49 protein-coding genes (2 of these 49 only partly in view) are annotated in these 57,671 nt (G+C 49.9%); 14 read left to right on the top strand and 35 right to left on the bottom strand.

The genetic code is table 11. The features are described from left to right. Window positions 1-1,171: the 3' portion of a stage V sporulation protein B gene (gene spoVB, locus L1F29_RS14970; RefSeq protein WP_258389099.1), read on the top strand. 395 nt of this gene lie to the left of the window's left edge; the window shows 1,171 of its 1,566 coding nt (coding positions 396-1,566); its start codon lies off the left edge, out of view; the stop codon is at window positions 1,169-1,171. Window positions 1,172-1,306: 135 nt separating this feature from the next. On the opposite strand, the gene L1F29_RS14965 is transcribed toward spoVB, so the two are convergent. The 3 genes from L1F29_RS14965 to L1F29_RS14955 are packed head-to-tail and all read right to left on the bottom strand — an operon-like array spanning window position 1,307 to window position 4,677. Then, entirely contained in the window at window positions 1,307-2,827 is a 1,521-nt protein-coding gene (locus L1F29_RS14965) for a hypothetical protein (protein ID WP_258389098.1), read from the bottom strand. Window positions 2,828-2,846: 19 nt separating this feature from the next. Further along, complete coding sequence (locus tag L1F29_RS14960) at window positions 2,847-3,758, bottom strand: GNAT family N-acetyltransferase (protein ID WP_258389097.1); 912 nt, start codon at window positions 3,756-3,758, stop codon at window positions 2,847-2,849. A 58-nt stretch (window positions 3,759-3,816) separates the two neighbouring features. Then, on the bottom strand, window positions 3,817-4,677 hold the full coding sequence (locus L1F29_RS14955; RefSeq protein WP_258389096.1) for a phytanoyl-CoA dioxygenase family protein: 861 nt from the start codon (window positions 4,675-4,677) through the stop codon (window positions 3,817-3,819). Between the two features lie 170 nt (window positions 4,678-4,847). On the opposite strand from L1F29_RS14955, the gene L1F29_RS14950 reads away from it, so the two are divergent. Next, window positions 4,848-5,738, top strand: coding sequence for an AraC family transcriptional regulator (locus L1F29_RS14950; protein ID WP_258389095.1), 891 nt, complete (start codon window positions 4,848-4,850; stop codon window positions 5,736-5,738). A gap of 124 nt (window positions 5,739-5,862) precedes the next feature. Here the strand turns inward: L1F29_RS14950 and L1F29_RS14945 are convergent, their stop codons facing one another. The 9 genes from L1F29_RS14945 to L1F29_RS14905 form a co-directional block, all read right to left on the bottom strand. Beyond that, window positions 5,863-6,648, bottom strand: a complete 786-nt coding sequence (locus L1F29_RS14945) for an endonuclease/exonuclease/phosphatase family protein (protein WP_258389094.1) — start codon at window positions 6,646-6,648, stop codon at window positions 5,863-5,865. A 230-nt stretch (window positions 6,649-6,878) separates the two neighbouring features. Continuing rightward, on the bottom strand, window positions 6,879-7,463 hold the full coding sequence (locus tag L1F29_RS14940; RefSeq protein ID WP_258389093.1) for an effector binding domain-containing protein: 585 nt from the start codon (window positions 7,461-7,463) through the stop codon (window positions 6,879-6,881). A gap of 13 nt (window positions 7,464-7,476) precedes the next feature. After that, window positions 7,477-8,430 carry a VOC family protein gene (locus L1F29_RS14935; protein WP_258389092.1) on the bottom strand — a complete coding sequence of 318 codons (954 nt, stop codon included), beginning with the start codon at window positions 8,428-8,430 and terminating at the stop codon, window positions 7,477-7,479. Window positions 8,431-8,442: 12 nt separating this feature from the next. Continuing rightward, entirely contained in the window at window positions 8,443-9,831 is a 1,389-nt protein-coding gene (locus L1F29_RS14930) for a helix-turn-helix domain-containing protein (RefSeq protein ID WP_258389091.1), read from the bottom strand. A 771-nt stretch (window positions 9,832-10,602) separates the two neighbouring features. Next, a complete protein-coding gene (locus L1F29_RS14925) occupies window positions 10,603-11,082 on the bottom strand; it encodes a GNAT family N-acetyltransferase (protein ID WP_309252416.1) in 480 nt (159 codons plus the stop codon). An 86-nt stretch (window positions 11,083-11,168) separates the two neighbouring features. After that, window positions 11,169-12,182, bottom strand: a complete 1,014-nt coding sequence (locus tag L1F29_RS14920) for a S66 family peptidase (RefSeq protein WP_258389089.1) — start codon at window positions 12,180-12,182, stop codon at window positions 11,169-11,171. A 16-nt stretch (window positions 12,183-12,198) separates the two neighbouring features. Beyond that, a complete protein-coding gene (locus L1F29_RS14915) occupies window positions 12,199-12,675 on the bottom strand; it encodes a GNAT family N-acetyltransferase (protein ID WP_258389088.1) in 477 nt (158 codons plus the stop codon). A 137-nt stretch (window positions 12,676-12,812) separates the two neighbouring features. Next, entirely contained in the window at window positions 12,813-13,796 is a 984-nt protein-coding gene (locus L1F29_RS14910) for a phosphotransferase enzyme family protein (RefSeq protein ID WP_258389087.1), read from the bottom strand. 335 nt (window positions 13,797-14,131) lie between these two features. Beyond that, a complete protein-coding gene (locus L1F29_RS14905; protein WP_258389086.1) occupies window positions 14,132-15,595 on the bottom strand; it encodes a cellulase family glycosylhydrolase in 1,464 nt (487 codons plus the stop codon). 258 nt (window positions 15,596-15,853) lie between these two features. On the opposite strand from L1F29_RS14905, the gene L1F29_RS14900 reads away from it, so the two are divergent. Then, complete coding sequence (locus L1F29_RS14900) at window positions 15,854-16,723, top strand: AraC family transcriptional regulator (RefSeq protein ID WP_258389085.1); 870 nt, start codon at window positions 15,854-15,856, stop codon at window positions 16,721-16,723. On the opposite strand, the gene L1F29_RS14895 is transcribed toward L1F29_RS14900, so the two are convergent. The 5 genes from L1F29_RS14895 to L1F29_RS14875 all read right to left on the bottom strand — a co-directional run bounded on the left by L1F29_RS14895 (window position 16,720) and on the right by L1F29_RS14875 (window position 19,767). After that, window positions 16,720-17,259 (bottom strand): phosphotransferase-like protein, encoded by a 540-nt coding sequence (locus L1F29_RS14895; protein ID WP_258389084.1) that lies wholly within the window; start codon window positions 17,257-17,259, stop codon window positions 16,720-16,722. The genes L1F29_RS14900 and L1F29_RS14895 overlap by 4 nt on opposite strands. A 21-nt stretch (window positions 17,260-17,280) precedes the next feature. Next, window positions 17,281-17,679, bottom strand: coding sequence for a VOC family protein (locus L1F29_RS14890; protein WP_258389083.1), 399 nt, complete (start codon window positions 17,677-17,679; stop codon window positions 17,281-17,283). A 35-nt stretch (window positions 17,680-17,714) separates the two neighbouring features. Continuing rightward, complete coding sequence (locus L1F29_RS14885) at window positions 17,715-18,077, bottom strand: VOC family protein (protein ID WP_258389082.1); 363 nt, start codon at window positions 18,075-18,077, stop codon at window positions 17,715-17,717. A 26-nt stretch (window positions 18,078-18,103) separates the two neighbouring features. Then, the gene (locus L1F29_RS14880) at window positions 18,104-18,958 is read right to left on the bottom strand and encodes a VOC family protein (protein ID WP_258389081.1); all 855 of its coding nucleotides are present in this window, start codon (window positions 18,956-18,958) and stop codon (window positions 18,104-18,106) included. Between the two features lie 233 nt (window positions 18,959-19,191). After that, window positions 19,192-19,767: a histidine phosphatase family protein gene (locus tag L1F29_RS14875; protein ID WP_258389080.1), complete on the bottom strand. Its 576-nt coding sequence runs from the start codon at window positions 19,765-19,767 to the stop codon at window positions 19,192-19,194. 395 nt (window positions 19,768-20,162) lie between these two features. On the opposite strand from L1F29_RS14875, the gene L1F29_RS14870 reads away from it, so the two are divergent. Then, window positions 20,163-21,935 carry an ABC transporter ATP-binding protein gene (locus tag L1F29_RS14870; protein ID WP_258389079.1) on the top strand — a complete coding sequence of 591 codons (1,773 nt, stop codon included), beginning with the start codon at window positions 20,163-20,165 and terminating at the stop codon, window positions 21,933-21,935. Window positions 21,936-22,034: 99 nt separating this feature from the next. Here the strand turns inward: L1F29_RS14870 and L1F29_RS14865 are convergent, their stop codons facing one another. Beyond that, on the bottom strand, window positions 22,035-23,243 hold the full coding sequence (locus L1F29_RS14865; RefSeq protein ID WP_258389078.1) for a cellulase family glycosylhydrolase: 1,209 nt from the start codon (window positions 23,241-23,243) through the stop codon (window positions 22,035-22,037). 286 nt (window positions 23,244-23,529) lie between these two features. Here L1F29_RS14865 and L1F29_RS14860 point away from each other — a divergent pair, with 286 nt between their 5' ends. Next, window positions 23,530-24,567 carry a LacI family DNA-binding transcriptional regulator gene (locus L1F29_RS14860; RefSeq protein ID WP_258389077.1) on the top strand — a complete coding sequence of 346 codons (1,038 nt, stop codon included), beginning with the start codon at window positions 23,530-23,532 and terminating at the stop codon, window positions 24,565-24,567. Between the two features lie 97 nt (window positions 24,568-24,664). Here L1F29_RS14860 and L1F29_RS14855 read toward each other — a convergent pair whose 3' ends face one another. Beyond that, the gene (locus L1F29_RS14855; RefSeq protein WP_258389076.1) at window positions 24,665-25,321 is read right to left on the bottom strand and encodes an AlkZ-related protein; all 657 of its coding nucleotides are present in this window, start codon (window positions 25,319-25,321) and stop codon (window positions 24,665-24,667) included. Window positions 25,322-25,500: 179 nt separating this feature from the next. Here L1F29_RS14855 and L1F29_RS14850 point away from each other — a divergent pair, with 179 nt between their 5' ends. After that, window positions 25,501-26,490, top strand: coding sequence for a cation diffusion facilitator family transporter (locus L1F29_RS14850; RefSeq protein ID WP_258389075.1), 990 nt, complete (start codon window positions 25,501-25,503; stop codon window positions 26,488-26,490). Between the two features lie 77 nt (window positions 26,491-26,567). Here the strand turns inward: L1F29_RS14850 and L1F29_RS14845 are convergent, their stop codons facing one another. Both L1F29_RS14845 and L1F29_RS14840 read right to left on the bottom strand, forming a co-directional pair. Beyond that, the gene (locus L1F29_RS14845) at window positions 26,568-27,278 is read right to left on the bottom strand and encodes a DUF421 domain-containing protein (RefSeq protein ID WP_258389074.1); all 711 of its coding nucleotides are present in this window, start codon (window positions 27,276-27,278) and stop codon (window positions 26,568-26,570) included. A gap of 270 nt (window positions 27,279-27,548) precedes the next feature. Continuing rightward, window positions 27,549-27,971: a VOC family protein gene (locus tag L1F29_RS14840; RefSeq protein ID WP_258389073.1), complete on the bottom strand. Its 423-nt coding sequence runs from the start codon at window positions 27,969-27,971 to the stop codon at window positions 27,549-27,551. Window positions 27,972-28,208: 237 nt separating this feature from the next. Here L1F29_RS14840 and L1F29_RS14835 point away from each other — a divergent pair, with 237 nt between their 5' ends. Continuing rightward, entirely contained in the window at window positions 28,209-28,625 is a 417-nt protein-coding gene (locus L1F29_RS14835) for a VOC family protein (RefSeq protein ID WP_258389072.1), read from the top strand. 175 nt (window positions 28,626-28,800) lie between these two features. Further along, window positions 28,801-29,658, top strand: coding sequence for a phytanoyl-CoA dioxygenase family protein (locus L1F29_RS14830; RefSeq protein ID WP_258389071.1), 858 nt, complete (start codon window positions 28,801-28,803; stop codon window positions 29,656-29,658). Window positions 29,659-29,767: 109 nt separating this feature from the next. Here the strand turns inward: L1F29_RS14830 and L1F29_RS14825 are convergent, their stop codons facing one another. After that, complete coding sequence (locus L1F29_RS14825) at window positions 29,768-34,387, bottom strand: glycerophosphodiester phosphodiesterase family protein (protein WP_258389070.1); 4,620 nt, start codon at window positions 34,385-34,387, stop codon at window positions 29,768-29,770. A gap of 515 nt (window positions 34,388-34,902) precedes the next feature. On the opposite strand from L1F29_RS14825, the gene L1F29_RS14820 reads away from it, so the two are divergent. The 4 genes from L1F29_RS14820 (at window position 34,903) to L1F29_RS14805 (ending at window position 39,373) form a co-directional block, all read left to right on the top strand. Then, entirely contained in the window at window positions 34,903-35,163 is a 261-nt protein-coding gene (locus L1F29_RS14820; protein WP_258389069.1) for a hypothetical protein, read from the top strand. Between the two features lie 480 nt (window positions 35,164-35,643). Beyond that, window positions 35,644-36,738: an endospore germination permease gene (locus L1F29_RS14815; RefSeq protein ID WP_258389068.1), complete on the top strand. Its 1,095-nt coding sequence runs from the start codon at window positions 35,644-35,646 to the stop codon at window positions 36,736-36,738. Next, entirely contained in the window at window positions 36,735-38,219 is a 1,485-nt protein-coding gene (locus L1F29_RS14810; protein ID WP_258389067.1) for a spore germination protein, read from the top strand. The genes L1F29_RS14815 and L1F29_RS14810 overlap by 4 nt, the downstream gene beginning before the upstream one ends. After that, entirely contained in the window at window positions 38,216-39,373 is a 1,158-nt protein-coding gene (locus L1F29_RS14805) for a Ger(x)C family spore germination protein (RefSeq protein WP_258389066.1), read from the top strand. The genes L1F29_RS14810 and L1F29_RS14805 overlap by 4 nt, the downstream gene beginning before the upstream one ends. A gap of 176 nt (window positions 39,374-39,549) precedes the next feature. Here L1F29_RS14805 and L1F29_RS14800 read toward each other — a convergent pair whose 3' ends face one another. From L1F29_RS14800 to L1F29_RS14790, 3 genes are all read right to left on the bottom strand, one after another. Next, window positions 39,550-39,870: a thioredoxin family protein gene (locus tag L1F29_RS14800; RefSeq protein ID WP_258389065.1), complete on the bottom strand. Its 321-nt coding sequence runs from the start codon at window positions 39,868-39,870 to the stop codon at window positions 39,550-39,552. Window positions 39,871-39,885: 15 nt separating this feature from the next. Continuing rightward, the gene (locus tag L1F29_RS14795; protein WP_258389064.1) at window positions 39,886-40,251 is read right to left on the bottom strand and encodes a MerR family transcriptional regulator; all 366 of its coding nucleotides are present in this window, start codon (window positions 40,249-40,251) and stop codon (window positions 39,886-39,888) included. Window positions 40,252-40,425: 174 nt separating this feature from the next. Continuing rightward, the gene (locus tag L1F29_RS14790) at window positions 40,426-41,349 is read right to left on the bottom strand and encodes a L,D-transpeptidase family protein (protein ID WP_258389063.1); all 924 of its coding nucleotides are present in this window, start codon (window positions 41,347-41,349) and stop codon (window positions 40,426-40,428) included. A gap of 311 nt (window positions 41,350-41,660) precedes the next feature. Here L1F29_RS14790 and L1F29_RS14785 point away from each other — a divergent pair, with 311 nt between their 5' ends. Both L1F29_RS14785 and L1F29_RS14780 read left to right on the top strand, forming a co-directional pair. Next, entirely contained in the window at window positions 41,661-42,575 is a 915-nt protein-coding gene (locus L1F29_RS14785; protein WP_258389062.1) for a helix-turn-helix transcriptional regulator, read from the top strand. Window positions 42,576-42,720: 145 nt separating this feature from the next. Continuing rightward, a complete protein-coding gene (locus L1F29_RS14780; protein WP_258389061.1) occupies window positions 42,721-43,530 on the top strand; it encodes a phytanoyl-CoA dioxygenase family protein in 810 nt (269 codons plus the stop codon). A 307-nt stretch (window positions 43,531-43,837) separates the two neighbouring features. Here L1F29_RS14780 and L1F29_RS14775 read toward each other — a convergent pair whose 3' ends face one another. The 10 genes from L1F29_RS14775 to L1F29_RS14730 form a co-directional block, all read right to left on the bottom strand. Continuing rightward, window positions 43,838-44,671, bottom strand: coding sequence for a carbohydrate ABC transporter permease (locus tag L1F29_RS14775; RefSeq protein ID WP_258389060.1), 834 nt, complete (start codon window positions 44,669-44,671; stop codon window positions 43,838-43,840). A 22-nt stretch (window positions 44,672-44,693) separates the two neighbouring features. Beyond that, the gene (locus L1F29_RS14770) at window positions 44,694-45,647 is read right to left on the bottom strand and encodes a carbohydrate ABC transporter permease (protein WP_258389059.1); all 954 of its coding nucleotides are present in this window, start codon (window positions 45,645-45,647) and stop codon (window positions 44,694-44,696) included. 101 nt (window positions 45,648-45,748) lie between these two features. After that, entirely contained in the window at window positions 45,749-47,089 is a 1,341-nt protein-coding gene (locus L1F29_RS14765) for an ABC transporter substrate-binding protein (protein WP_258389058.1), read from the bottom strand. 209 nt (window positions 47,090-47,298) lie between these two features. Further along, on the bottom strand, window positions 47,299-48,870 hold the full coding sequence (locus tag L1F29_RS14760; RefSeq protein ID WP_258389057.1) for a response regulator: 1,572 nt from the start codon (window positions 48,868-48,870) through the stop codon (window positions 47,299-47,301). Beyond that, complete coding sequence (locus L1F29_RS14755) at window positions 48,848-50,620, bottom strand: sensor histidine kinase (protein WP_258389056.1); 1,773 nt, start codon at window positions 50,618-50,620, stop codon at window positions 48,848-48,850. Before L1F29_RS14755 ends, L1F29_RS14760 begins: the two co-directional genes overlap by 23 nt. Window positions 50,621-50,885: 265 nt before the next feature. Then, window positions 50,886-52,265, bottom strand: coding sequence for an ABC transporter substrate-binding protein (locus tag L1F29_RS14750; RefSeq protein WP_258389055.1), 1,380 nt, complete (start codon window positions 52,263-52,265; stop codon window positions 50,886-50,888). Window positions 52,266-52,308: 43 nt separating this feature from the next. Beyond that, window positions 52,309-53,178, bottom strand: coding sequence for a carbohydrate ABC transporter permease (locus tag L1F29_RS14745; RefSeq protein ID WP_258389054.1), 870 nt, complete (start codon window positions 53,176-53,178; stop codon window positions 52,309-52,311). An 848-nt stretch (window positions 53,179-54,026) separates the two neighbouring features. Next, window positions 54,027-54,917 carry a carbohydrate ABC transporter permease gene (locus tag L1F29_RS14740; protein WP_258389053.1) on the bottom strand — a complete coding sequence of 297 codons (891 nt, stop codon included), beginning with the start codon at window positions 54,915-54,917 and terminating at the stop codon, window positions 54,027-54,029. Window positions 54,918-55,233: 316 nt separating this feature from the next. After that, window positions 55,234-56,769 carry a response regulator gene (locus L1F29_RS14735; RefSeq protein ID WP_258389052.1) on the bottom strand — a complete coding sequence of 512 codons (1,536 nt, stop codon included), beginning with the start codon at window positions 56,767-56,769 and terminating at the stop codon, window positions 55,234-55,236. 12 nt (window positions 56,770-56,781) lie between these two features. Beyond that, a protein-coding gene (locus tag L1F29_RS14730; protein ID WP_258389051.1) for a cache domain-containing sensor histidine kinase crosses the window boundary here: on the bottom strand, window positions 56,782-57,671 show its 3' portion. Its footprint extends 841 nt past the window's final position; 890 of the gene's 1,731 nt are visible here — the last part of the coding sequence; the start codon falls outside the window, past its right edge — the gene reads right to left on this strand; its stop codon occupies window positions 56,782-56,784.

Genomic DNA, 57,671 nt, shown 5'->3' with positions numbered 1-57,671 from the left:
GATCGTGGCTGTCTCTTCGGTGCTGAAAGGTTATTTTAGAGGAAGATTGAATATGAAGCCGCTAGCTTATTCGCAAGTCATTGAACAACTGCTTCGCATAGGCTTTATTATCGGACTTGTACATCTTCTACTCCCCTATGGAATAGAATACGCTGCAGCAGGGGCTATGGTCAGCAGTGTCATTGGAGAGGGATTTGCTTTGCTTTACTTGATATCCATGTTCAAGCTGTCCAGGGTAAAGAAGCCATCCGGCGACCGGCTGCTCACTCACCTCCACCAAGGGCGGAGGACATTCCTGGATTTGCTGCGAATCGGATTGCCTACCACAGGCAACGGCATCATCGATTCCATATACAGAGCATTCCAGCCCATATTGATTACGAAGAGTTTAATTATTTCCGGCTCAAGTGCTGTGATGGCGACTAAAACATATGGATTACTGGCTGGGTATACATTCCCTTTATTGTTCCTGCCCAGCTTTATTACCCAATCGATCTCGACCGCGTTGCTGCCGGCGATAAGCGAAGCCAAAGCCCAGAATAATCGTCTATTAATCCATCATCGGGTCGAACAAGCTCTCCGTATATCGCTTCTCGTCGGCGCTCCCAGTACGGTCATTCTGTTCGTATGGGCCGATCCTCTTACGACAATGCTATATCAGGCTCCCGAAGCGGGAAAGCTTCTGAGGCTGATCGCCCCTATATTTATCCTTCATTATTTTGAAGGTCCGCTGCATGCGGTTCTTCTCGGGATTGGCAAAGCCAAAACGACGATGGTTAATTTCATTCTATCGACGCTGATCAAGATCGGATGCATCGTCCTATTCGGGACGAAGCTCGGTATTGTCGGCGTTATTATGGGGATCAATATTGGCATTAGCTTATTGACGTTATTTAATTTCTATTCCGTGTCGCGCAGTATCGGGCTGTCAATCGAAATCCGCATGATCATGAAGGTCGCGCTATGTTCGTTATTAATGGCTGTCAGCGGACATTATGCATGGCTATACTTGCACGGATATGCCGCTATCCCCTACCTGTTTGCCATCGCGGGTTCGATTGCACTCTCGTTGCTCGTATATCTGGCAGGGCTGTTATGGACGGATGCGATGAACAAAGACGACTTCGGCAAGGTTCCCATTCTGCGCCGCATCTACCCGAAGCGTAGCTAGAACGTTCTGTTACTATAGATACAACACGTGAAGCAAGAATAATGGTTCCCGTACCGAATATATGGGCCGCCCTGTTCCCGGATTTAACCTCCAGCTTGAGAGGCAAGAAATCCGGAAACGACAGCGAATGTGAGTCTATTTGACCATTTGTCCTTCCCCCATCAAGGCTTGAATCGTTTCCGAGATATGATCGGCTAGTATTTGACCGCTATCGGGGCCTAAGTTATTGCTGGCCGGTACGGATCCATAGCCGCCTCCAGCCACGGATCTTGCACTCGGGAGATACGTCCCGGCTCCCGCCAGCTGGACGAGGAAGGTTTGCTTGGCGGCGCTGCGCACTTTGATCTGGCTTCCGAAATCCAGATACAGCTCATACGGAACCGTGGCGAACGCAACGTCGCCCAGCTGCAGCACATGAATTTCCGCAGGCAGCGTGCTGCATGTTTGCTGATGCTCATAGCGGCTAACAACATTCAAATACCAGTTTCGTCTGCGGTATGTATAGGTAGCCATCACGTACCAGCGGGCTACGTTGCGTAGCTCTGGCTGTTCTTCGAATTTGCGCAGCTCTTCCTCGTAGTCTCTCATCAATTTCCCGGCTTCCTGCTCGGCATGGCGGACATCCTCCTCACTCAGCTTGTTCGCCGGCAGGTCCAATTGGACGGAATGCAGCTGCATGGAAGGATTGGAATCGCGCGTAGATGCGATATAGGGAAGGATATCGCCGACGGCATCGGCGATTTGACAAGCGATCTCCTCACGCATCGTCTTTCCCTTAAGCGTAAGCATCCGCTCATATGCGGCGCGGTCGAGCAGCTGATGAGGCGACAAATCGCCCGCGGCGCTGCACTGCGGCAGTATATATAAATTCTCGCCGAAGCGGCTGCGAAGCTGCTCCCGGGTCTCGCACCACCAGTCCGCACTAACTTCATATAAGTGCTCGCTTGCTTGCGATGGGCAAGGAATATTAATAATCAGACCGGTTAGCTGTCCTTCCGAATCATACGTCGCCATCAGATTTATGCTGTGGTCCTCATAGCCTTCGATGTGGCGGAATGGACTGTTGATGGACGCATCCAGGTTATACATGATCGAATTGCCATCCGCATCAACCCAGCGGCGGTTGCGGCAGATGACGGCATTTCCCCAGCCATATGCAACCGCTCCCGGCGCCCGTGATCCCCAAGCCTGCATAACTGCATCTACAATTCGGCCAATGGCAAACTCGTTATATTCTTCGATCGGCATATGCTCGATGTCAACCCCGGAGCCTTTATTGACCATATGATCGGCGGTCTCGGAAGAGGTTCGGATTTCCGGCGCCGTATGGGTGTGAGTTGCATGGATAATGACTTTCAACGGGTTTAACCCGCATGCATGCTCCGATACCCGAGCCCGGACCGCATCGCGAAATTCATCCGGAATGGATACAAGGTCGCAGCAGACAAAGACAGCATGCTCTCCGCCAGATTCGATGGCCCATGCTGTTACGGAGAGCGGATCCAGAACGCCTTCGGACAGCCTCATATGAAACTGGCCGGCAAGCTGTACAGGCTGGTCAGGGGTAATATCCGCTTGCGCCCATCCTTGCCGAAACGCCGTCGCCTTCCCTTTATCAACGCTTACTTCAAGTTCGTGCTTCGTGTTGTTGTCCACCTATAACGCCCCCGATTTGTTATTTGGATTGAAAGTCCAGAACCATCAAATGTTCGGCGAAGACGGTCTGGAAGCCCGCCTCGCGTAATGCATCCATAGCTGCGTCATTGCTCTCTCTCAAATAATGAACCCTGCGCAGGTATGGACCTGACAGCGGCGTGAACACTTCATTGAGCAGATGACGCACGATGTCGCGGCGGTCGCTTCGCTGCGGATCCGCTTCGCATTGCGTCAGCTCTACGCATTCTATTGTTCCATCCGCGCGGATGCTTTTTCGATAGATGACATACCCCACCGTCACGCCTCTATGGTCCAGCACGACAGAAGCTTCCCGGCCTTCCGCATTGAACCATTCCGTCGTCCAAGAATGCCCCGTGTCCGGATAGAATGCCAGACTTCCGGTACTATCGGGCGTAACCGGGACGGTCCGGTAATCCGCGCTGTGAGACCGCATGAAAGGCATGCTGGTGAATGCCCCCTCCCTGCTCATGATCTGAAGTGTCTCTCGGATCCGGAAGCCTACGCCGAGATAAGAACGGATGGCGCGTTCATTATCGGTACGCGTTTCCAGCGATAACGAGTCCGCACCCGCCGCTTTCGTTCTGCGGATCGCTTCCTGCAGCAGCACTTTGCTCAGCGATAGCCCGCGGAATGCCGGATTCACGCCCGTGCCGCCGTTCCATGCCAGCCTGCGACCGCCCGCATGCGCCATACCGATCATGACGAATCCGGCGGGAACGCCTTCGATATAGGCCGCTACCGAAAGCTCCGGCTGAATATTCAATTTGCCTAGTCTATGATTCATCGTCTCGATCGAGAGGGTCATATCATTAAAATATTCCTTAAAACCGGTGTTCCACTGCTCCGTTATTTCACGGATCGTACAGTCACCGAGCGAGTGAATTTCCAGCTGCTTCAGTCGTTCATCCATCTATAGATTCACCTCAATCATACGTGATAAATGTAAGCGCATACTTCCTTCCGATCATTCAATCCCCGCTGCTGATCCATCCCCGGTTGATGCCCCAGTATTGTTCAACCAACGGCTCGACTTCGTCAGCGCTCGATTCAATAAACCGCTGTGCCGATTCCGGCAGCGGCCAGACCTGTTCCGGCTTATAGCTCGACTTGCGGAAACTCATGCCGCAGCTCAATCTGGTCATGGAACCGCGATGCGGATAGACCCCATGGTACGTTCGTTCCGCGAAGATTATCAGATCCCCAGGATCCGCGACCACCGGCATTGCTCCAGGTACATCCTCCATATTGTCATGCGCTCTCGGCTGGGTGCCCAACTTATGAAACGAGCTTCTATTGACGGTAAACGTGAAGCCTTCCGGCGCCTCCCAATTCTCCGTATGGGAATCGGGTATGATGGCCAGCCCCCCGCGCATAGCATCGATCCCGTTCAGGTAGAACCACATGGAGGAAGCGCCTGAATTGTTAAGAATCGCGTCCGCTCCGAAGGGATGCTTCACCGGCGACCAATCGGTATGCCACCCCATCGGACCGGCGCCAGGCTTCTTATAGATAGCAGCGGTACGGTTTAAAGTTATCGGCTCGTGGTTATGAAGCTCACGGGCGATGCGCATAAAAGGCTCGAAAGTCATGAGCGTGGCAAACACGGGCGAGACTTCGATGAATTGGATCGATACGAACGTGGCCTCATTCGAGGATTTGGCTTGGTCATCCAGGATGCGGCGCACCTCGGCCTTTAACATCTCTACCATTCCCGGCGGCAGCAGGTTCTTGACAATGGCGAATCCATGCTGCTCGTTGCAGGCCCGAATCTCGGACAGCTCATCCTGGTGAAACTCATAACGGTAAGGTAGAATGGATGTGTTGTTCATGTTCAAAACCCCTTTCTGTGCGTTTGGATTACTCCCATATTACGGTCATTCGAGGACCGAAACAATAACAGTAATGTCCATTTTATTCCCGGAAACGGCTATATGATTAATCTAAGGAACCATGGATCCATCCGATATTCTATAATGAATTCATGTAGGAAGGTGATCCAATGAATATCATACAAACCGTTGAAGCCATCCATATCTCCCATGAGACGCATCCGGACACCGGGGTCGCCCTCATTCCGTGGACGCTTGCGACCATTCCGGAAATCCCCCATTGGCACCATGCCTTGGAGATCTGTTATTGCCTTTCCGGGCGTGGAGTCTTCTATTTTAAAGACGCGCAATACGATATCACCCCGGGCGACCTCGTAATTGTAAACAACGTAGAGCGGCACACATCCAAATCCTATTGGGGGGAGACGTGCTCCAATTTATTCCTATTCATTCACCCGTCGACGCTGGAGCAAACCGACTTCAATCTGCTTCGTCCTTTCTTCTTCGACCGCAATCAGTTCAGCCATCGAATCGCGGCGGACCTGCCGGTTGCCCGTCAAATCGGATTGCTGATCGAGGAGATGCAGGATGAGTTGGCCAGGCAGCAGCCGGCATACGGCCAAATCGTAAAAAGTATGCTGCTCCACATCTGTTCCTTGCTGCTGCGGCATTACTACGTTGAGAGCGATGCGGCATGGCGTAATATGTATAACAAATATACGATGCTTAAATCGGGCCTGTCCTATATTCAATCTCACTATCACGAGAACATTAATCTGGATGATGTCGCAAAGGCGATGTCTCTCAGCTCCTCCAGAGCGCGTCATCTATTCACGGAAGTGATGGGTGAAGGCTATAAAACCTACTTAACCCAGTTCCGGGTGCAAGCTGCCCAACGATTGCTGTCACAAACGGAGCTGTCCATTACCGAAGTATACGAGCAATGCGGGTTTCAAAGCTCCTCTTCCTTTTACCGGGATTTTCATCGCATTACAAACCTGACGCCGCTGCAGTATTCCAAGAAATATCGTCACAACAAAGGTGAAGAGCTTCCCCTATAGGCTTAACCGCAATCCATATCTTTTAATTTCAAACCTGCACTAATATAAAGAAGAACCATGACCGATCTTTCAGCGAATGAAAGATGATCATGGTTCTCTTATTGAACGAAGCTATGCCCCAGTATTACGTCAGGGTTGCGGTTGCTGCGATGGAATAGTGATCGGATGGATACTTGCCGTGACGCTGCTCGCGATCCACAACGACTTCGGACAGCTCGACATCTCCTGCGGAGAAAATAAAGTCGATCGGCTGTCCCTCCCTGCCGCCTTCGAACGCATGAAACGTGCAGCCGACAGGCTCGTTCAAGAGCGAGTATGCATCGTTAAATTGTTCTTGAAGCAGTTGAATGGCGATATTGTCCGGATGGGCGTTGAAATCTCCCATCAGCAGAGAAGGAAGCTCCTCTTGTTCGCGAATTTGGCGGATACGGTCCATAATCAGCTTGGCGCTTTCTTCACGAGCCTCTTGTCCCATATGATCAAAGTGAGTGTTGAAGGCATAGAAGCGGGTTCCGGGCTGCTGCTTCAATTCGAAGCAAACCCACGTGCAAATTCTTGGCAAGCTGCTGTCCCAGCTCTTGCTTCCGGGCAACTCAGGCGTCTCGGATAACCAATATTGTCCATGCTTAACAGGGGTAAGTTCATCATGCTTATAAAAGATTGCGCAGCACTCATCATGCGGGGCTTGGCCGCTGTCCAAGCCCAGCCGGCCTTCGCCGATTCGGCTGTATGCAGGCATGAAACCGTCCATGTCCTGCAGCATTCCATACGAGCCCTCTTGCGTTCCAAGCAATGTCGGATTCGACTCTTGAATCAGATCCGAGACAGCTTGCAGACGGTGAGGCCAGGCGTTATCGCCGTCGCTCGTAACATTGATGCGCAAATTCAGGGTCATTACTGTTATTTTCATTCCGGGTAATCTCCTTAAATATGTAGTGATGTTCATACTGGCTCGCACGCAGACTATTAGCCTGGATAGTTGAAATACGAACCGGTATGCACCTCTTTACCAATTCAATTATTATAAACGGCTTCGGTATCAGAAACAAGAAACCCTTGCGATGGTTGAGACGTCGCTCCCCCCCGGATAGACATCATGCTAATGTGCCGTAGTGCGGCTGTGGTCCCATATCCCCAATCTTACTGAGAAGAATCCGCCGATTGAATCGGAAGCGAATATCGGGCGAAGCCCTCACCCTCATAGTTATAACGCTCACAGATGATGTACTTCCGGTCATTCGCGTCAACTTGCAGGCCTTGCTCGTGAATATATTGATCGACGGCACTGCTGGCCGCATCGAAGTCGCCGTTCTTATTGGACACGACCACGCATCTCTGCGGAGGCAGCGTCGTCTTGAAGTACCATTCGGGAATCTCGTCGAAGGATCCGACCTCCACGCATAGGATATAAGCATGCAGGTCCGATTGCTGCTGCGACGGAGCCTGGGGCCATATGCCGAACTGCAAGGAAGGATTCTTCACGGACGGAAGATGCTTCGTAGAGGATAACAGCGCTTCCTTCGCATGCTGGTATTTTCCGCCCATATCATTCAAGCTGATACAAGGGATGCCGATTAATTTTAACTCTTGATGTTCAACGATAAACGGAATCATATCTTCTGACACCATGGCGCGCTCCTCGCTTTTCGATTTCTGTTGAATCCAATTCAATACTTGAGGAACTCGGTTCGGGCGGTAACCTGTTCGCTTCACTTGATGTCCCACCTGCATGCCCCCCTTAGTATCCGCTGTACCTGCGGTCTTGATTGACCCAGATGTAGTGGCCGTCAGGTGTGTAAAATTTAAGATAACCGCCGCATCCGGTAAATTCGAGTTCTTCCTTCACAAGCCCGCCGCTTGCGGTCACAATCTCCTTCAACGCCCCGATATTCTTCGAGTGCAGCTCCAGTGCATGCTTGGGAAGACCGTCCAGCATCCAGTGCATAAGCTGGGGGTGATTCGTGTCCGCGGCTTGAACCAATCGAATCATCGGCTGATTCACTTCGCCGCTCTTCACTTTCATATCGATCGCATCCGCATGAGAGAGGACTCTTTCGAACCCGAGTGCCTGTTCGAAGAATGCGGCTGTATGCTGCGGATCCATAACATGCATCTGAACATGGCGGAATCCGGTAATATTGGATTCGATCCGGGCATTCAGCTCGGAGTCCGTCCGTTCATAAGCCCCGATAAGATGGCCATCCGGATCGAAGAAGGACATGTATCCGTATGATGGAGCCGTTGCGATCTCGACCCCTTCTTGCATCAGACGTTCGTAAAGCTGAGCCAGATCTTTGACATAGAAGGCTGCATACGCTTCCATAACCTCATTTACTCTTCCATGCAGATGCCTGAATTCGGAACTCGGGGTTTCCAGTATATGGAGGCCCGGCCCGATTCGGGGTATCGTCTGGATGAAGGCATGATTCTCGACCGGCCGCTCCGGATATTCCAGCTGCAGCCCTAGAACGTCAACATAGAAGATAACGGATCGCTTGAGGTTTCGGGTTGGCAGCTGCACCAGCGTCATGAGATCGATACCGGTCTCGAGTCCGTTCGATAGGCTTGTCGTCGGCAGCTGTATAGGATTGGACGAGACTTCATTGCTGCCCGCGATTACTTTGAAAGCTTTCGTGATATGCTGAGGCTTGAAGTTATCTTCGCTTAATTGTCCGGCCGGCTTGTTTAACATGCAGCACTCTCCTTATTTGACAGGAATATAAACTTTCACGATGGTGTCCCGCTCCACATTCATGCCGTCGAAGGTGTGATATTCTGCGAACCATTGCCGCGTGCCATCCAGCTCATAGGTATCATTCGTTGCGATCCAGCGGTGCATCTGATCCAGAACGCCCGATAACAAACCATATGTCTTAGACACGCAGCAGGCATAAATTCCGGAGCCGAATCGCTTCCTATTCAACCTCTCGGCTTCCAGCAGATCGGATTCACGAGCGAGTAGGCCGTTCTCCCACCAATATTCATCGGAATCACTGCAACCGTAATGAAAGGACATGTAATACTTCCCTTGTCCTGCCAGCCTGCCTGAATCAGAGGCGTTCGTGAACCACTCTATCAATTGCCGTTCGGCAGACGCTTGAGCCATAGCGCCGTACCCACGGGAGAAGAACGCCTGCATGTCCGGCAGCTCTACGACCTCAATCGGTTCGTTGCGATACTTGCGTTGTACGGGCAAGAACAGATTCATTCTCGTAATTTTGCCATTGTATGCGATGAATTCCTCGATATAGGGATGCGTCCCGATCTCGAAGGTGCTCTTGGGAAGCCATTCGGAGAGCAGCCGATCCCATCCGTCCTGGACGACCTCCGGCGGAGATGCTGCAATCTTCCTTACTGCATACAGTCCGCCAGGGAAAGGTTCTTCCGTAAATGTCCCCTCTCTGGTCCATTCTTCTCCATCCGCCAAATGAGCGATTAACACCCGATAGCCGAACCGGGGCTCTCCATCTTCATCCGGAAGATCGACATTCGTTCCGAAGATCCGCAGCTTGGGCTTCGATCCTCTCATCTTCTCATGCAGCCCGAGCTTCTCAAATACTATCCGGTAGGCTTCGTGCTCCATCCCGGCTTCCTGCTTGGAGACGTGCAGATAGGCATGCATCTTATCGGGCAGCAGCCGGATCACCTTAACATCCGGGAACAGCTCCGTTTGTTCTCTGTCCTCCAAGTAGACGACTCGCTCGTGAAGACGGATCGGTTCGAAGCTGTAGAAGAAGTCGGCATTTCGATAAGCGGCTGGCGTCACGCCTACGATTTTCTTGAATACTTTGGCGAATGAATGATAGGACTCAAACCCGCTGCACCACGCCAGTTCCTCGACGGATTGGTTGGAGTTCCGCAGATGGTTGGCCGCGACGCTCATTCTTCTCTTGCGGATGTACTCCTTGACCGGATGTCCGGTAAGTGCATAGAACACGCGGTATAACTGAGCGACCGAAATATACGCTTCATCTGCAATGGCAGAGAGATCCATCTCTTCCTCAAGGTGGTCCTCGATATAGTCGATCGCTCTTTGCACGGATTCAATGCCGCTCATTCGTTCACCCAATTCCCATGAAGTCTTGCTTTTCATTATAGCAGCGAATCCTACGCCGGCTGTGTTCAAAATTCTCAGATATGAGCATGACTATGTGTGAATAGATTCCATAACCCTCTCGATGCTAGATATGAAAGAATACACTTCGATTGTGTCTCGTACGGCACGATCCCTTACGGACATGGAATCCGTTATTTGTGACAACACCTTATAGGGACGAACCATCCGGACATCAGATCCGCTATTCGCACCAAATGACCGCATTCCCTCCGATAATCGCATGAATAACGTCTCTGGTGTCCGCAACCTCTCTAATTCGGCTCGGTTTTCAACAATAACGTCTCTGGTGACCGTTACAAGTCCAGCCCACCTACATTACACGGTACACGGACATGGAATCCGTTATTTGTGACAAACACTCTGTACATCTTCAACACCATCAACATCCATACATCTTCAGCGCTCGCAGCAGATAGCATGCATGGTAAACCGGCAACAGCAACTCGGCGCAATAGAAAAGATAGCATGCAAGGTAATTCCGGCAACAGCAGTTGGTCGGAAAAATACGCAAGCTCCTCCTGCTAAGCTCCAGCAAATCCATGCAATCGTACGGACGTCTGTCTGTGCAGCATGCTGTGTTGGTTCAATATATATTGTTGTACATGCTTTCGCTATAGTTACATTTATATTACCATAATTGGAACTTTAAAGGATGTTCTTTTAATTACTTCACTACCGTCCCACGACAAAGGACGCAAGCTACGAGATCGTAATTTGCGTCCTTTGCAATGTTCTGAACTTAGAATATCACGGCCGGTTCAAATAATAATAGATCAGCTCTTCTCTAAGCTCGCGCTCCCGTTGAAATCCAAGCTGCTTCATGAGTCGTATGGACCGCTCATTCGCCGGTTCGACCGTAGCGTCAATCACATCCAGCTTCATGATTGTAAACCCGTATTCAATAACGGCTTGCATGGCTTCACTCATGAGCCCTTTGCCCCAATGATGTTTGGTCAAGTCGAATCCGATCTCTGCCATAAACGAATGATCCGTATCCCTCAAATAATGAAATCCGCAAGTGCCCAAGAAGGATTGATTCTGCTTGTCATAGAGCCCCCATCGACAGCCAGCATCCTCCAGATGATACCGGATAATCTCTTCAGCTTCCTTCCGACTCTTGCACGGTTCAATATCCATATATTTCGTTACCTCATGATCCGAGAAGTGTCGATATACCTCCTCAGCGTCCTCCAACGTGAGAAGCCTAAGGCTTATTCGTTCTGTCACCAATGAAGGGAATTCATATAGACTAGTGTTCAATCTAGAACCCGCCTCGCTTCATACATTAATAGGAATTGACTTCTGATTTTTTACTATAAAAATCGCTGCGTAATTGTTCCTTTACCGTCCTCCACATGAACTTCGGCATATGCGCCGTTAATCAATGTAATTTGCGGAGGAACATGACCGCAATCGATGTCATAGACGATGGGGACCTTCAGCTCATCATACAGATCCCGATAGACATCTTCTGCCGTATAGCCATCAACGGGATGGTTAGCAGAACTTCTGCCGATTAGAATGCCTGCGCAATGCTCGAACCACCCGGCCAGCTTCATCTGAACGAACGATCTGCGCAAGTCCGTGGTGGATAGCTCGCAATTCTCGAAATACCAGACGATCGGGTCCCCGTCGATGTATTGCTTCATGAAGCCGCGCACATCACCGTAAGGCGTTCCGACCAGATGCCGGATTACATCCACGCATCCGCCAAGCAGCCGGCCGCTCATGCTAACGTTCTGTTCGGAGATGGTGCGCCAGCTGGTTTCCTCCGTTAGATGGAAGATGCAGGGCGATGGATTATGAAACTGCCATTCCTTCTGGTACTTCGCTGAGGAATGCTGTTCGATCGATCCGCCGGCTTCCGTTGCCAACACCTTCTGCCACATGGCTGTCGTATCATCCTGATCTTCTCCCCGCATATCAATGAGGTTTGCTCCATGCGCCGTAGCTATCCCCGTTTGTAAGGTGATTGCGAACAGCAGCACACTGGTATCCGAGTATCCCATGATCCATTTCGCGCTCATATGTTCAAAATCCAGTTCTTCTAATATCTCGATCAATAACTCCCCGCCCCACGGTGGAATAATGAGCCCGATCTCATCGTCCCGCATCATGCGATTGAACTCGGCTGCGCGCTTCTTGGCCGGCGACGATTTGGCTTTGCTATGCGTCCAGACCGTATCGCCGCAAGTGATCCCAAATCCCTTGCTCTCCATGCGGCTGCAGGCAAGCTTTAGCAGCGGGTGCAATTCATCCGATAATCCGGATGAGGGGGCTGTTATACCTATCGTTGCTCCTTTTGTTAACAATGGGTATCGGATCATACGCACTTCTCCTCTTTTATACGGACTTAAACTCCTGCACGGTTTTCGTATCTTCTACCTTATCAATGAACTTGCCATCCGTAAACGATGAAATGACGGACCGCCAGAAAGTTTGCGCCGGAAAGTTTCTCTCCACTTGATCCACGCGCCACCTGCCAGGGAATAAATGAAATATCTTGAGCGCCGCTTGTTTACCGATACCTTGTCGGCGATATTTGCGAACGATGAAAAACTCGGCAATGGTATGAATCGGATCCTCATCCGAAGAAATGGTTCTCACCAGGACAAATCCGGCAAGCTTACCCGACACTTGGATTAGAAATGGATGCCGGCCCGGTTCTATCCAATACAAATCCAGATACGGATAGCCATATAAGCCATTCTCATCTAAGTCGATATCCAGAAATTCCGTGAAATCATGCGTATATAATTCAAGCATTCGTTGAATGAGTATTTTGTCCTTCGGCTGAGCCCGGTAAATATCCATGAACATGTGCAGCCCTCCTATCAACCTGTAAATACATAAATTACGCAGGCGCATAAGCGCATATCGAAGCTCGCTCTACGTTTAAACATTCAGGAACAAGCTGCCAACGGCAGCCTGTTTATCCTTATGAAATCAGCAAAGAATTACAGCTTTGTTCCAAATACCAAGGCGTCTTCCTTCAGTCCCGTCACCCATCTTTCGCGCAGCCGAAGCATCCATTCGGGTTCATGCTCCCATTGTTCGGCTGAGGATCGGATCAAGCGGGCATATCCATATAATGCGGCAAATCGCTTGCACGCGGGCATTATGGCTCGCATATCGTCCGCTATCTCGTATTCCGTGCGATATCCATCCATGAAGCATTGCTTCTTAAGCTCATATTGTTCCACGGGAATGCAGTCCTGCAGACTATCCAATGCCTGCACGATATCCATTCCGTACCAGTGATACATGGCATCGTCGAAGTCAATCACATTACAGCTGCGGGATTCTTCATCATAGAACACATTGTCGTATTCAAAATCATAATGGATCAGTCCATAATTAAGCGTCGTGACCGGAACGGTTGCGAAATAGTCTTGCAGCAGCCGGGCTTCCCTAATCGCCCCTTCTTGATGAGGAAACGCGATCATCGTATCTTGAATCCACTTTAATACATCGCTATAGGACCATCTCTTGTATTTGCCGGGTTCGTAACGACTGGATAGCGAATGCAGCTTCCCCAAGGCTTGCCCGTGGCTGAATACGATCGAATCGCTAAAGTCCGTATCGTTCATCTGTACACCGGTTACACGTTTAAATACGGTTGCATAGTATGCCCCCCACGGCGTCTCGGCTTCAACCAATTCAGTTCCCTTCTTGGATAATACCGGTTCCAATGCGCCATACCGGTTCGCTCGCAGATATGCAGTAAAGTCGAGTTCGGCTAAAATGTGTTCTCTCACTTTCTCCGCAGCCGGTGTAAACCGCAGCAGCTCGGTCTTTCCTTGACATTGGAACGGATACACCGCATTCGAGGATATGCGATAATATTGAAATAAGTCTAGCGATTCCGGATCGTACTCCCAATTGCCCAACAGCATCTCGGCTAAATCGGTATTATTAAAAAGATATTTCAGCTTCAACATTGACATGCAGCTCCTCTACGGGTGGTGTAGGTCTATTTTTGCGCGCAAAAAGACCGCAAGGCTATGCGCCTGCGGTCCATAATCTAACGGGAGAATAGGTTTGCATGGCAAACAAAATCCTCCTACAGGAATGATAAGCAGTGATATCCTATTGAAGTGACAGACTCGGCAAGCCTGCCAGCGGTATTCAGTTCATGATCACCTTAACAGTAACAGTCGCAGTAATAGCCCGGCGTTTCATGCCAATCACCCCTTCACAAGAAGATATATTACATGCTACATCAGATTATATCTGGAAGCAATCTCCAAAATAACTATAATGGTTTTTGACCCATCTATGCGATCAGCGTAAGGCGAACAAGCACGTCGTGCTGAAACTCAGGCAGATCAAGAACAAGGTCACCGCCCCTTACCGTCACAGCCGGGGAATACAACCCTGATACCGGTGAATAGAAGACCGCAGAATACTCGCTCTGAGGCAGCGCTAAGGCAAGTTTACCCCCTCGAACCGGTTCGCCGGTCCCCTCATTCAATTCGCGTTCGTCCGCCAAGTAGATGGCAATGTCTTTGCCTTCAACACCGAATACGATTTCCAATACATGTTCGGGAGCTCGTGTAACAAGGGAGCTTAACGGACGAGCGTTCAAGAGATCGATAGAATGAACGAAGGCCGAAAGGTTGCGCATCCACGAGCGGAGATGCTGCTGCGACTGAGGCGTTCCTGTCGGACAATAATTGATGATGGAGAAATCAATAACATCGTAATGAGCGCCGCTGAGCAGCGCAGTCCATGCGCGCTTGCGGTGAATCGTCCAGCCATCCGGATCCTTGTACTGGCTGGCAATGTTGTCCTCATCCATATTCAGAGGCTTACGTTCGCCGTAAACCGCCAAGCAGTAGTCGCGAAACGGACGCAGTTTGAGCTGCTTGGACATAAACTCACCCATATGATAGGCTTTGCCGTCATAAGTCGTATTGGGCAGCGGATGAATATTTACGGTATCAAACAATTCTCCGCGGAAGGAAAGATCCGACGATTGCTCCCAAGGGGTATATGTAAACGCCTCCTGCCCCACGATGAGATGCTTGTTCGGCAGTCTTGCCTCCGTATCGCGGATTGTTCGCGCAATCTCGGCTTGCCACTCGTTAACCTCGGACGGCGCGGGATTACGGGCATCGGCGGCGACAGCCCCGCCAGGCTCGTTGCAAATCTCATAAATCAAATTATCGTATTTGTTTGTCTCCTCAACGATCTTGCGGACATGGTCAAGCTGCCTTCTGCGTAATTGGGGATGCCGCAATGACATATAATCCGGCCATTCGATCTCCTCCGTACCGTTGGTATTGTTTTTCGCGTTTAGCGGATTTAATGCCCATACATCCGGCCCGTAAGTGTTGCTCAGCAGGACAAGCTCCACGACGATGCCATATTCGGCCGCCATCGACATAAACCCGTGCAAGCGTTCGAAGAATTCCGGGTTCCATTGATCGAGATCGTAAAGGGGCTGCCCATCCAAAGCCTTTCCTTGGCCGCTCCGAGCGAAAGGCGCGATATAATCGGGGGATTCCGGCTTGCAGGTCGAGTAAGGATTCATCGCGCTCTGCAATTCGCGGAACAGCACAAACAGCCGGGTCAACGTTTGCTGCTTGTCATAGGCATCCTTCAAGTAGCTCGCATAATCGAACGGGCGATTCATAACCGCGCCGTAATGCTCCGTTGCACAGAGCAATACGAGCGGCTTGCCGCGAAATTCAAACAATTTTGGATTGTCCGGATGAATTCGTATAGGCGTAGACATAATGGCGGTTGCTCCTCTCGTCTTCGTTTAATCGATGCGTTCGAGCACGCACGAACGCCCGTCCTGGATACGTCCCGTCCGACATGTCGCGTCCACTCAGCGCAATGCCGGCTGGCGCTGCATCATACGGACGCTCAACCGTAATTGTAGTTTAACTTCCACGTGATATACTTCTATTGTATTGCGTATTCTTGCATTGTCATGTACATCATCTTACCTTAAATCTACGAAATATGACTTTATTGGAGGCCGGTTCATATGAAGACCCGATACCACTTCGATAATATCGAGGAGCCTGTCATGATACCGTTTACACCTCTGCCCGTCTCCAGTAAACTGCCCTATCAGTTATGCACGATCGGGTATGTGCATTTTGCCCAAGATTTCTACACCCAACGGGAAGGACAACAAAACTACCAGATCATCCATACGGATGCAGGCAGCGGATTGCTGACGTATAAAGGGAAACGATACACGCTCGAGAAAAATCACGTTATTCTGATCGACTGCAACGAACAACATCACTACTGCACAGGTCCGGCTGGAGAATGGAAGTACCGTTTCCTGCATATCAATGGAGGCGGTTGCCCGGCTTTCTACGATACGATCAATCAGAGCGGCTTGACGCCCGTATTGCTGGCCCATTCATCTGAATTTAACTACTGTTTTCAAAAAATATTGGCTTATGTGGAAGAAGGCGATCTTCGAAGCGACCTGGTCATCCCCGTCCACATTATGCGCATTCTGACCGAGCTTGCCTTGAATCGGAACAACCAGCATACCCGCAAGTCGGAATATCATCGTCAGGTCATTGATGACGCCGTTCGATTCATGGAAAATCAAATAGGCCGCGCTGATTTCAGCGTCACGGAAATCGCGCGGCATGCGGGGTTCAATGAAAATTACTTCTCCCGTTTGTTTAAACGGATGACTGGAACGTCGGCGCAGGAATACTTGATCCGTCTTCGAATCGATCGTTCCAAGCACCTGCTGAAGAAGTCTGCGAAGCCGGTCTCTGAAGTCGCCTTCGAAGTCGGATTCGAGAACGTAAACGTCTATATCCGGGATTTCAAGAAGCTGACGGGCGTCACGCCACTGAAATATCGGTTATATGCGGAAGGTGTCTAAATTCTGGCTTCATCTAGTCGCTTCACAATTTCTTGAACGGTTTCGTCCGGCGTCCAAGCTGAAGAATCCAGCCACAATCCGATTGGAGGCGTCTCATTGCGAAGCACATCGTTCAAGGCCGTCACCGTCCAGGAACCATAGCCTTTCTTGGTACGGTTCGCTTCCCTCTCGGCTACGGCAGCCGTATTCGGGCATAGAACGACGACATAGAAAGGCCGGCTATGGATGAAGGACACAAAATCATTCAGCATCTTACCGATCACAACGTCCTGAACAACGACCGTAAATCCGGCCTTACAGTACGTATCTGCAGCTTGGGCGGCTAATTGGTACCGTAACCGCAATTGTTCGAGCACATGATCTTCTGCATCAGGCTCTACTTCTTTGCGATTATTGACAATCATTCTCCGGAACAGGTCTCCGCGTAAATGGACGGATTGCTCGAACCGCTCAGAAAGCAATTGTGCTACTGTCGATTTGCCGCTCGCCATGATCCCTGTAACGAGAATAATAATGCCTGTGCCATCCGTTAACATAATCAACCTCCTGTTGGTGCTTTAATAAACGTCTGCACCTTCTCTGATCGGCCCCCCGAAGCAAAGTCTGTACCCGTAAAGGTCCTCAATCAATAGATCCCGCATATTGTAATCCATATTCATCGGTCCGAATATAACGTTGGCGCCCTTCTTCCTCAGCTCCTCGTAGATTGCGTCGACATCCTCAACCCATATATAAGTGTCCAGCACCACGTCTATATGAGAATTCGGCCGAACCGCTCCTACGGACCGGTTCTCTTTGAACAGAAAATGAACGCCGTCCCGTCTTACAAAGTCGCCATCGATGGTGAATCCCAGCACGTCCCTGTAATATTGCTGAGCTTCTGACAAATCCTTCACTACCAGCACTTGCGATGCGTACTTCAAGTGATTATGAATCAGAGCAACGGGTTCTTTCACGAAAAGACACCTCCGGACGTAGTAAGAAGAGTGAATTACACTTGAATCACGCTGATCATATTGCCGTTCACATCGGTCAAATCAAACCGTTTGGGCTCGCCATGTCTTAAATCCGAGACGGTAACGCCTCGATCCAGTAATCGAGTTCGAATCTGTTCAACGTCCTGCACCACGAAATTGAACGGCGTATATTGATTGATCGGCTGGAAATCAGGGATTTGCACCAGATGGAATCCGCAATTCGGAGCAATGGCAAGCCCGCCCATTCTTTCGTTCTTCCAGCGTAATTCAAATCCGAATACCTCCTGATACCACGTCAACGATTCTTGAAGGTCTCGCACAGGCAGGAAAACAGCATCGATACGTTCAACGAATTTCTCTATGACTTGTCCACTCACACTTAACACCGCCCTCGCATGATCATTTAACAATGACTGACGTCGAACCGATTGCCATCCGGATCATAGACGTGGAAGAACACTCTTCCGCGCTCGACGTATCCGCCCATCTCCGAAACAAGGTTCCCGCTGTCTTTCAGAAATTGATAGTAATTAAAGAATGCCTCTCGATCCGCTATAAAGCTCCGTGTCCGGAACAATCCGTCGAGCGGGCCATGATCGGACCAGTCCGGATCTTCCTCCAATAACCATACGGATCGGCCGTCTGTGCTGTAGTTAATTCCTAAGGTCATCACACAGCATGCATCATTCGATCGGCCGGGCTCTTCTTGCATACCCAAATATTGTTTATACCACGCAATGGCGTGCTGCAGATTCTTGACCCTGATCCGCGTTACATCCGCGTCGGCGAAGGAATCATTCTCCAATGTCGCATCTTCAATGGCCGTTAGCCATGTACCGGAATCCATGAACCGGAAATCCGCCGCTTCTCTGCCTTCGGGATCGGTATAGACAGCGGAAGTCTCCACGCCTATCCGCTGCAGTTCGTCAAGCTTCTGCCGCAAGCTGCGGACACGCCAATACCAATGAACCGTCGTATCGACAGGCTCGCGGCCCGCCGCAGGCGCAGGCGTTCCGTCTGCGGCCCTGCCGGATTCAATCCACAGTCCCCATCCCATATGAGTCATCTTCCCCTCGACTGCATCGGGACCGGGTGTCCAATTCTCTTGCCGTACAACGGTCACCCCCATCACGTGCCGGCACCAGGCGATCGCTTCTTCATGCCGTTCGAGCGTGACATTAATCGTACCCCCATCGAAAAGTATGGCAGGGATAGGATAGGTGTCTGTTTGTTCGACTTTACTAAGGAAACCGTTCATAGCTTGCCTCCTTCTTGTTTATCGAAACTTCAGAATCCGATTGGGCCATTCATCACCAGAATACCGCACATACGTTCTCTTTTCAAGAAATATTTTCCACATACGAGTTCAGAGACTTCCCGCTTCACACGGCCTGACTATTGTATCGGATTGAGAGCAATACTTCCCACTCGTTTATCATAAAAAGGCCGCCCTCCAGCAGAGAAGTGACCTATAGCTTGTAGCTATTATTGTCAAGCGAGATGCTTGGCACAATTAAACAACTCACACTTCCATTCGATACCATTGTAATGGATGGCCGTTATGGAGGTATTATGAAAATGCACCTCGATATTCACCGAAGCGATTAAACGCTTCACGGTTAAGCCGATCAGCGCTCCATGGCTAACGACAAGAATGCTCTTTCCCCGGAAGGCTTCTGCGATCTCTGCGATGAACGATGTCCCCCTTGCTGCTGCGGACTGTTCATCCTCCATCCCGAGGGGCATCTTCTCCCAGTGCTCTCCCCACCTCGTTACGCGTTCTTCCAAAGTGGTTCCCTCTGTCTCGCCTTTATGGATTTCTCTTAGCCGCGGATCTGTATGTATCGATACTCCGAGCGCCGCAGCGACAATATCGGCCGTTTCCTTCGCCCGCGACAGGTCACTGGAAAAAATAACGTCCCACTGCTCATTCTTCAATCGTTCTGACAATGCATGTGCTTGTATACGGCCAGCGGCATTAAGCGGTATATCGCTCTGGCCTTGGGCTCTTCTCTCGGCATTCCAATCTGTCGTTCCGTGCCGCACAAATCCAATTCTCGTTGTCATTCAGCTGCTCCATTCAAGTTAAGTAATGAATTCTGATGAAATGCATAAACAGCATCTTGCGCGCAATAACCTCCCATATATTGGTTTCCCGCTCTATTTATTCTAATCCAGAAATTGCTCCCCGTACATAGAATAGACACTATTTGCCCGGCGCTGATACAAAATCGTTATAACTGAAGTTTACCAGTCCCAATAAGTCTTCTATTCGAGACAGAAACGGTAACCAAATGGTAAAATAATGACAATCGCACCTTCCATTGCAAGCTTCGGATGCGATTCATAAAACTTCAGAAATGGGTGTTGAGAATGAGAAAAACAATTGAACTCCAAACTCGAAATGAATATTGGAGGGCTACGATCGTATAACCCTCCTTACCAATGGAGGAGAGCTTATTTTGAAATCCAGAACCAAGAAGTTTTTTTCTTATTACAAGCCTTATTTAGGCTTGTTAACTGCAGACCTCGCCTGCGCGTTTATTGTATCGGCCGTTACATTGGCGCTTCCGCTATGCATCAGATACATTACGGTCAATGTATTAGAGGAAAACAGTTCCGATTCGTTAAGTCAAATCTACATGATGGGCGCCGTCATGCTTGCGCTGGTTATCATTCATACCATCTTCAATATGTTTATTTCCTATCAGGGGCATATGATGGGGGCTAAGATGGAAGGCGACATGCGAAGCGAAATGTTTGATCATTATCAGAAGCTTTCGTTTCGTTTTTACGATGGACAAAAAACAGGCCAGTTAATGACGCGGACCACGAATGATATATTCGGGCTTACCGAATTATTTCATCACGGACCCGAGGATATCGTTATATCCGTCCTGAAGTTCGCCGGCGCATTCGGGATTCTATTCTATATTGACGCGAAGCTTGCCTTAATCGTGCTTCTTTTTCTGCCTATCATGGCTGTTTACGCGTTTTATTATAATAACAAAATGAATGCTGCGCTAAGAAGAAGCAAAGACCGGATCGGCGATATTAATGCGCAGGTTGAAGACACGCTATCGGGCATCAGGGTTGTACAGTCGTTCGCAAACGAAGAGATCGAAAAGAAGAAGTTCGCCTACGAAAACAATCGTTTTGTTCAAAGCCGGAGAGAAGGCTATAAGAGCGAGACCCTCTTTCATGAAGGTTTGATCGCGTTCACGCAGCTCATCACCATAGCCGTGATCGTCTTTGGCGGCGCCGCGATCGTGAATGCTTCGATGGATCTTGCAGATCTGCTCACGTTCTTCTTATGCATCGGAATTCTGATTGAGCCGATTCAGCGGTTAGTCAATTTTGCAAGGCTATATCAGGAAGGGATCACCGGATTCGACCGGTTTATGGATATTTTGGAGGTTGAGCCGGATATCCAAGACACGCCGGGCGCAATAGAACTGAAGCACGTTCACGGTCATGTGGAATTTATCGATGCAAGCTTCAGGTACAATGTTAACGACGACGCTGTCCTCAAGAACGTATCTCTTCATATTAAAGCCGGGGAATACGTCGCATTGGTGGGGCCTTCAGGTATCGGCAAATCAACCCTATGTTCGTTGATCCCCCGATTTTATGAACTAAACGAAGGGGCCATTCTTCTTGATGGCAGGAATATTAAAGAGATTAGCTTACGTTCATTAAGGCGGAACATAGGCTTCGTTCAGCAGGATGTCTACTTGTTCGCCGGAACCGTCTCGGACAATATCCGCTACGGCAAGATGGACGCAACCATGGATGAAATCGTCGAAGCAGCCAAAAAGGCCAATGCGCATGATTTTATCATGGAACTGCCGGACGGATACGATACGGATATCGGTCAACGCGGCGTGAAATTATCCGGAGGCCAGAAACAACGGCTGAGCATTGCGCGCGTTTTCTTAAAGAACCCGCCTATCATTATTTTTGATGAAGCGACAAGCTCTTTGGATAACGAAAGTGAAAAGGCTGTCCAAGATTCATTGGAGACATTGACTCACAACCGCACGACACTCGTCATCGCGCACCGTTTATCCACCGTGCGAAATGCGCACCGAATTATTGTGCTGGCCGACAACGGAGTTGATGAGCAAGGAACGCATGATGAATTGCTTGCAATGAACGGCACCTACGCGAACTTATACAACATGCAGCTTATAAATGTTAACACGCTGGAACACCCTGCCGTAGTGAAGGATTAGTGTGCCCGGGCGGCAGCACGAAAAAATCGTCCTCAAGACGAATGTCTTGAAGACGATTTTTTTTCTTTTCATTCGTGATGTACGTATCTCGTACCCCTCTTAATCATCATCGCTCATCGATTCATTGATCTCTTGAATCCGATCCAGCTGATAGGATCTTTCGTTCGTAGTCGTAATCGTGTTGGTCGGCTGATTGGACAAATCGAACACCCACACAGCCGACAGAGGAACGCGGGCATCGTCGATGGCTGTAATCAGCCTTTCGAAGTTTTGTTTCGCCACTTCGTGTCCTTGGTCTTCGCCTGCACCGAATTCGCCTACAAACAATGGCTTCTTCGCTTTCTTCGAAATCTTCATCAACTTCTCCAGCAGCTCTTCCACGGGTACGGTTCTGGCGAAGCGCCGTTCTTCCTTATCATAAATATGGACGCTGATCGTATCCATCGGATCCGGATTGTCTTTATTCAGCATCTCGGCGAATTGCTCCTCTGTATCCTGATCCCATGTCAAATGCTGCTCTTGATTCCACTCGGAAGCCCGCGGAATGCTGTTGCCGGATATGATGATCCGGTCAGGATCATATTTGCGCACTTCCTTGGCGAATTCCGTAAACGCGATGCGTATCATGGAATGCGTCAATTCATCCTCTTGGGTTCGGAAGGTTGGAGTGCCAAGCTCCGGGATGACCGGCGGACGCCAATCGCTGGCATTCGGCAGATCGGAGGATAAATTGTATTCATTGCCGAATTCCCAGCCCCAGATAGCCGGCGAATCCTTGTAACGCGTGACGACTTCGCGCACATACGTCTTCATGAATTGATGAAGATTGCTTTCAGGCATCCCCCAACGGTTCATCGGATCACCGGCCAAATCCGCGGCGGCGAACGACCAGAAGAAGGACGGGATCAGTCCGACATTGTTGTCTTCCGCAGCTTTGACGACATCATCGAGTATTTCAAAATAACGTTGCTTATCTTCGTTATACAGCTTCCATTGAACCGGCCAATATCCGCCCACTGAGAAACGCGCGAATGGAATGCCGTATTCTCCCAGCGCCTCGAACCCCTCGCGGTAGCTGGTGTTGTTGTTATCATCCAATCCCCGTATGAAAGCATCGAAGAAATTGACGCCGATTCCTCTATACGGTTTGCCGTCTTTAATCAATTTCCCGCCTTTATTCACCTGCAAGCCCAGCTGCTGCTTCTTGCCTGGCTTGTCGGGCATGCCTGCCGCTGCATTGCTGACGCCTTGTGCGAAAATTACCATGACAAGTGCGGATGCGAGCGCGAACATCATCATTTTTCTCATTATTCTATTTCCTCCTTAACAATGCTTTGCTTGAGGTCTGACTGATTCCACGATTCCAACCCATGTACCCTTGTTCAGACTGCGTAGAATTAATGAACGCACCGCCCCCTCAGTTAATATTTAAGTTAATTAAGTTAATTTAATTAACTTCTATTCGGAAATATTTTATTTGTATAACCTGATTTTGTCAATCGAATTATAGCGTTCATACATGGCCGACGTTGATTAATTTTAATCTGAATGTTAACATGGATGAATATGATCACCAATAATGAAGGGGTTCGAGATGAAGAAAAAAGTCACGCTGCGGGATTTATCGGAGAAGCTCGGACTTTCGACAGCGGCCGTATCGAAGGCGCTGCGCGGGCATCAAGGCGTCAGCGAAGCAACGCGCAAGCTTGTGTTCGAAACCGCTCATGCAATGAAGTATCGCGGCATACCGGAAGCGGAGAGCGCCGCGCAGACTGCTCCCTGTTCGTTCATCATCGTAGACCGCCGGGAATTAACGGAGCCTCATACGATGTCCACTTATTTTTTTATAACGAATGCGATGAAAGCGCATGGCTTGGAGGTTGCTATTCATGGCGTTCCAATGGACGGGGGCGACCGTGCGATCTTCGACTCCATTGCACGGGAGAACCCGATGGCTCTCTTCTTATTCGGGAGATTCTCGCAGAAATTTGCCGAAGAGCTGAAGGATACCGGCAAGACCACCGTTGTCATCGATTACGATTACCCCGCATTGAATGTCGATGTCGTTCTTCCCAACGATTATCAAGGCGCTTTTACGGCGGTGCAACACTTGGTCCATGCCGGCCATCATCGAATCGGCTATATCGGCGACAAGCGATTGTCTCCTGGTTTTCACGACCGGCACAAGGGCTTTATCGACGCATTGGAATATTGGGGGCTGGAGGCCAATTCCAAGCATATCTACGATATGAGATTCAAGGATGCATTCGGGAATATTGACTTCAGTCCGATCGTAACCCAGATCGATTATGACGATTTGCCGACCGCCTTCTTCTGTGCGAATGATCCGATCGCCTACATCTTGAACAACAGCTTGAACGCACGCGGCTTCAAGACGCCTGACGATATATCGATGGTCGGCTTCGACAATCTCGATTCATCCCAGTGGCAGTATCCTCCGCTTACTTCGGTCAATTACCCGCGTGAGCACATTGCCAAGAAAGCGGTTGAGCTGATGCTGTGGCGTCAAGACGATCGCGAATCCCCCTGCAACAAAATATTGGTCCAGCCGGCTCTTGTGGTCAGGCAGTCGGTGACAACGCCGAGGAAGAAGAGGCAACTCTCTAAATGAAGAAGAGGACAGCTTGTGCGGCTGTCCTCTTCTTTGTTTTTTTTCATAACCGATACTCGATAGAAGCATGGAGTCTCATCCAAAGATGATTGCATCGTTACAGCTGCATTTTCTTGGCGAAATATTTATATGCAGGACCCGAACACGTCTTGGTTAATTTCTCTCGCAGCTGCTCCTTGGCCTCTTCAATAGTAAGAGAACGTCCGCTGCCTGGTATGGATTTCATCCAATCGTCCGATAATTCATAGCACATGCTGCTCCAGCCGGATTCATTGTCGCTTTCTTGCGAGCCGGTTATGACGACATCCCCTTGATTTTGGAGCTCGATCAGAGCCCTGTCATATTCTTTCTTGCTTTCTTTCGTATCTAACCCCGCTTGTTTCCGCAATTGACGCGAATCCACGTTCCCTTGCTCCCGCAATATTTTATAAATCCGATATGCGGAAGCTGATAGCAGGCCATCCTGATACCGTTCTTCAACCGTACGGTCGGAAGCCAGAATCGTCTTGACGACCGGGAAGAAATCAACATGAATAAACGATGCTTTCGTGCCAAAAAATTTGCCGTATGCCGCAGCGCCATCTTGAACGATCCGGATTCTCCATAGCCATGGATCAGTATCTGTTCCTGTGTGCCAATTATTATGCGATGCTGCGGTTGTAAGCGCCGGATATTCAGGTACAAAATCCGAGAACGGCAGAATGCCGGATTGCGTTACCAAATCAACAAATTCCCGATAATCCAACTGACTCAATATAGTTCCTCCTTCTACCGAAACGTATCGTGATCTTCTCTATCTAATCTAGCAAAATCGATTTGATCTGAATAGATGTTGAATTTCGACATGGGGTACATAATGAACATTGATTGTTCTATTTTTATCATGATAAAATGAACAGGAAAAAATTTCCGCATGGAGGTCGTTCAACGTACATGGAAGCCGCACCGAAGAAAGAATCGTTTATTAGCTTACTCAAGAAAGGAAACACCTCATCCGCCGCCGCGGCGATCGGAAACACCTTTCTCTCGATCCTGAAAGGCATCGCCTACTTCGTCACCGGCAACGGTGCCATGTTTGCCTCCATGATGCACTCCTTTGCAGATGCGGTCAACCAAGGCTTTGTATTTGCGGGAAGCGTACTGGCGGAAAAGAAGCCGACTCGCAAGTTTCCGACCGGATTCGGCCGGGTTATCAATATCTTCTGTATGATTGCCGTCCTCGTCGTTACGATCATGGCCTACGAAACGATTCTGGAGGGACTGCACCTCATCGCGCATCCTGCGGAATCGAGCGATGGCTTCTGGTTGAATCTGATCGTCCTGCTCGCCTCGGTTGCGGTAGACGGCATCATTTTGTTCAAAGCGATGAAGGAAGTCGTTCATGAATCAAGAGCGGCAGCATCGGGAATCGGAATCATTCCATCCGCTTTCCGGAATATCGGGCGCGCCGCCCCTCCAACCAGATTGGTTTTCTATGAAGATCTTGTAGCCACGACCGGCGCTTTACTGGCCTTAATTGCCGTTGTATTCACCGCTCTTACCGATTTCAAGCTGCTTGACGGCATTGTTTCATTGCTGATCGGCTCCCTTATGTTTGTTGTCGCCTTCAGAGTCGGTTACGATAACATGGTCGGGCTTATCGGCGTAGCTGCCCCGCAAGACGTTGAAGATAAAGTGGCGGCAGTAATCATGTCCGATCCTTTCGTAACCGATATCTATCAGATGCGCGTACTGCAAGAAGGGCGTTATTACCATATTGAAGGATTGGTCGAGCTGAAGAAAGGACTGTCGCTCGCGGATGCGGACGATATCAAGTTTAAGCTGCGCGATCGTCTGTTGCAGGATCCGGATATCACGGATGTCACGCTTGGGATCATTGAAGATAACGGAGTCAAGAATTGGAATCCCGCTTCAAAATCATAAAGAGGCACAACGAAGGAGCTGTCTGAGAACAGCTCCTTTTGTATGCTTTAGGCCCCGCATCCCGCCCCGACTTCTGCTCATTCTTTGTCTACAGGATGACCGATCCGGTCTTCATAATAATCGAAGAACAATTGATTGTTGGACGTCATAACCGCATAGCTGATCTCGTGTACCGATTTGCCTTTCATTTTGATCTGCGATAACAGCCATTGCTTGTCAATGCTGTTCTGCTGCAGATTATCCTCAATCCATCGACCGTCCATGATCAGTTCGATAGGGAATGCCTGCTTCACTTTCGATAAGATGTTTAGGTCTTTATGAACCACAGGCAAATAATCCGGCTTTCGAAGAACCGAAACCTTTCCGTTCAGCTCCAATATCGCATATTGAACCTCTTCAATATCAAAAATATTTTTCTCTCTCAGCTCCTGATTCAAGGTATCCAACGTAATTTTCAATTTCTTCATATTGTTCTCTAAAATCTTACCGTCCTGAATGACAATCGTCGGTTGGCCGGAGATCCACTTGCGCAGCGGACGGCTTCGGAGTGAAATCACCATCAATATAAAAGCAATGAAGCTGAAGGTTACCAGCGCGGCCAACAGTTCCCAAAGGTTCATTTTGACATTAAAAGCTAAATTTGCCGTAATCGCGCCTAAAGTAATCGCAGCAACAAAATCATGATACGTCATCTGTGCGATCGTCGACTTTCCGAGTATCCGGGCGATTACCATCATGATTACAAACGCTGCTGCGGATCTAGCGACCACTTCCCATACATGCGCCAACAGATCACCGCCATTCGAATAAATTGTGCATCACCCGTTTAGTTTTTCCACTATTTCCCGCTGTTAAACGGCATAAATCCGCACTGCGACCAGCGTCGGCGAATATCGTTATCGTTCTTGAGCGAAGAAATCTTAACGGCTTCACGCAACTCATACACTATTGCGGCTAAGAAGATTGTTATGGAGCTTGAGCAGGATTGCACAAAAAAAGTGGCAGCGCAGAGATCATCCTCTGAGCCACCACTCCCAAGCGATGTAAACCGTTCGCGGTTAACCTTGCTGCGCCTGCGCCGCACTCTCGTCCATGTACATGAATTCCCACAGATGGCCGTCAAGATCCTGGAAGCTTCTGCTGTACATGAAGCCGTGATCCAGAGGCTCTTTCGAAAACGAACCACCGGCGGCGAGCGCCTTGTCCACAAGCTCATCCACCCGTTCCCTGCTCTCAGCCGATAGAGCAACGATGACTTCCGCCGATTTCGTTGAATCCGCAATCTCCTTATCCGTAAACGTCTTGAAAAAATCCTCGACCAGCAGCATGGCAAAAATATGTTCGCTGATGATCATGCAAGTTGCGTTCTCATCGGTGTATTGCGGATTGAATTCAAACCCCATCTTCGTAAAGAAATCGATGGATTTATTCAAGTCCTTTACCGGTAAATTTACAAAAATCATATTTGCCTGCGTTGCCATTATCGATCACCTCATCCTATTATATGAACCTCAAAATCTACTTCAAGCATACCATGTTCTTCAGAAACAGATTTCTTATGGATTGCTATTGTGTCGCTCCCCATTCAACTTTTTCCATGGAGACGAAAAGAATAGTTTGAACCCATGCAAGTTAGCAATCGAGAAGAAACGCATCGATGATGGGCATGATAACATTCGGTGTAGTGAACCAATCCAATTACGAGGAGCTGACCCTGCATGCGTTTAACCCCCTACTTGACGATCGACGGCAATGCCAGAGAGGCGATCCAGTTTTATGAGGAAACGTTAGAAGCCAAAATCCTCGAAATCCTGACCTTTGCCGAAATGACCGACAATCCCGATTCAATTCCTGAAGGCGCCAAAGACCGAATTGCCCACGCCTTGCTTCAAATCGGCGAATCCGAGCTTATGCTGAGCGATTCATTCCCGGGTGCTCCCTTATCGAGGGGGAATCATATAACGGTATGCATTACGCTGAACAGCATCGGCAGGAGCAAACAAGTATTCGAAGCCTTGCAGCAAGGCGGCCAGGTCAAAATGGCGCTGCAGGAAACGAATTTCAGTCCCGCATTTGGCGAAATCACCGATAAGTTCGGCATCACCTTTCTCATCTATACCGACAGTCAGTCCTAACAATTGTTTCATACCTTCTCATCCATCGACTCTGCCGCCAGGCGGAGTCGATTTTATTTTTCTAATCAAGGCATTCTCGAAAATGTTAAATTAGTACTTTTCAATCACGACAACTATAGTATAATCAGGGTGTCTTCACATAGATTAAAGTATACCTATTGGAGGGGTATTGCGGATGGAACAATTCCGAGTGACACAGCAGCAGAAAGCATTCTTCGACACCTTCGGCTACCTGGTTTTTCGCGGACTCATGAAGGATCGGATCATGGAAATTACCGAAGAGTTTAACGCCGTCTTCAACAAGATGGGCGGCAACTACAATGGGAAGGAGCATGATTTCAAGAAGACCTCGACGATCGTTGCTTTCCTCGGCCACAGCGAGAAGCTGGCTTCTCTCCTGGACGACCCGAGAGTGATCGAGATTTGTTCAACTCTCTTAGGCGAAGATTATAATTACTTGACGAGTGCAGGAAATAAGTATGTCGGGGAAACAGGCTGGCATTCGGACACCTCCATGGACAAAACATGGCCGGGCAATATTAAGAGCATCAATCTCTCCTTCTATCTGGATCCGGTAACCAAGGAAACCGGCGCACTGCGCGTGCTGCCTGGAAGTCAGTTTATCGGCGACCAATATACGGAGATTCTGAAGGAACAGATCCATACGCCCGACATGATGGAGCAATGGGGGGTAGATCGGACGGAGCTGCCGGCGATTCCGCTGGATATTCGTCCCGGCGATCTGTTAGTATTCAATAATTACTTGAAGCATGCTTCCTTCGGAGGCGGCAACAACCGTCGGGTGCTGCTGATCAATTTCTCCAGGCATTATACGGAAGATCATATGGATGAGCTCCATCAATACGTCAGCACATTCGCTCCATACTGGGTGGAAGAGCTTCATGGTGAAGCTGTCCTTAACAATGCCGGACCCGAGCGGATGAAGCATCTCCGTCAAATTCAAGAGAATCAGGCGCATCTGCCCGAATTGGCCCGCAAAGCCAAGGAAGCCGCTCAGCAGAAGATGCCGTAGCGAGCAAAGAGGCCGGCCAGCTAAACTGGCGGCCTCTTTTTCTCATCATAGCGTGCCGTATCCGATGAGTTTCCGCGGCATGGAAACCGCGAAAGCCGGATTTGCGTTCTTACTTGCGGTCCAGATTGTTCTGTACCGCCGTCAAATCATTCTCGTCGATGTCGCCGTCCTTGTCGATGTCATAGCGGGCACTGTCGCCAGCAGGCTCCAAGCCGACCGCATTGGCTATTGCGCTGACGTCCGACTGCTCGATGCGGCCATTGCCGTTGAAGTCGCCGACGTACATCGTCAACGTACTCACCGGAACGATGGTATCGTTCTTGCCCGGCACGACAGTGATCTCGCTCTTCACGTAGAAATCGGCACTGATCTCGAGCTTGTGGCCTTGACGCTCATTAAGCTTCAGCGAATAATGGCCCTGAGAATCCGTAACCGTCTCGGCAACGACTCTCTGCCCTTTCTTCAACTGAACCTTAAACCCGCTTAAATCATTCAGCTTATGGTAGCTCGGAACGTCGATCTTTCCTTGAATCGTATACTTTGCTTCGGGTTCCTTATCCTTAATTTGGATGGCGACAGGCTTCGTATAGAGATCGTAGCTGTTGCCCAAATCAGTCGTGAACGAATAGCGCAGCAGGACATGCGCCGTGCCCGGCTTGACGGCCGTCACTTTGCCGCCGTTAACAGCTGCCAGATCCTCTCCATCCACAGCGATTAGAGTTGGCGCAACCTCGCTTTTATCCCCTTTATAAGTCTCCATAATGGCAGTCAAGTCCGCGCTTTCGCCAACCGTTAATTCGACCGTTTCCTGCTTGGGCGCAAGCTCTGCCGCCCAGTTCGTAGACCAGTTCGCGTAATCGGTGGTGAGTCCGTACGTGCCGAGCTGGAAGTACTGCACGAACGAACCTTGATCACGGTACGTCCACGGCCAGATCGTTATTCCGCGGTGCTTGGACGCCTCCATGAAGTTCTTGCCAAGCCCCGGATAGCTTGTATTGAAGGTTGCGTTGATCGGCTGAATCGCCTGAAGCGTCGACCGCAGCGATTTGCTTACATTCGTCTCGTTCGCATAGCCGCCCGTCAGATAGCCAAGCGACATGCCCGGCATCTTCTGGCCCAGCAGCTGCAGCTGCGTGCCGTTGAACGATATCACGACAACCTGATCCTCGACGCCCTTCTCGTTAATCAGCGTGACGAGCGCATCGATGATTTCCGGTTTATAGCTCTTGATTTCCACGAAATGAAGCACATCCTGCCCCTTATAGGCATCGAAGAATTCCGCCAGGGTCGGAATTTGCGCATTCGGATATTGCGCAGGGAATTGCTTGTTTGCTTTGAATGCTTTCAGCTGAGCCAGCGTATAGTCCTCCACGTTGCCCGTGCCGTTCGTCGTACGGTCAAGCGTCGGATCATGCATGATCACAATATGGCCGTCCTTCGAGAGGTAGATATCGTTCTCGACGATGTCCGCTCCGTATTGGAAGGCAAGCTCCGCGCTTTCAATCGTATTTTCCGGAGCTAGCGCCGGAATACCCCGGTGTCCGATAATGAGCGGCCTGCGAACGAGCGTCGTTTGATTGCTGTAGACACCGAGCGCCTGAATAGCTGCTGCGGGATCACTCGTTACGATGCCGTTCACGCCGGCCGTTATAAGCTCATGCATATCCAATGCGGTGTTAGCCCCATTGGAAGTCTTCGACCAGACGGTGATCAACCGCTCCTGCAAATAGGATACGTTCACACGCGAGGCCGCATCGGCAGGAAGCAGCGCGATCTTGGCCAAGCTGGCGTTCGTCGTGCGGCGGATATCCATTAGCGCTTCAGGGGTCAACGAGCTTGACGCCTGAAAATCGACAATGCCGCGAATAATCGGGTAAGCTTGTCTCGCTTTCTTCACGATCTCGCCTTGATCCGAGACAATGAAGGCATCCTCCAGCTGCTGCGATTTCATCCAGGCGACAAGCGCATCCGCTGTCGCTTCATCCTTCACGTAGAACGCTGGAATGATGCGGGAGCCGATTGCCGCTACGACATCCGCAACGGTGCCAATGACATGGCTGCCGGCCGCATCGGTCACGTTCAATGCTTCATTCACATGGAGAATGACGGTAGCGGGCGTTGCATCGCCTGTCAGTTGAGCGATATCGTCTGCTTGATTAACCGTTGCAACGACAGAAGGCGCAAGCGAAATCGAGGTCTGCGGCTCCGTCACATTGACGAACCGGTCGGCTGGCATCGGCGGCAGCGGCTTCAGCTGAAGGGTTACCTTCATATTGTCCACTCTCATCTGACTGCCGTTCGCTTGAAGTCCGATTTTGCCGGAGGTATACGCGGTGGCCGCCTCCGAATCGATCAGAACGGTACCGTCAATCGAATGCTGCACCCTGTTATCCCGTGCGATAACTTGATAGTGATACATTTTGGCAGCGCTGATCGCTTCGCCATACGATGCAGTTTCCATTACATTCCAGGCATTGGCAGGCGTCCGTTCGGCAAACTCGATCCCGTTCGCCGCCGTCGCATTCTGCCTCACGACACTTTGATAATACGGATAATCGTTCTGCTGTATCCGGTACATGAAGGAGTGCCAACGCGACGAATCGTTCGCCGCCAGATGCGTCACATCCGCTTCAATCCGGTAATCGCCGAACAAGCCCAAGTAATCGGGAAGCAGCAGCCGGGATGGATTGTCCGGGGTTGTCCGCGCATCCAGCTCCAGGACGCCGCCGACTACGGCCGCCTTGGCTCCTGTCGTTCCTTCAATCCGCTTCCAGCCTGCCGGCAGCGTACCTTCCGGCACGGCATCGAAATTCTCCTCATACAAGACATATTCCTCATCGGCCGGATTCTTCGCGACGACGATCATCTCGACGGCCGCTCCATCCTTCTCGGCCTTCACCTTGAAGATTCCTGCCCGCTCGGTGCCCGTCAGCAGTCCATCGGCAATGGTAACGCCCTCATCAACCGCGGACCATGTCAGCGCGTCGCCGTTCAGCGTATCCGTCGACAGATCATTCAGTTCCGCATTGAATGCGAGTGCGGCCAGATCGATCGTTTCGCCAGCATTCGCCAGAATATAGCCCTTCTCATGCGTCAGCTTGACGACCTTGGCGCCGCCGATCGAGGAAGGCGTCACGATGATCGTCGATTCCGCCGCCGCATTGCCGTAAACGGCCTTTACCTGCGCTTCGCCTTCTCGAACCGGAATGATCTGATTGTTCACAATACGGATCACGTTCTCGTTCGACGAATAGAGCTTCACCCGGTTAGCCGCTACCGCCTCGTTAATGCCATCCGAATAGGTGGCCGCGTAGGTTACCGGAGCAGCACCGCTCAACGCCTCAAGAGATTCCGGTGCCGTCATTTCGAAGTTAGAGACGGTAATGCGCGTTACCTTCACATTATCGAACGCCACTTTGCTTTGGTCGGCTTGGAAGCCGACTTTGCCCCGGGAGAGAAGATTGCTGTCCAGGGAATTCTCGGTCAGCAGCGTGTAGTCTGGATCGGTTGCCGCTTTAATATATTCCTTGACGTTATTGTCATAAACGCGCAGCTTCAACGAATAGGCTGAATTCAAGGCAAGCGCTGAACCCCATGAGCCCTTCACCGGTACCAGCCATCCGTTCTCCGGTGTCCGGTAAGCAACCTCGTAGCTTCCATTCTGTCTGACCGCCATTTGGTTATAGGGATGCTTGCCATTGGCGGGAACCCGGAACATCAACCCTACCCACCGGGCGGAGTCTAACACCGCTTGGAACGTGACGTCCGCTTCTACGGTATAGTTGTCCCATTGCACGGGAGCGGTAATCCTCCCCTGTTTGCCGGCCCCGCTGCCATCGAACACGAGCTGGCCGCCCTCTCCGTTCACACCTTGTACGACGGTCATCGGCTGGCTGCCTGCATTGACGTCTGAGATCCAGCCGAACGGCGTTTCACCGGCTGCGTAACTGTCGAAGTTCTCCTCCAAGAGGACGTCGCTGACCTGGCCGTCAACCGGGCTGGTCTCGTCCAGCTGAATAGTGCCGTATCCGCTCGTATCATTCCAGAAGGAATTGACCGAGTTATAATTGCTCCACATGCTGCTCACAGCCGGCACTTCCTCGGCATCGCGATCCGTAACGCCGATCTGCATGCCGATCTCCTTCTGCTTGACCGGATCGAAGCCGAGCATATCCCAAGGAATGGCGACCTCGGCCGACCAGCCAGCTGACGTAGTCCGAATAGCGCGCAGAATCTTCTTCTCGTCCTTGCCCACATGATTCGGCGCCGCTCCAAAATGAAACTCCGGCGTTGTCGAATCCGGCTGATAGACGAGTCCGATCTGCAAGTCATTCCCCATGAAGGGAGCCGACCGGTGCAGCGTCGGGTCGAAGAATAAGCCGATGTGATCCTGATCGAACCAGTATCCGCTAGCATTATGAACCAGAGCGTCATCCTCGACATTTACTGCTATGTATAGATAAGAATAGTCCCACAGCATGCCGAATGAAGATGGCTGAACCGCTCCTTCTCCGATTTGAATGGGCATGGGTTGCGTGACGTTCCACAGCGATTCATCGGGCTGCCCGTCGATAACCGGTGCAGTTAACGTCTTCTGAATGCTGAGCGAAGTGCGTTCCGGAACAACACGCTCAACGCTCTCTTCCGCGGCAGCCGTTAACCCGGTTTGGAAGAACATCGTGCACAGCAAAGAAACCATTAGTAGAGTCGATATTATTTTCCTTCTCATTCCTCAAAATTCCCTCCATGGTTTGTAGTGTCAACTGCTGGATGGATATACTCTTGTTGTTAGTCTCATTCACGGCCTTTCCTAGTTTTGTTGCGAATTCCATAGATGGAGTCGTGTTCAATCTACTCCATCTCTACAAAATGCGGCGTTCGACGCATCGTTCACCCCCTTCATCATTTGACAGCGAAATATGACCATTTCTATTATTAAAGGATCTTTCCTCCGACAAGTTCTCTAAAAAAGACAAATATCCTTCTACTACCATTGCAATTTACAAAACTTCCAAAATCATGGCTTGTTTCTACTTTTGTCGACAACAAGCCAAACAAGTAGGAGCTGGGGAATTCGAAGAAATCCAGAACAACAGCGGCCGGAAGAACATTCTGCCTGCGCAGCGGATTGTACTCCTATCATTCAATAATTGTTCTTTTCCATATGGAGGTATTTAAGGGATGAAGAAGAAATCTATTTCATAGAGGTAATAGAATTTGTTGAACTGATGGAGGTGAATAGGCTTGAATGAAGACCGTTACATCATGGCCGTCGTATCCGTCCTGCTTTCGTTTAGTTCCTTCTTCCTCTTCATGTATCCGATCGGAGGCATCATCATAGCGATGGTCTCTTGCGTTCTTGGACATAAAAGCCGATATGCCACCGTCGAATCACATATGTGGGTCGGCGGAAACCCGGGACGCGTAGGAAGAAATTTGGCTGTTTGCAGCATCGTCTTAAACCTGTTCATGTGGTTTGTATTGCACGAGATGCCTGTGCAATAATAAGCACGGCCGATTCTCACAAACAACAACCGCCTGCCAGTCGGTAAGCAAACTCACTTACCCGCCGGCAGGCGGTTTATAGTATAGACATGGTCATTTCACAAAGTTTCATTCCAATTGCGGGCGGGTTTCCTTGCTATATCCCGATAAAAACAGGCATTCCATCTCAGTTGAGTTGGAAATGAGCGCTCATAGTTATTCATTTAATAGTGCAGCTATGCGACTTTTTTAGAAGTATGTTCTTGTCACTCGACAAATGCCCTATGAATGGAGACGATTTAGATATTTTCAAAAAGGTGGTTTATACCTTCACTATTGATAGAATCCCCTATATTAGCACCGCGCGGCAGTTTCCTTCTCACCAACTTTAGTTTCATGAACACCCTAATACCATTATCTGATATTTGTGCATATATTTTGACAACAAGGGTATGTTAAGGATTAAATTTTTACAAAAGATTAACCATGTCGGAGAATATCATGAAAAATTCAACTGGAAAAGTCAGCTTCTTGCAAATTTTTATGGTTATGATGCTGTTCAATGGATTATTAAGCCATGTCATTCTAAATCCGTTGATGCTTGACGCTTCCGGAAGGGACGCATGGATATCGGTCTTGCTCACAGCAGCACTGTATATGCCTTGGTGTGCCCTTCTTGTCTTTATAATGAAAAAATCCGGAGGGGTAAAATTTCAGCCTTGGTTAGCCAAACAAACATCCCCGTTTCTTTCGTGGCTGTTACTCGTGCCAGTTGTCATACAACTATACTTCATTGGTGGTCTTACCATTATGCAGACCTCACTATGGACGGTAGCCGATTACTTGCCGGCAACACCTCCATATGTGCTTATCGTCGTATTGGTTCTTGTCTGCCATTTTGCAGCCAAGTATGGGTTAAGTGCCATTGCGATATGTTCTGGTTTGTTGCTTCCTACCGTAGTTTGCCTAGGTTATCTTGTATCGTTCGGGAATATGTCAGAAAAGAATTGGTTATTGCTTCGTCCTTTTCTGGAAGAAGGTTGGGGACCCTCATTCAAGGGGATGATTTATGCCGGGGGCGCATTTGCCGAATTATCCTTGTTTTTGCTGCTTCAACATCGGTTAAAAACGAATGTTAAAACATGGCAAATAATGCTATTGGGCCTAGTGCTCGTTTATATAACCCTTGGCCCGATCGTAGGGGCGATTACCGAATTCGGACCCAAAGAGGCAGCAAAGCAAATGGTTTCGCCTTACGAACAATGGCGTCTCTTGAAAATAGGGAATTATATTGAGCATGTAGATTTTTTATCGGTCTTTCAATGGCTTTCCGGTGCAACGGTGCGGATCAGTCTTGCCCAATTTTTAATAACCGATTTACTCCCTTTCCGAACCCCCAAAGCACGTAACTGGTTTCTTTCTTTTCTAACGTTAAGTTATATTACATTAACTATAATAACAAGTCACCATCACACGTTTTACGTGGATATGTTTGAAACATACCTGACATTATCTTTATGGGTCACCTTAACCTTAACTCTAATTTGGACCATCATTGCTTGGTTTGCCAAACCTGCCAAGGGGGAAATACCATGAATAGAAAAACTATAGAACTTGGTTCGAGTTGGTCGGAGCAAAAGTTGCGTCAATTATTCGATACCTCGACCGACGTAAAACTCCAAAAATTTCATTTTCAAGGACTGGATAAATCATCTGATTTAATGTTGATTTTCTCAGAAGGACTTTGCGATAGTTCCCTAATCGTGAAGATCGTACAGCCTGAATTGAATCGTGTTTTCCATCAAGTTGGTTTCGAATCTTTTGTATTAGGACAATCCGTCGGCCCTTTACCACTTATTCCTTTCGAAAAAGGGGGTACACAAGAGGATATCGTTGATGCCGTTTTCCAAGGTGACCTCGTTCTGGTGTTCCTAAATACTAATACCCTTTTTTCGCTAAATTTGAGTCATCGCCCGGATCGCTCGCCCGAAGAATCAAGTACCGAAATTTCAATTAAAGGACCAAAAGATGGTTTCGTGGAAAGTTATCTGACCAATATTGCCTTGATTCGGAAACGAATTCGCAGCACTTCCCTATGCTGCGAATCCTTTATACTTGGAAAACGAACAAGAACGAAAGTCGGTTTATTATACATCAGTGACATCTTGTCGCCAACCATTCTAAAAGAGGTTCGGGCACGTTTAAACAAAATTGATGTAGATGGCTTATATAGCGTTAATCAGCTCGAAGAAGCTCTTTCAGATGTTAAATACCCGTTATTTCCGTTACTTGATTTCTCGGGACGTCCGGATTATGCAGTCAGCGGCTTGTTAGCCGGAAGGTTTGTCATTATTATCGACGGTAATCCCTTGTGTTTAATTGGCCCGGCATCTTTTGGGCTCGTATTAAAGTCACCGGAAGATGTGCATTTTAGTTTTCAATACGTCTCATTCGCTCGGTTGATTCGCGTTCTTAGCTTTTGGCTTTCCTTATTGCTGCCTGGCTTCTGGGTGGCCTTATCTGCATTCCATCAGGATCAAATACCGTTCCGGTTGATGGCAACTATATCAGTGTCCCGACTCGGCCTTCCTTTTTCAGCCCAAATGGAGATGTTCATTTTGCTCATGCTTCTAGAGATTTTTAGGGAGGCAGGCGTACGTCTGCCCACTTCAATCGGCCAAACCTTAACAGTCATTGGTGCGCTAGTCATCGGCGATGCCGCTATCCGGTCTGGGCTCGTATCTCCTTCCGTCGTCGTTGTTGGCGCAATAACGGCTGTAATGGGGGTTACGTTAGTCAATCAAACGCTTAGTACCATTTTAAGCGTCCTTCGTCTTGCCATCTTTATCGTTTCTTCGGTTATTGGAATGTACGGGCTCATACTCTGCATTATATTGCTGTTGTTTTATATGTCCAGATTAAAGTCCTTTGGTGTTCCTTATTTAGCCCCGTTATCCCCCCCTTACATGAGAGATATTTTGAGGGGATATTTGCGACTTCCATGGAGTAAAATGCGATATCGTCCGAAAGCGATACATCCGATCGACCCGGATCATCAAGGAGATGATAACCAATGAGAAGAAAAGGGAAATTAGCGCTGATGTGCGCCGCCTTCTTGTTCCTGTTGACCGCGTGTTGGAATTCTAAGGATATACAGAGCATGGCCTATGTTACTGCTATCGGGTGTGATTACGAGAATGGAAAATATATTACCTATGCTCAAGTACTTAACTTTTCCAATGTAGCCAAAGGGGAATCCGTGGAAATTGGCAAAAATATACCCACTTGGATCGGACAAGGAGAAGGTTTTACCTTAACCGAATCGTTCAATTCCATTTACACTACCTCACAGTTAAGATTATTCTGGGGGCACGTAAGGGCACTTGTCGTAACTGAACGGTTTTTGAAAAAGGGAGAACACGTAATAAAAGAAGCGTATGATATGCTCAACCGTTACCGGGAAATACGGTACAACATCTTAGTTTACGGGACGAAAGAACCGATCCGGGATATACTTTCGCAAAAATCGAACCTAAATCTGTCCCCGCTTGAAACGATAATGGACAACCCCACGCAGGGTTACTCCCAGCGCTCATATATATTACCGACGTATAGTTTCAAATTTAAGTCTCTGATTGATGAACCCGCAGGTGCTGTGTTGCTTCCCTCGCTCTCCATTGATCGTAAATCGTGGACCGAGGATAAGAAAAAGAAGTCCATGTTCAGTATCAATGGCGCGTATTTGATGAGTAACAATCAAGTCAGAGGATGGCTTTCCGAACAGGACCTCTCGGGTTATCGATGGATTGAAAAAGATTTGATGCGCTCTCCGATTAACATTCCGGATAATTCACATCCTGATGCAGCGATTGTATTGATAAAGCCGAAACCCAAAATCGAATATGTTTTTCGAAATGGAAAGACGTTTTATACTATTAAGCTATCAATCCAAGCTTATGTGGATGAGCTGGTACGAGACCTCTCCAAGAAAGATATTGAAGAACAATCCGCTAAAGTAATTGAAAAACAAATTAGGGCTACCTATGAAAAGGGACTGAGCATCAAGGCGGATGTGTTAAACCTTACTGAGCATCTATATCGGTATAATCCCAAATTGTGGCGTAATACGCGCCGTGGAGAGTCGTTCTTATTGGATAAAGACTCGTTGGAACGAATTGAAGTAACTGTTCATCTATTGCATTCAGGCAAATATAAACTTCGGGCTGGTTGAAGTTGCTGACCACGTTCCTTGAATAAAAAAGCCATTCGCCTAAAAAAGGATCCGTCGCAGCGAATCCTTTTTAGCGTAAACGAATATTGATGGTTCCCTTCTGGCGAACAGTGGATTCGTGCTAAATGCCCGGCTCACCATACACCTTTTGCATACGTAAATCAGCAGTTAGAGGGCTATGTTATATGCCTCTCAAGAACAGCGATATATTGCGATTTGGGCCGCAGACCTACGAGCTTGTCGACAGGCTCCCCGTCCTTAAACACGATAACTGTCGGCGTCCCCATCACTCCCGCTTCAGCAGCGGATTCAGGCAATTCATCGCAGTCCACCTTCACCATTCTTACCTTGCCTGTCAATTCCCGGCCGATCTCCTCCAAGATGGGCACCAATACTTTACATGGCGGACACCACATCGAATCATAATCGACAAGCACGACACCTTCCCGAACCAGTTCATGCAGCATATCGCTGCTTTCCGCTCTCAATAGCGACATCTTCTCGCCATCCTCCTAATCATGGTCTGTCTTCGTGTCCCTCTGCACATAGGCTATGCGATCCAGCAGATTGGCTTTCAGCTGGTTCAGCTCGTCAATTTGCCGCTCGATCTCCGCCAGCTTCAGGCGATAGACCGGCATGATCTCGGAGCAGAAGGTCTCTTCATTCTGCAGCACGCAGTGCAGGAAACCTGCGATCTGCTCGGTCGATAGGCCGAGGTTCAGATACAATTTGATGGTATGCACCGTACTCACGGTAATCGGATTGAAATCCCGGTACCCGTTCGTAAGGCGCTCAGGCGTAATTAATCCCTGCTTCTCGTAATAACGCAGTGAACGGATGCTAACGCCCGTCTTGCGTGATAATTCGCCGATTTTCATAACAATCCCCCGGGTCGTTGAGAATGGCTTATGGTTATGATAAACCATGACATTAGTGTCAGCGTCAAGCATGATTTGAACCGACTCCAAAGATAGTTCGCTGATAATCGATTACAATATACAAGAAAAAAAAGCTTGATTGCTCAAGCTTTTTACAAACCTATTCATCTTGAATCAAGATGCATCCAATGTATCTTGAGGCGCAGCCGAGGTTAGATAAATCGAATTCGTTGCCCCGTTCCATTCTACGCCATACTGAGATAAGGCGGATATATCCCTAAGGGGCAGCATCACGGTATTGCCATCGAAACGGGATTCGGTCATGCTTATGCTCTCCCCATTGACGATTGCGACACTTGTCTTCGGCTTATGAACAATAATCCGATCTCCGGCGTAGGCCGTAACCGTCATCGTCTTGTTATCCCAAACCACGGTTGCCCCGAGCAGCTCGAACAACTCTCTCATTGGTATGAATATACGGGAGTCCACCAGGATTGGCGTGCTCTTCAATTGCTGCAGGGCGCCGTTCACGTAGACGGATCCGTTGAACGGCTTTGCGCCGACTCGGTAGCCGTTATCCTCCGCAATTTGTTCAAACGACTTCTTGGATGAGGTGACAACGGCATACGAATTTATTTTCACTTGGTCAAATAACCAATGGACGGAATCGTTGTGCATGCGAATACAGCCTGCGCTTACATATTTTCCGATCGATTTCGGATTATTGTTCCCATGAATGGCGTAGGTCGTTCCTTTCGTTCCGTTTACGTCCAATCCGATCCAGCGGTCACCCAGCGGGTTACTCGGATCTCCACCTGGAATCCCTTCCTTATAGTAAGGGCGGTTCTTGATTTTGTTAACGATCTTAAACTTCCCTTCCGGCGTAAGCTCCGGCGTCTTCCCTGTACCCACGCTGAAGGTTTTGACCAATTGACCATCCTCGAAAAAAGCAAGCTGGTTCGTTTTCTTATTGACCACGATCAGCTGACTATCCACGGTCTTCGAACTGGCAGCGTTCGCTGCGCTTGCAAATACACCGATCCCCGACAACATAAAAGCGAGTGTTGCAATGATGCAACGTTTCCATGACTTCCCCAACTTTCAGCACCCCTATCCTGTTTCTCCTCGGCGTCAATCACCGTATTATTCTATGAACGCGGCATACCCATATGACTCCACAACGGCTAAGAAAGCACCACCTTTAGTAAAATTTAAGGTTTCGAATGACGCGGGTTTTCCCTGCACCTTCCATAAACTTATAGAATCTACGAACCTGACATCCATAATGTTGCAGATTCTTGCCACTCTCGTGAAAAATGTATTGCTGCCCATGAATATTCCTGCTTAGAATGGAAGTAATCCACTTGTCATGAGAGTCTCGAATCTATTAATGGGAGCATTCTACCATAATGAACCACATTCACCCCTTATCGATGGTATCTCCATACATCCGGATCGCCCACGACTTTCATACCGCGGACAATATGCGGATTGGCCCGACCCGCATCGTTGATCATGCGCTTCACTATTTTAAAGAAGGCGAAGGCGAATATATGGTTGGAACCAGGCGAATGATCATCCGGCCGGGCTCGCTCTTCCTGATCCGCCCCGCGGTTACCTTCTCCTTCTCAGCGAACCCGGGAACACGGTTTCATATGTACAACCTTCATTTCGATCTCATCGAGCAGAACGACAGCGCCTCGGTCCCTTCTCCCTACCCGAAGCAGGGGGAGCCGCAGCGGTCGCCGCTTCCCTACAGCCTGCCGGATGATCTGCAGATGCCTGCCGCGGGTTTGCCTTCTTCTATCCCGCTAATCGAAACGGCCACCTACGAGCAGCTGTTCCTGCGCATCCTTCAGCGATTCGGACAAACGAACACAATCGCGCTGCTCCAATCGAAATCCGCCATGCTGGAATTATTAGCGCTGCTGTGGAGACAAACCGAGAATCAGAACGCCTCGGATTCTTCCGAAGGCGCATATGAAAGAGATCTCGCGCAGGCGGTCTCCTACATTCATTCCCGGCTGCACGAGTCGATCACGTTGGACGATGTCGCAAGGGCCGCGCAGATGAGCAAGTCGCATTTGCTCAAATGCTTTCGTCATGTATATCGGCTGTCTCCGATCAAATATGTAATGAAGCAGCGAATCGAACGAGCCAAGATCGAGCTCTTGTATACGAACAAACCAATCAAGACGATTGCAGACGAGACCGGCTTCGCCAGCATCCACTCCTTCTACCATTCGTTTCAACGCGAGGTTGGCACATCGCCGGGAGCTTATCGCTCACTCGTCCATTCGTCTGCCACCGCAGAAGTAGAATAGTGAAGCGAAGCCAATCTGTAGAGTTGTTCGAAACATTTCAGACAAAAGACGGATAGTTTGAAGCAAAGACTTCTGCCGCTTTCACCTATATGCTGGACGTATGACTGGTCCAACGGGCCGCACTTAAAGGAGGGGCAGCACACTCATGAATGATATTGAACAGTACGAGTTCGACCGGTCCGGCTATCTGGTGATCAAGAACTTGATTACCCCGGAGCAAGCCGCGGATATGTTGAAGGCCGTCGACAAATTGGAAGCGCATGCAGCCAAGCATGTACACCTCCCGCCGCGCAAGCTAAGCTGCTGGGGCTCCGAGCATCATTACAATGAGGAAATGAATTATCACGCCTATGGCGAACAAGCTTCAGGCAAAACATTGGTCATCGAAGACTTTTTCAACACGGATCCGGTGTTTGATTGCCTAGTCGATCATGAGAAAACGATGGCCTACATCCGAAGAATCGTACAAGGTCCAATCCGCATTAACAATTCGGAAATTCGGATCCGCTATACAGGGAATGCGTCCGGCACGCACATGGGAGGCCCTATCGATCACAAATACCGTTACAATTATAATGAAAACGGAATCGACTGCATGATGGTCCGCATGGTTTATTTTCTGCAGCCGGTTACGAATGAGCAGGGCGCCTTCTGCGTCGTTCCCGGCACACATAAGACGAATCGGCGTTCCCCGTATGACAGCAACCCCGATAACGAGCCCGGCATGATCGGCCTAGAGGTCGAAGCGGGCGATGCCATCTTATTTACGGAGCATCTTCGCCATGGCGGACTGACCAACCGCTCGGAACGAACACGCAAGACGCTTCATGTCGGTTACGGGCCTGCCTGGATGATGTCGCAAAATATCGCCACCATGGACGAGCCGCAATTCATAACCGATGCAGCGCTCTCACGGTACACCGATGCGCAGCGCAAGCTCTTCCGCATCATGTGATCGCACAAGCGACACTAAGATGCGAAATTGACTCCATGTATTGAAAAACAAAAAAAATGGTTGAACAAGTTTATACAAAACCTGTTCAGCCATTTTTAATTTCGTCCCCTGCTACGATCACCAAAAGGATGATGGGTTACACCAGAAAGGAGCAGGTCGAATGAATCTGAAGAAGCGTCAGCGTTCGCCTTTGTTCCCGGAATCCAACCTCTCTTCATATTATTCAAGGAATCCGGGAACAACAGCGATCGGAAGATCATTCGACTGCACAGTTCTGGTTTAATCGTTATCCTCGTGGTTATCGATCTCACCCTTTGATTCCCGAGAGCGTAACGCCTTCAATAATATAACGCTGCCCGATAATATAGACAATGAGCACGGGGATGAGCGCGATCGAAGCTCCCGCCATCATCAGCGTCCAATCCGTCGCATACATCCCGCGATAGAGGTTCAGCATCATCGGAACGGTAAACTTCTCAGGGGTATTGAGGAAGATAAGCGGATAGAAGAAGCTGTTCCACATGCCGAGAAAGGTGAAAATTCCGAGTGCGGACAGCGCCGGTTTGATAAGCGGCAGCATGACGCGCGTATAGATCGTAAAGCGCCCGGCGCCGTCAACGATTGCCGCCTCCTCCATCTCCTTCGGTATGCCTCTGAAAAACTGCCGGAGCAGAAACACGCCGAACGCATTCAATAGCGACGCCGGCACTATGATCGCCAGATGCGAATCGAGCCAGCCGATGTTCTTCATCATCAGGTAGAGCGGAATAATGGTCACTTGACCGGGAACCATCATCGTGGCCAGAAACATGATAAAGATCGGCTCACGGAACGGAAAGCGGATCTTGGCGAACGCATACGCCGCCATCGAGCAGGTAATGAGCTGCGAGACTACAACGATAATATTAATATAGAAGCTGTTGATATAGGCTTGGCCGAACGGAAGTGCCGTCAGCGAGTCTTTAAAGTTAGACCATACGAACGGATCGGGAATCCATTTCGGCGGCACGACGAACACTTGCGATAAATCTTTCATCGCGCTTAGAGCCATCCAGACGAACGGCACCGCCATGATGCATGCCCCGATGATCAGTACGATATGCAGCGCAATTGCGGCCGGATTTATTCTTGTTGTCCGCATCGATTCTTCCCCTTCCCATTCATCATTGATCTTCGTAATGCACCCAGCGCTTGGACATCTTCATCTGGAACAACGTAACGGACAATATCATAATAAATAAGATGACGGCGGATGCCGTGCTCTTGCCGAAGGTGAATTCGACGAATGCCGTCTCATAAATATGGTAGACGATGGTATAGCTCGCCTTGGCCGGGCCCCCCGATGTCATGACGAAGGACTGGTCGAATACTTGAAACGAGCCGATAATGGACATAATCGTGACGAAGAACGTAGTCGGCGACAGAAGCGGAATGGTGATATTCTTCATTTGCTGCCATCTGGTCGCCCCGTCGATTTGCGCCGCTTCATAATAGGAGGAGGATATGCCCTGCAGCCCGGCCAGAAACAGTACCATGTTGGTGCCTAGCCCCATCCATATGCTCAGCAGGGCGATGGAAGGCATGACGATGCGCGTATCGGTCAGCCACTTCGGGCCTTGAATCCCGAACCATTCCTTCAAATAGAGGTTAATCAGGCCGAAATCGGCGTTGAACAGCCACATGAACACGACCGACACCGCAACCGACATCGTAATGGTGGGCATGAAATAGATCAAACGATAGATGATTTTGCCTCTTACTTTATTTAAGCCAATCGCCACCAGCATAGCGAGAATAATCCCGGTCGGAACCGTGAGTACGGTATAGTACAGCGTGTTGACGATCGCAGTGCGGAAATCCTCGTCATTGAATTGCGAGACGAAATTGTCGAACCCGGCAAACGTCTTCGCGCCGAAGCCGTCCCAATTCATCATGCTGATCGCGAACGCCATGATTAACGGTATTAATGAAAAGACGATCAGCCCTACCATCTGGGGCGCGATGAAAAATGCTCCCCAGAGGGCATCTGTCTTCTTCGTGCTCAAGAAGGTTCTTTTCGGTTCTCCCTGATTTAGAGCGGGAGCGGTTCCCGCGCGATCGGATAGTTTCCCATTCATAGCGATCCGCCTTTCCTCGTTCATCCTAAGCGGGAAGGGAGTCCGGTTGCTCGAACCCCTCCCCTTCTCAGACTCGTTATCGTGCCTGCCCTGCGGATTCCTTATTTGCTCTTGTATTCATCGATCTTCTTATTCGCTATCTCTTGAATATCCTTGATCGTCTTATCCAAATCTTCGTTCTTCAGCCAGAGCTTCTCGAAATTGGAATCGATTTCTTTGCTCAATCCGGGAACGCCGGCTTCGAACGCCGTTAACGCAAACCCGACTTCGCGTGCATCGAGGAATAGCTGCGCGTGCTCCGGCAGGTTGCCTTCCTTAACGACTTCGTCCACGCCTGCGATCGACGGAACGGCGTTGCCGCCCCCTTGCAGACGGTACGTCTGTCCTTCCTTGCTTACGAATTCGGAGAGGAAGGTATAGGCTGCTTGCTTCTGTTTCGATGCTTTGTTGAGCACCATGTATGCCGTCGGGATGCCGGCCGGTTCAATCTTTTTGCCCGTATTGGTCGGCCAAGAAACGACATCGAATTCGAGCGATTCATTCTTCTTGAATAAAGGCAGGTACCAGCGTCCGGCTCCTACAAAGCCGACTTGGTTAGACATGAACATGGCATCGCCGCCTTGTCCTTTCGGGAGCGTGCCGGAGAACGTGAAGTTCTTCTTCTGGACATTGTCGTATAAGAAACGGAACGTCTCCATCGCTTTCTGATCGGTGTACGCTACATATTTGCCGTTCTCGTCATACACCTTGCCGCCGTTCGAGGATACCCAGCTGTGTGTGCTGGCCCAGCCGTTATCCAGTACATAACCGTATTTGCCGCTTGCTTTGATTTTATCCGTGATCATCTGGAACGCTTCCCACGTCCATTCGCCTTTCATTTGCAATTCCGCCGGCATCTCGGTAATGCCCGCATCCTTCAATACTTTCTTGTTATACCAGAGCACCATCGGATTGCAGTCGACCATCACGCCAAAAATTTTGCCATCGCGCTGCGCTGCCCCCCACAAGCCTTCGAAGAAATCGTCTTTCTTGATAGCGCTTCCGCCGCCATCCATCAGCGGGGTAAGCTCCTCGATGCTGCCGTTCTCGATCAGCTTGACGATGGTGGCATCGCCGGCATAGAAAACATCGGGCGCCGTTCCGCCGCTCAATTGCGTCAATATTTTTTGCTCGTACTCGCCCGGAATCGGAATAAGCTCCGCTTCGATATCAGGATGCTTGGCGTTGAAGTCCTTCGTGAATTCTTGAAACCGTGTCAATTCGCCCGGGTTGCCCCAAGTCGCCCATTTGATCTTGACTTTCTCCCCTTTTGAACCGCTTTCTCCCCCGGATGATGCTTCGTTGTTTCCTCCCCCGTTCCCGCCGCCGTTCGACCCGCAAGCTTGAAGAAATACTGCGGAAACCAATACCAGGACAAACAAGGACCATTTGAGCTTCTTCATGTTCTCTTCTCCTCCTCAGATAGTAATGTACCGCTTACGCTCCAACCGGATTGAATTCAAATCGATTCCAGTGAAGCACAAGATTAGTGGGAGTATCCTTCTTGCTGCACATCTTGTAAACGCTTTAATTATAGAATTTACGAAATGTGTCTGAGTAGGGTTTATGTTCCGAAAGGGTGTTTTGTTTTCGGCAATTTGAGCATGGATCGTTATTTTCGCCACATGCCTTGATATTCAGCCGGCGAGAGACCGGCGATTTTCTTGAATTGCTTGCTGAAATGCTTGACGTCATTGAAGCCGGACTGCTCCGCCACCTCGTATACCCTGAGCTTTGAAACTTGAAGAAGCTCCTTGGCATGTTTCACGCGCAGAGCGATGACATAGTCGATAAAGTTCTGACCCGTGACGCGTTTGAACATTTCGCTGAAATAATTCCGGCTGACATTCACTTCATCGGCCACCTGCTGCAGACTGATCGCCTCTGTATAGTGATCCCCCAAAAAGCGGATCGCTTCCTTAACGATTCGTTGATGCAGCGTCGTATCCGGCTTCAGCAGCCCGTCTCCATCCCGAAGCTCCTCGAAGCAGTCTAACACATGGCGGATGACATCCTCGGCATAACGAAACTTGTCTGTCCGGCGGATCCGTCGAACATTCACCGTACTGACGTCCTTACAGAGCAGGAATAGCGTCATTAACTCCTCCGCCTCCTGCAGAACTTCCGCTTTCGTACGGTTTCCGGGATTCCAATGGCGCACAATGATCCCAAGCTGTTCATCCGCTTTGGCATGATAGCCCATTGTCAACGATTCCTTCAGTTCATTCAATACCGAGGCATAGTTGTAATCCTGCGCGGATAATCGTTCATCTGCGGCAGTATCAATTACAGATAACTTATTGTCCGGACCGCTGAAGAATACATGGTCCAGTGCACGCTTTGCTTCCAGGCAGGATTCCTGGATATCTGTGAACCCTTCACAATAGCCGCTGATTCCGATGGAGATATGAATATGCTCCGGATTGGAACCCGTTCGGAGACCGCTGAGCCATTCGTTCAGCTCGGCTGGATTGCACTCCAGCGGTGTTAGCGCGGGGAGTACGGCCATGACCAGATCCGGACGATGCAGCACCGCAACGTACGAACGGCACCTCTCGTATAGCTGTGTCTGGATGATTTCGGTCTGCTCGATCAGCAGCTCGGCTTTGTCGGTATCGGATTCCGCGAATACATCCACGCCGATGGCGACGAATCGGTATTTTTCATCCGGATAAGCGTGCTGCAGCCGCCCGATTGCATCCCGGTCTCCACGCAGCGCTTTGCAGAACATCTTCTCCAGTTCCTTCCGTTTGCTTACATGCAGATGATCCTTGAACAGCTCGACGATTTGCCGGTTTTCCCGTTCTTCTTCCTGCTTGCGGCGCATCTGATGCAGCGCGGTCAAGAGCGAATCGGCATTAAGCGTTGGTTTCAGAATATAATCCGATGCGCCGAGGCGGATGCCCTCCCGCACATAATCGAAGTCGTTATGACAGCTGAGCAGCAGCACTTTGATGAAAGGGCACAGCTCTTTGGCTTTACGGGTAAGCTCAAGACCATCCATAACCGGCATGGCGATGTCGGTGATTAGAATATCTACCCGCTTCTCGCGGATCCAGTTCATCGCCTTCTCCCCGTTGGAAGCTTCGCCGACCAGCTCGAACCCGTTATTCTCCCAGTCCAGTACGGCACGCATCCCCATTCTCGCCATTTTCTCGTCGTCAACCAGCAGCACTTTGCACATGTTGATCACCCTTCGCCTTCGAGATGATGATGCGAATTTGCGTTCCTTTACCTGGCTCACTTTCGACGCTGACGCCGTAATTCGTTCCGTAGTATAACTGAATGGTCTGGTGAACGTGATTAAGACCGATATTGGTCATTCCCCGGTTATTGCAGTCCCGATCGTAAGCTAGCAGTCCTTCGATTCGGTCTAATTCGATTCCGACCCCATCGTCCGTAATGGTCATCTTAATATCCGATCCTTGCTGCACGACTTCAATGTCGATGACGCCATCATCGTCTTTCGGCGCAATGCCGTGAAAAATAGCATTCTCGACGATCGGCTGCAGCAGCATCCTTGGGATCGGCACGCGGAGCAGCTCATCCGGACAGTCGATGTTCAAGCGGATCTGGTTGTCGTACCGGTATTCCTGAATAATCATATATTTCCTAAGCAGCTCCAGCTCATCGCCAAGCTGGATAAAAACGCCATTGCGTTCCAGGCTTCCCTCCAACAGATGAACGAGCGTGGTGACGGCGTTGTCCACGTCATGGGTCCGGTTCAATTTAGCCATCCAACGGATCGAATTCAATGTATTGTATAGAAAATGCGGATTGATTTGATAGCGGAGAGCCCGAATCTCGGCCTTCTTCTTCTCCTTCTCCTCCTCCGCGATCCGATGAATCAACAAATCGATCTGTTCGATCATTTTATTGAAGCTTCGCCCAAGCTGGCCGATCTCGTTGCGGCCGACATTCCGGCTGCGGACATTCAAATCGCCGGCTTCGCTCCTGCGCATGAGCCGACTCAATTGAACGAGCGGATTGCCGATCTTGCGCGTCACGTAATAGCCCATCCCGATGGCCAGAATGATGCAGCATAGCGCGATCCACATCGTGAATTTACGGATGCTGGCTGAATCAGCGGTCAGCTCAGCCAGCGGCACCACGCCGACGACATGCCATCCATTGTCCAGCCGCTCGGGAATCATGAGCGTACTCTTGGATCCAATCTGGATCTCCGAAGTCTGTGCAGGCAGAGGTACCTCGGAACGTACCCCGTATTGAAGCGGGCTCGGGTGATAGAAATAACGGTTATCGTCATTGACGACATACATGTAGCCGGTATCGCCGAACTGGACGCGGTTAAGCTCCTGAATCAGCGCGTCTCCCACGATTTCGAAAAACATGACGCCGATGGTTTCGCCGGTATCGAAGCTTCGGATCGCGCGGCCCAGACCAAAAATAGGAAACCCCGTATCCGTTTTCTTCACGTAAGAGCTGCTGGACATCCCGAACCAGACCGTGTTGCCGTTAGCGTCCGTTATTTTTTTGTACCAATCGGAATCCCACTGATCGGGAACCGACATCAGCGAATCGGAGCTTAGGAGCGAATATTTACGGTTGACGTCAAGGATATAGATATCGAGAATTTCCGGCGAGTTGATCATGATGGAGGTCAGAAAATCCTGACCTTCCTGCACCTTGAGCTCCTTATTATATTCGTTCTTATCCCCTTCTTCCAATATTTCGCGAACGACCTTGCTGTTCAGCACCATCATGGAAGAATCGTCCAGCTTCTTGAAATAAAGGTTCAGCTTGTCGCTCACTTGCGTGATAGTGAGTGAAGCCACTTTACTGACCTGCTCCTCGACGATGGTTGACGACTTGTTGTAGGACAGCAAGCCCATCACGAGCACGGGCAGCGTCATCCCGATAAAACAGAGCAAGAAGAGCTGCACAACGATGGAATGAAATCGGCGAAAGCGCATAGTCTTTTCTCCTCTCGGTCGTGGGCTGAATACGTAGACGGCGGGTACAATCATTATATCTTCTTGATGACAGCGCTTACGAAAAATGCTTCGAAATCCGTATATTCACCCCCAAATCGGAAAATAACACACCGCTTGATGCGGCGAATAAAGTGTAATACGGCTAATGGAGATACCGCAATGGTAAAAAAAAGAATTGTGCGCGGAAACCGGGCACAATTCTTCTTATTGAAAAGATTAAGGAACCGCAGGTGCGAAGCTTCGATCACTTCAAGTTCGCCGTCCACTTCTCGGCCCGGTCCTGCAAGTCATTGAGGAAGGTTGGAATATCGGGAGCGCTGCCCGCCGCCGCCTTGCTGATGAATCCGTTGACGGCAGGTATGATGTCGCTCATGAAGAACGGATTCGCCTCGTCCATCAGCTCCGAATGGCCGACGGCGGCGATATCGAGCGCCATCTGCACGAACTTGTCTTTCTTATCGACGAAATCGGCATTGTTCAAGGTCGGTGTGTTGGCAAAATTCATGTACAAATACTTTTGAGTCTCGTAACCGGACAAAAATTTGAGTACTTCCCACGAAGCCTTCACGTCCTTAGCCTCTTTCGACATGATGAACGGATCCACGGCCACCCATCCTTCGCCCTCGGGCCCGACGTTCATGACCGGCTCGAACCGGCTGAGCAGGCCTTCGTCTTTCTTCGCCAAGTATTCGCTCATTGTCGAGCCGCCGCTCTGATCGATTCCGATGGCGATATTATTCTTATCGAGCCCGAAGTTCTCGGCCCCCTGCGCGGTTATAAATCCTTTCGGAGGCAGCAGCGAGGCTTGCTTCAGCCATTCCAACACCTTCGCCATCTCAGGCGTATTGAGCTTCCACTTGATATTCTTAATATCGTTCAAGCTGCCTTCCGCCCCCTTCGCTCCGAATGCCAGCGTCAGTGCGACGAAGGTCGATCCGTTCAGCGAGTTGCCGCTCCAATAGAGTCCGTAGTTCGGCTCGCCCGTGTTCGGGTTCTTGCCCGTCATCTTCTTCGCTTTCTCCAGGATTTCGTCCGGCGTAGGCTTCTTGGCAAGCGGCTCAACGCCCCAGTCTTCGAACAGTTTGGTATCATACACGACCATCCGGCGCCCAAGCGCTACCGGAATGCCGAATTGCTTCGTACCGTCCGGAGACTTCGTGCTGTAAGAGTTATTCATGATGCCGTTCAAATAAATACCGGGATCGAATGACGGGTCCGCTCCGATCAGATCGTCCAAATCGCGGAGCAGCCCTTCCTGGTACCACTGCGAGGCAAAAGCTCCTCCCGTGTACAACACATCCACATCTTTGGAGAGCAGCATCGCAGACTGCTTCGCCTTGGCGTTCTCCCATGGAATTTGATACACTTCCAGCTTGATGTTCGGGTACATCTTGTTAAACGTCGCTTTAAGATAGTCGTTTAGACCCGTAGTCTCGTTGCCTGTCAGCGGATCTATGCCGTTCTCCAGCTTCCAGCCCGCCAACGCTACCCGTACGGTCCCTTTCAAATCCGATAGTTTCTCGACATTAGCGCCTCCGGTGATTTCGTTTTCCTTATTGGAAGAGCAAGCAGCAAGCGTCATGACCAGTGCGAACGATAGAACAAGCAGCAACCATTTTCTCATTTACACTACCCCTCTCATATGGACTCTCGTATCGTTGAACCGATTACTGTTTGATACCGGATAACGCGATGCTTTCAATGATGTAACGCTGCAGGAAGAGGTAGACGACGACAATGGGAATCAAGCTGACCGCCGTGGCGGCCATAATAATCGCCGGCTGCTGATTCAGCCCGTTATTATAGGTAAACATGGCAAGTCCAATCTGGATGGTGTATTTGGAAGCCGATTTGAGTGCGAGGAGAGGCCACAGCATGTCGTTCCATACCCCCAGGAACAACAGGATGATCATGGTGGCGATGATCGGCGTGCATAAGGGCAGATAAATTCGCCAGAATACGCTGATTTCACGAGCGCCATCGATGATCGCCGCTTCCCGGAGCGCAGACGGCAGCTGGTCGATGAAAGCTTTGGCCAGAAACGTACCGAACGCATAATTGAGCGCAGGCAGGTAAAAAGCCCAGTACGTATCGATTAAGCCGATTTTGCTGAACAGCAGATATTGCGGGATCATCGTCATTTCGAACGGGATCATCATCGTGCTGAGCGCCAGCAGTAGCACGGCGTTCGAGCCCTTGAACCGGAGCTTGGACAGCGCATAGCCCGATAGAAGCGCGGACATGGCGCTCACCAGGATGACGCCGACGCTAACGAGAAACGAGTTGAAGATATAGTTCATCATCGGAATGTTGGTGAAAGCTGCCCGGTACGGCTTGATGGAAGGTTCCTCCGGCCACAGCTTCGGCGGAAAGGTAATGTTCAACCGGGCTCCCCAGTCGAAGCTGGTCATAACCATCCACAGGAAAGGGACGATCATAACGAGAGAACCGGCCAAGAGAACAAGCGTGATGACCCATTGCCCGGTCGATCCCCTTCTCTTTCTCGGTACAGCAGCGAGTGCGACTTGTTGTGACATCACTTTCCTCCTAAAAGTTTTGTTGGAGCACTACTCCTTTGTATAATCTTCGTAAACAAAACTGACTTCGGAAGCATACGCTTAGTTTTGTTGAAGCACTACTCCTTTGTTACTCTTCGTAAACAAAACTGACTTCGGAAGCATACGCTTCGTTTTGTTGGAGCACTACTACTTTGTTTACTCTTCGTAAACAAAACTTGCTTCGGAAGCATACGCTTCGTGTTGTTGGAACTCTACTACTTTGTTTACTCTTCGTAAACAAAACTTGCTTCGGAAGCATACGCTTCGTTTTGTTGGAGCTTAGCGGAGCAGGAAGAATGATTCTGAAGAAGCGCCAGCGGTCGCCTTTGTTACCGGAGTTCAACCTATAAATTGGATTCAAAGAAATCCGGGAACAACAGCGATCGGAAGAACATTCTGCCTGCGCAGCGGCCTGCTCTTTATTTCTTGCTTCGGAAGCATACGCTTCGTTTTGTTGGAGCTTAGCGAAGCGGGAAGAATGATTCTGAAGAAGCGCCAGCGGTCGCCTTTGTTACCGGAATTCTACCTTTAAATTAGATTCAAGGAAATCCGGGAACAACAGCGATCGGAAGAACATTCTGCCTGCGCAGCGGCCTGCTCTTTATTTCTTGCTTCGGAAGCATACGCTTCGTTTTGTTGGAGCCTAGCGAAGCGGGAAGAATGATTCTGAAGAAGCGCCAGCGGTCGCCTTTGTTACCGGAGTTCAACCTTTAAATTAGATTCAAGGAAATCCGGGAACAACAGCGATCGGAAGAACATTCTGCCTGTGCAGCGGCCTGCTCTTGAACGCAGTATCCGCTTCGGACTTGCATTTTCCGGTTTGTCTGCTAGTCGAAACTGCTTTTCCGGCGATTCATGATCAACAAGAACATCGTCAGAATCAAGATGATGACAAATAACAAGTAAGAGGCTGCCGTAGCCATGCCCATCTGCGAGGCAAGAAACGCACTGCGGTAGATGTACAGGACGGACGTCATCAAGCTGCCATCCGGGTTGCCCGCCGTACCCCCGATAAGCCAAACGTCCGAGAACCTCTTCATGCCGCCGATCGTTCCCATAATGAACATGAACACGAAGATGGGACGCAGGTACGGAATCGTAATATGCCGCCACTTGCGGATCCCGCTTGCTCCGTCAACCTCCGCCGCCTCGTATAGATCACGCGGAACGCTTTGCAGGCCGGCCAGAAAAATGATCGTATTGTACCCAACCGCCCCCCACATGCTCATGATCACGATACTGAAACGGGAAAATTGCGAATTCGTAAACCAGCCGACAGGCTCGATGCCAAGCCAGCCGATCACATAGTTTAACAGCCCGGCCTGATCCGGATAGAACAGAAACGAGAACAATAAGCTGGTTGCTACCGCGGAGACCACATTCGGCAGAAAGTAGACGCCCTTGAAGAAATTTTTGCCGAAATTCCACTTCAGACTGTTAATCAGACTTGCGGTAATAAAGGAAAGCCCGATGCCAAACAGCATGGATAGAACGCCCATAAAAACGGTGTTATACAACGACTTCCAGAAGATCGGGTCATTCAAGATGTAGCTGTAGTTGCTCAGTCCGACCCATTTGGCCATCGAGCCGCTGCCGCTTGTCTGTTGAAAGCTCATGTACAGCGCGGCAAGCATCGGATAAATGGCGAATGTGAGGACACCGATTAAGAGCGGCGCGCTGAACCCGTAGCCTACCCAGTCGGTCCGGGTAAACCTCATGCGCCGCTTGAACGGACGGTTCCCCGAATGCGCTTCCAATTGTGAGTATGACGATAAAATGATGAGACCTCCTTAATCTATTATTCAATTCGTTCTATCGGAGCAAACGAGCCGTACAGGGACTATCGGTTATCCGGAGCACCGTCCGTCAAGCGTTAGCTTCGATAGCGATTCTTCTGCATTGTACAGCGCATTTCGGCACGAGCCCATGACCGGATTTCGGATGTTGCCGCACATTCTTCACATTCTTCTAACGCTTCGGGCTGCCCATGCTGCCGGCGTGGACGATCTTCAGAACAAGGTGGACATAAGCTCGTCATTTGCAGCACCTCGTCGTCTTAAATTCGGTCGGGCTCAGTCCGGTATGATTGCGAAAGACACGGCTGAAATAGCGAAAATCGCCGAAGCCCGTTTGCTCTGCAATATCATGAATCGTTTCCGCGGTATTCACGATGAGCTCCTTCGCTTTCTCGATTCGGATCGCATTCAGATAGCGGATAAAATTCGTGCCCGTCTCGGCTTTAAACAGCTGGGAGAGATAATTTTTATTGAGAAAAAACCGGGCAGCCGTACTTTCGAGCGATACTTTCTCCCGATAGTGGCTCATCAGGTAACACTGGACTTCATGGACAATCTTGCTCCCGCTTCGCCCTTGTAAATTGCTGCGGGTCCGGAAAATATACCGGCAATAATCCTTCATCCGCTCTGCCGTACGCTGACAGCTCCATTGCAGCTGAAACGCTTGGCCGTCGAACGATTCCAGCGCTTCATACACCGCCCCTCCGGCCAAGGCGCTCAGTTCCATGACCGCAACGCGGAGAATGGAGGCCGCTTTATCGACGCAATCGTATGCGGCTGCCAATGAACAATGGGAACGGTTCAACAGCTCGAAGCAGCGATGGACCGTTTGTGCCGCTTCCTCTTCCGTTCCTGTCAGAAGAGCCTGTATCAAGCTTGTCCGGAATGAATGGTTAAACATGGCGCGGATTTGGTCATCGGCTTCGGCTGAAGGCTCCTTCCTACAGTCGCTGTAACACCGGATTCCATCCGCCGCACTGAAAAACTGATCATTGGCTGCCGTTTTCGCTTCGGCGTATGCCGTCCGCAAACGGCTGGGAGATTCGCAGAAATCGCTGACGCCGAAACGGATTTCATGCCCCGTTCGCTTCACGACATGTTCGCCAATCCGCTGTAAACGGCTTTTCACTCGGCTCAAGCAATCATGAACGCTCTCTCCCGGCATACAATCGAATAATAGCGCCAGTTCCCCTTCCTCCGCTTGAAACAAGTCCAACTCGACGCTCTTCTCCTCCTCAAGTAACAGGCTGATCTCCAGGATCGCCCGATGCCGGGAAGCGATGCACGGATTCACCTGCATCACGGCCAACGCAAACCGTTCAAGTCCGGGCCTGAGTCCATAGAGCATGGCTGACTCGCTCAATGTATCATGCCTGGAACGGGTAGATCGTGACCATTCGATGGTACGCCGGTTCGCCGCATTACGGATACAAGTCATCAGTTCCTCCGGCCGGACCGTCATTTTCAACAAATAATCCGAGGCGCCGAGCAGCAGCGCTTCCTTCACAAGCTCGAATTCGTCGGCGCAGCTAAGCACGATACAGATGCAGCCGGGATCGCGCTTCTTCACCTCGCGAATCAAGGATATGCCGTCCATGACGGGCATTTTGATGTCCGTTACAAGAAGCTCCGGCTTCCACTCGTGCCAGTGCTCGAGCACCTCCCGCCCATTCGATGCTTCCTCCACCTGATCAGCACCCAGTGCGGTCCAGTCGACCGCGTGCCGAATGCCATGGCGTACGATCGCTTCATCGTCCACAATAACGACATTCATGCTACTTGCCCCCTATATTTGCTTGTTTGGCAATGCTACGGTAACCGTCGTCCCGACATGCCTTTCGCTCTTCCAATCCACGCCAAACTGGCTGCCGAAATATAACTTGATCCGCTTGTCCACATTGCGCATGCCGACATGCTCTCTCCGCTCGGCGCCCGGGTCGCGTTGAAGGCCCGTTTCATCCGCGGCTCCAACTCCGCTATCGGCAACCTGCAGCATAATCCGGTCCCTCTCGTACCAGCCTTTTATCGTAATCAGGCCGTGCCCGCTCTTGGGCAGCACACCGTGGAAGATCGCATTCTCAACCAGCGGTTGCAGACTCATGCGGGCGATTGGCGCTGAACGGATGGAATCGTCCATTTCATAGACAACATCGAATTTGCCGGGATGGATCATGGTTTGAATGGTAATGTACGCGGCCAAATGCTGTAATTCTTCACCGATCGTGATGATCGGCTTCTCCAGCTGGAAGGCGCTGACGAGGACGATATTCATCGAGGTTAAGATGTCGAATATCGAATCGGTTTGCCCCATTCTGGCCAGCCAGCGGACATTGTTCAGGGTGTTATAAATGAAATGAGGGTTGATTTGCGCCTGCAGCGCACGCAGCTCGGCCTTCTTCTGCTTCTCCCGTTCGTCATGGATGTGCCGGAACGACCGCCTGAGCCTCCGGATCATCCGGTTAAAGCTGATGATTAAGTAGCCGATTTCGTCATTATTGCCGCGTTCGCGCTGCCGGTAGGTGATGAGCTGTTGATTGCCTACGGTTCTCATGAAATGGGCCAGTCTGACAATCGGCCTTAGGAACCGGTATGCGATCACCAGGGCGAGCGTCATGCCTATGAGGAGCAAGCCAAAATTCAAGGCCAGCTGCAGGTTCAGTATGGCAGCGGCGTCCT

Source organism: Paenibacillus spongiae, assembly GCF_024734895.1.
Classification (GTDB): Bacteria; Bacillota; Bacilli; order Paenibacillales; family Paenibacillaceae; genus Paenibacillus_Z; species Paenibacillus_Z spongiae.
Note: the sequence above shows the minus strand (reverse complement) of the source record. Positions and strands in the feature narration are given on the sequence as shown.

Bases quoted from the DNA above. Each gene is read 5' to 3' on its own strand.
- L1F29_RS14900 (WP_258389085.1), top strand. From the start codon at position 15,854: ATGAAGACCCGATACCACTTCGATAATATCGAGGAGCCTGTCATGATA.
- L1F29_RS14750 (WP_258389055.1), bottom strand. From the start codon at position 52,265: ATGAGAAAATGGTTGCTGCTTGTTCTATCGTTCGCACTGGTCATGACG.
- L1F29_RS14835 (WP_258389072.1), top strand. From the start codon at position 28,209: ATGCGTTTAACCCCCTACTTGACGATCGACGGCAATGCCAGAGAGGCG.
- L1F29_RS14905 (WP_258389086.1), bottom strand. From the start codon at position 15,595: ATGTCTACGCCTATACGAATTCATCCGGACAATCCAAAATTGTTTGAA.
- L1F29_RS14785 (WP_258389062.1), top strand. From the start codon at position 41,661: ATGAACCACATTCACCCCTTATCGATGGTATCTCCATACATCCGGATC.
- L1F29_RS14735 (WP_258389052.1), bottom strand. From the start codon at position 56,769: ATGAATGTCGTTATTGTGGACGATGAAGCGATCGTACGCCATGGCATT.
- L1F29_RS14920 (WP_258389089.1), bottom strand. From the start codon at position 12,182: ATGATCCGATACCCATTGTTAACAAAAGGAGCAACGATAGGTATAACA.
- L1F29_RS14850 (WP_258389075.1), top strand. From the start codon at position 25,501: ATGGAAGCCGCACCGAAGAAAGAATCGTTTATTAGCTTACTCAAGAAA.
- L1F29_RS14795 (WP_258389064.1), bottom strand. From the start codon at position 40,251: ATGAAAATCGGCGAATTATCACGCAAGACGGGCGTTAGCATCCGTTCA.
- L1F29_RS14880 (WP_258389081.1), bottom strand. From the start codon at position 18,958: ATGAACGGTTTCCTTAGTAAAGTCGAACAAACAGACACCTATCCTATC.
- L1F29_RS14810 (WP_258389067.1), top strand. From the start codon at position 36,735: ATGAATAGAAAAACTATAGAACTTGGTTCGAGTTGGTCGGAGCAAAAG.
- L1F29_RS14895 (WP_258389084.1), bottom strand. From the start codon at position 17,259: ATGTTAACGGATGGCACAGGCATTATTATTCTCGTTACAGGGATCATG.
- L1F29_RS14875 (WP_258389080.1), bottom strand. From the start codon at position 19,767: ATGACAACGAGAATTGGATTTGTGCGGCACGGAACGACAGATTGGAAT.
- L1F29_RS14865 (WP_258389078.1), bottom strand. From the start codon at position 23,243: ATGAGAAAAATGATGATGTTCGCGCTCGCATCCGCACTTGTCATGGTA.
- L1F29_RS14930 (WP_258389091.1), bottom strand. From the start codon at position 9,831: ATGAAAAGCAAGACTTCATGGGAATTGGGTGAACGAATGAGCGGCATT.
- L1F29_RS14775 (WP_258389060.1), bottom strand. From the start codon at position 44,671: ATGCGGACAACAAGAATAAATCCGGCCGCAATTGCGCTGCATATCGTA.
- L1F29_RS14915 (WP_258389088.1), bottom strand. From the start codon at position 12,675: ATGTTCATGGATATTTACCGGGCTCAGCCGAAGGACAAAATACTCATT.
- L1F29_RS14815 (WP_258389068.1), top strand. From the start codon at position 35,644: ATGAAAAATTCAACTGGAAAAGTCAGCTTCTTGCAAATTTTTATGGTT.
- L1F29_RS14755 (WP_258389056.1), bottom strand. From the start codon at position 50,620: ATGCGCTTTCGCCGATTTCATTCCATCGTTGTGCAGCTCTTCTTGCTC.
- L1F29_RS14765 (WP_258389058.1), bottom strand. From the start codon at position 47,089: ATGAAGAAGCTCAAATGGTCCTTGTTTGTCCTGGTATTGGTTTCCGCA.
- L1F29_RS14780 (WP_258389061.1), top strand. From the start codon at position 42,721: ATGAATGATATTGAACAGTACGAGTTCGACCGGTCCGGCTATCTGGTG.
- L1F29_RS14800 (WP_258389065.1), bottom strand. From the start codon at position 39,870: ATGTCGCTATTGAGAGCGGAAAGCAGCGATATGCTGCATGAACTGGTT.
- L1F29_RS14955 (WP_258389096.1), bottom strand. From the start codon at position 4,677: ATGAACAACACATCCATTCTACCTTACCGTTATGAGTTTCACCAGGAT.
- L1F29_RS14825 (WP_258389070.1), bottom strand. From the start codon at position 34,387: ATGAGAAGGAAAATAATATCGACTCTACTAATGGTTTCTTTGCTGTGC.
- L1F29_RS14805 (WP_258389066.1), top strand. From the start codon at position 38,216: ATGAGAAGAAAAGGGAAATTAGCGCTGATGTGCGCCGCCTTCTTGTTC.
- L1F29_RS14830 (WP_258389071.1), top strand. From the start codon at position 28,801: ATGGAACAATTCCGAGTGACACAGCAGCAGAAAGCATTCTTCGACACC.
- L1F29_RS14860 (WP_258389077.1), top strand. From the start codon at position 23,530: ATGAAGAAAAAAGTCACGCTGCGGGATTTATCGGAGAAGCTCGGACTT.
- L1F29_RS14910 (WP_258389087.1), bottom strand. From the start codon at position 13,796: ATGTTGAAGCTGAAATATCTTTTTAATAATACCGATTTAGCCGAGATG.
- L1F29_RS14740 (WP_258389053.1), bottom strand. From the start codon at position 54,917: ATGAGGTTTACCCGGACCGACTGGGTAGGCTACGGGTTCAGCGCGCCG.
- L1F29_RS14745 (WP_258389054.1), bottom strand. From the start codon at position 53,178: ATGTCACAACAAGTCGCACTCGCTGCTGTACCGAGAAAGAGAAGGGGA.
- L1F29_RS14760 (WP_258389057.1), bottom strand. From the start codon at position 48,870: ATGTGCAAAGTGCTGCTGGTTGACGACGAGAAAATGGCGAGAATGGGG.
- L1F29_RS14950 (WP_258389095.1), top strand. From the start codon at position 4,848: ATGAATATCATACAAACCGTTGAAGCCATCCATATCTCCCATGAGACG.
- L1F29_RS14840 (WP_258389073.1), bottom strand. From the start codon at position 27,971: ATGGCAACGCAGGCAAATATGATTTTTGTAAATTTACCGGTAAAGGAC.
- L1F29_RS14945 (WP_258389094.1), bottom strand. From the start codon at position 6,648: ATGAAAATAACAGTAATGACCCTGAATTTGCGCATCAATGTTACGAGC.
- L1F29_RS14960 (WP_258389097.1), bottom strand. From the start codon at position 3,758: ATGGATGAACGACTGAAGCAGCTGGAAATTCACTCGCTCGGTGACTGT.
- L1F29_RS14770 (WP_258389059.1), bottom strand. From the start codon at position 45,647: ATGAATGGGAAACTATCCGATCGCGCGGGAACCGCTCCCGCTCTAAAT.
- L1F29_RS14935 (WP_258389092.1), bottom strand. From the start codon at position 8,430: ATGTTAAACAAGCCGGCCGGACAATTAAGCGAAGATAACTTCAAGCCT.